This is a genomic window from Pseudomonas sp. RW10S2 (assembly GCF_014268985.1).
Taxonomy (GTDB): domain Bacteria; phylum Pseudomonadota; class Gammaproteobacteria; order Pseudomonadales; family Pseudomonadaceae; genus Aquipseudomonas; species Aquipseudomonas wayambapalatensis.
The window spans coordinates 1-46,345 of the sequence record NZ_JABWRO010000030.1; the positions used below are offsets into that span (position 1 = coordinate 1).

Consider the following 46,345-nt stretch of genomic DNA (forward strand, 5'->3'; position numbering starts at 1 on the left):
CCCGCCAGAAGGCGGGCCGTTCGTTACAGCAGGCGGCGATCAGCGGCGGCGGAACAGCGGCAGCGGCTCGTCGGTGGCACCCTGGTAGGTGACCGAGAAGTCCTTCAGGCTCTGCAGCGCGTCTTGCGGGTCCTTGTCAGCACGGATCGCGAAGGCGTCGAAACCACAGCGGGCCATGTAGAACAACTGGTCGCGCAGGACGTCGCCGATGGCGCGCAGTTCGCCCTTGTACTGGTAGCGGTCACGCAGCAGGCGCGCATTGGAGTAGTTGCGCCCGTCGGTGAACGCCGGGAAGTTCAGGGCGATGACCTGGAAGTGCTGGACGTCCTCGCCGATTTCCTCGGCTTCTTCGTCGCTGTCCAGCCACACGCCCAGGCCGCCGTCGCGGGCCTTGAGGGCATGGGCATGGTCACGCCACAGCTGCAGCGGAACGATGTAGTCGTCGCAGTTGGTCAGTTCGTCGAACGAGGTACCCTTGGGCAGCAGGTGCCAGGTTTCGTCGACGAGCTGGTTGTTCTTAATGATTCGCTGCATAGACGCGTTCCTTGAATGGGTCGATGCCGATACGCTGGTAGGTGTCGATGAAGCGCTCGTCTTCGTTGCGCTGCTCGACGTACACGTTGATCAGCTTCTCGATCACGTCAGCCATGTCGTCCTGGGCGAAGGAGGGGCCGAGGATCTTGCCAAGGGTCGCATCGCGCGCGGCGTTGCCGCCCAACGACACCTGGTAGAACTCCTCGCCTTTCTTGTCCACGCCGAGGATGCCGATGTGGCCCACGTGGTGGTGGCCGCAGGCGTTCATGCAGCCGGAGATGTTCAGGTCGAGCTCGCCGATGTCGAACAGGTAGTCCAGGTCGTCGAAGCGGCGCTGGATGGATTCGGCGATCGGGATCGACTTGGCGTTGGCCAGGGAGCAGAAGTCGCCACCCGGGCAGCAGATGATGTCGGTCAGCAGGCCGATGTTCGGCGTGGCAAAACCACTTTCACGCAGTTCCAGCCACAGCGCGTGCAGCTGACGCTGCTCGACGTCGGCGAGGATGATGTTCTGCTCGTGGGAGGTGCGCAGGTGGCCGAAGCTGTAGCGGTCGGCCAGGTCGGCGACGGCATCGAGCTGCTTGTCGGTCAAGTCGCCTGGGGCTACGCCGGTGGGCTTGAGCGACAGGGTGACTGCGACATAACCCGGCTTCTTGTGGGCGCGGGTGTTGCGCGAACGCCAGCGGGCGAAGCCAGGGTTTTCCTGGTCCAGGGCGCTGTAGTCGACGTTTTCCAGCGCGAGGTACTCGGGGTCGACGAAGTGACGTGCGACGCGTTGCAGCTCGGCTTCGGTCAGGGTGGTGCTGCCGCCGCGCAGGTGAGCCATCTCGGCTTCGACCTTTTCGGCGAACACTTCCGGGGTAAGGGCCTTGACCAGGATCTTGATCCGCGCCTTGTACTTGTTGTCACGGCGGCCGTAACGGTTGTACACGCGCAGGATGGCGTCCAGGTAGCTGAGCAGGTCCTGCCAGGGCAGGAACTCGTTGATGAACGCACCGATCACCGGGGTACGGCCCAGGCCGCCGCCGACCAGGACGCGGAAGCCCAGCTCGCCGGCTTCGTTGTGCACCGGCTCCAGGCCGATGTCGTGCACTTCGATGGCGGCGCGGTCGTCCTTCGAGCCGTTGACGGCGATCTTGAACTTGCGCGGCAGGTAGGCGAATTCCGGGTGGAAGGTGGTCCACTGGCGGACGATCTCGCACCAGGGGCGCGGGTCGATCAGCTCATCGGCGGCGACACCGGCGAACTGGTCGGTGGTGACGTTGCGCAGGCAGTTGCCGCTGGTCTGGATCGCGTGCATCTGCACGGTGGCGAGTTCGGCCAGGATGTCCGGGACGTCTTCCAGCGCCGGCCAGTTGTACTGCACGTTCTGGCGGGTGGAGATGTGGGCGTAGCCCTTGTCGTAGTCACGGGCGATCTTCGCCAGCATGCGGACCTGGCCGGCGTTCAGCTGGCCGTAAGGCACGGCGACACGCAGCATCGGCGCGAAACGTTGGATGTAGAGGCCGTTCTGCAGGCGCAGAGGGCGGAATTCTTCTTCGCTCAGCTCACCGGCCAGGTAGCGGCGGGTCTGATCACGGAACTGCTTGACGCGGTCCTCGATGATCCGCTGATCGTACTCGTCGTATACGTACATAAAAGTCCTGTCTCAGGCTGCATGCAGCTAATCGCGCGCACGGCCGCGCACTCCGGGTCGGAGCGGGGGAACGATAACAGGTTGTATTTATGCGCTAAAGTGATGTTTTTGCATATGAAAAGAACCAATTGGACTAAGTGAGACTGGCTGCTATTTGTCGGGTGGCTGGCCCGGCGCCGTTATACTGAGCCCCTTTGCATTGCAGGGATGTTGCGCATGTTCATCAGGGCGCTGTGCCGCAGTCTGTGCCTGGGTCTGCCATTGGTGGCGAGCGCCCAGGCGGCTTCGGTGGTGTTTCTCAACCCGGGCTTGTCCGATGAGACGTTCTGGGTCAGTTATTCGCACTTCATGCAGGCCGCCGCCGACGATCTGGGGATGGACCTGCGGGTGGAATACGGCGAGCGCCAGGCCGAGCGGCAACTCGAGCAGGCGCGGGCCGTCCTACGGGGGGCGCACAAGCCAGACTATTTGGTGTTGGTCAACGAGCAGTACGTCGCGCCGGAGATCATGCGGCTGTCCCAGGGCAGCGGGGTCAAGCTGCTGTTGGTCAACAACGCCCTGACCGAGGGGCAGGCCGAGGAGATTCAGGCGCAGCCGGGTAAGTATGCCGCGCTGCTCGCGTCGCTGGTCGGCAATGACGAACAGGCGGGTTACCAGATGCTGCACGATCTGGTCGCCAGTTTGCCCAGGACTGGCGAACCGATCGAGCTGCTGGCGTTCTCCGGCATCAGCACCACGCCGGCTTCGCAACTGCGCGAGCAGGGCATGCGGCGGGCGTTGGCCGAGCTTGCGCAGGTACGCTTGCGCCAGGTGGTGTATGGCGGCTGGAGTCGCCAACGGGCCTTCGAACAGGCCCAACTGCTGCTGCAGCGCTATCCACGCGTGCGCCTGGTGTGGTCGGCGAACGACGAGATGGCGTTCGGTGCGATGCAGGCATTCGAGGCGGTTGGCCGGGTGCCGGGGCGCGATGTGCTGTTCAGTGCGGTCAACAGTTCGCCCGAGGCCTTGCAGGCTCGCGTGGATGGGCGACTGAGCGTGCTCATGGGCGGGCACTTCAGCCTGGGGGGTTGGGCCATGGTGATGCTGCATGACGATGCCCGGGGCCTGGCGCTGAACCGTGACGGGCAACACCTGTACCGCCTGCCGGTGCTGCAGGCCATCGATGCGGTGAAGGCCAGGCGCTGGCTCGAACTGAGCGCCCGTAAAGGCTATGGCGTCGACTTTCAGCGCTACAGCGCCGAGGGACGAGACACCGATTATCGCTACCCGTTCCTGACGTCACCCGTCGATTATTGAAAAACCCTGCTTGAGCAAAGGGCATTGCTGGGCTTAACTGCTTATGTGACGTGCATTCCCATAACCACTACAAGAGGTAATGCAATGGGAAACCCGACCAAGCTCCGCAAGCCTGACAGCAGTGTCGACGCCTGGGCGATCCTGTGCCTGATCGTGCTGGTTGTCGTGACCGCTGTGTATTGGGTCAGCCATCAGTAACGCAAATTTCAGACCGTGAACCGCAACTGAGCCGCCCGCGGGAGGGAATTCCGCGGGCGGATGCGTTTGGGCGGTGGTATCGCGTTTCAAGGGCAATCAGCGCCCCGTCAGGTGCATCGCCAATTGCACCAGCCCCACCAGCACCAGGATGAACACCAGGGTGAACATCACCCCCATCACGATGAAGTGGCTGGCCTTGCCGTGGGTGAAGTCGCGTGCGCGGTTCTTGCCGCTCTGCACACCGAAGGCGGCGGCGAGGATGCTGTGCAGCATCTGCCAGAAGGTTGGCGGCTTGCCTTGGCTGGAATCGTCCATGGTCGCTCCTGGAAAATCTGAGGCAATCAGCGAAAGTGTAGGCAAGAACGGCGCTCAGCGCCCGACCCGCTTGCCTCGCTGCAAGCCCACCTCCAGTGCCTGGCCGTCACGTTGTTTGCCCTGGCGCGCCAGGCTTTCGAGCTGGGGAATGAGCATGCCTTCGGGCAAGTGGCGCCAGAACCGCCCCGGCATGTGCAGGCGCAGGGCATCAGGATTCAACCGCGCCGGATTGAAGGTGGAGCGGTAGTAGGTACGCCACAGTTCGGCGCCGGGATCTTCGGCATGGCGTGCCCAGTCGATCCACTCACCTGGACATTGCCGACGGTAGTCGAGCTTGCTGCCGTCGAAACGAATGCCATCGGTGGGCGTTGCGATCAGCCAGCGTTGGCGCCCGAGGCGATCGGCAAAATGGCTACTGGCGCTTTCAAGGATGTCATGGGCGGGTTCGTGGTAGGCCACCAGGTCCAGTTGCAGGCGTTCGGCGACCGCTTCCGGCAGCGGCACGAAGCGCACGAAGGCGTGCAGGTGATGCGCCTCGCGGGAGACCTGCTGGATACGCCGCTGCAACTCGCTGCCCAGGCGATCACCGGCAAGCATTGCCGTGCGATCCCCATGGGCGACGCGCCAGAGCACTTCGTACAGCAGGTTCCAGCGTTGCGCGCCGCGATAGCGCGCCGCCTGCTCGAGTTGTGCGAGCAAGGCCGCCGGTACTCGCGGGCGGAATGGGCCGGGCCCTTCTGGCAACGGCGTGGCAATGGCGAGCAGGTCGTCCATCGGGCCCTGGCTCCAGGTCACGTCGGCCGGGTCGATGCCATGGCCGAGCAGTACCCGCGCTTGCTTGCGCCAGGTGTCGAACAGGTCGTCGCAATCCAGCGCGATCATGCCCAAAGCCCCATCTGCACCGGCGCCTGCGGCTCGCGCAGGCGTTGGCGCAACAGGCCGCTGCGCAGTTCGGCCTGGGCCGGGCGGTAATCACTGGTGACGATGAACGGACGGGCTTTTTCCAGCACGCAACGCAACTGGATCAGGTCGTCGTAGCGAATGCGCCGCTCGCGGCGCAGTGTCACCAGGCGCTGCACGCTGCGCAGGCCGATACCGGGGATGCGGGCGAGCAGGGCGGGTTCGGCGCGATTCAGGTCCAGCGGAAAGACCTCGCGGTTTGCCAGGGCCCAGGCCAGCTTGGGGTCGATGTCCAGCGCCAGGTTGCCGGCCTGGCCGAGCAGCTCGCCAGCCTTGTAGCCGTAGCCGCGCATCAGGAAGTCGGCCTGGTACAGGCGATGTTCGCGCAACAGCGGCGGGGCGGCCAGCGGCACGCTGTTGGGGCTGTCCGGAATGGGGCTGAAGGCGGAGTAGTACACACGCTTGAGGCCATAGCCCTGGTACAGCGATTCGGCGTTGCGCAGCAAGGTGCGGTCGTCGGTGGCGTCGGCGCCGACGATCACCTGGGTGCTCTGCCCGGCCGGGGTGAAGCGTGGCGCCCTGGGTTCGTTGGCCACGGCCTGCTGACCCTGGTGAATCACGCCCATGGCCTGGCGGATGGTGTGCGCCTGTTTCTCCGGGGCCAGGCGCTTGAGGCTGGCCTCGGTGGGCAGTTCGACGTTGACGCTCAGGCGGTCGGCCAGGCGCCCGGCTTCCTCGATCAGCAGTGGATCGGCATCGGGGATGGTCTTGAGGTGGATGTAGCCACGAAAGCCATGCTCTTCACGCAACAGCCGCGCCACTCGATTCAACTGCTCCATGGTGTAGTCGGCCGAGCGGATGATGCCCGAACTCAGGAACAGCCCGCTGATGCAGTTGCGCCGGTAGAAGTCGAGGGTCAGGCGCACCACTTCCTCGGGGCTGAAGCGTGCGCGAGGCACGTTGCTGGAGCGGCGATTGACGCAGTACTGGCAGTCGTACAGGCAAAAGTTGGTGAGCAACACCTTGAGCAGCGATACGCAGCGCCCGTCAGGGGTATAGCTGTGGCAGATGCCCATGCCATCGGTGGCGCCAAGCCCGTCACGCCCCCGCGAGCTGCGCTTGGGCGCGCCGCTGCTGGCGCAGGAAGCATCGTATTTGGCGGCGTCGGCGAGGATGCCGAGCTTGGCGATGAGTTGCATGGGGATGTCTCGTGATACTGGTTTTTCATACAGTATTTGCAGAGCGGTCGACTTGCAAGAGGCTTCTTGAAGTCGCCTGACGGCCTGCCAGCGGATCCGCCTTCAGAACCTGAATGCGCGTGCGGCTAACCTGAGTGAATCACTCAGCTAAGCTTGCCTGAGCTTTTGGACACCAAAGGCACGGGTGCGCGGACCAGGGGCAAGGCACATTCACGGACAGGATCGGGGCCAGCGGCGCCTCGACGGAGGGAGCATGAACAGAGGAATCGCATTCAAACCGGCCCTGGCGGGCCTGGCCCTGGCCTTTGCCCTGACGGGTGTACAGGCTGCCGAGGGCAAGCGGGTTGACGTATTGCTGGTGGGCGGTGGGATCATGAGCTCCACGCTTGCTGTCTGGCTCAACGAGCTCGAGCCCGGATGGTCGATGGAGATGATCGAGCGGCTGGACAAGGTCGCCGAGGAAAGCTCCAACGGTTGGAACAACGCCGGTACCGGGCATTCGGCGCTGGCCGAGCTGAACTACACCCCTGAAAAGGACGGCAAGATCGACATCAGCAAGGCGGTGGAGATCAACGAGTCGTTCCAGGTCACCCGGCAGTTTCTCGCCTGGCAGGTCAAGCAGGGCGTGCTGAAGAATCCACGCTCGTTCATCAACGCCACCCCGCACATGAGCTTTGTCTGGGGCGATGACAATATTCGCTTCCTGCGTAAACGCTATGAGGCACTGCAGGCCAGCCCGCTGTTCAAGCCCATGCAGTATTCGCAAGACAACGCGCAGATCGCCAAGTGGGTGCCGTTGATGATGGAGGGGCGCGACCCGAACCAGAAGCTTGCAGTGACCTGGACGCCGATCGGCACCGACGTCAATTTCGGCGAGATCACCCGCCAGTACGTGGCGTACCTGCAGACCCGCCCCAACTTCGACCTCAAGCTCTCCAGTGAGGTGCAGGACATCACCCGCAACGACGACGGTTCGTGGCATGTGGAGTACAAGAACCTCAAGGATGGCAGCACGTCGGCTACCGATGCCAAGTTTCTGTTCATCGGCGCCGGTGGCGCGGCGCTGCCGCTGTTGCAGAAGTCGGGCATCCCCGAGGCGAAGGAGTACGCAGGCTTCCCGGTTGGGGGATCGTTCCTGGTGACCGAGAACGCCGCCATTGCCGATCGCCACATGGCCAAGGCCTACGGTATCGCCTCGACGGGGGCGCCGCCGATGTCGGTGCCGCATCTGGATACCCGGGTGCTCGATGGCAAGCGGGTGATCCTGTTCGGGCCGTTTGCAACCTTCTCGACCAAGTTTCTCAAGGAGGGCTCGCTGCTCGACCTGTTCGGCAGCATGACCCTGCACAACAGTTGGCCGATGGTGCGTGTCGGGGTCCGCGAGTTCGACCTGGTGCAGTACCTGATCGGCCAGGTCATGCAGTCGGACGACGACCGCTTCGCTGCGCTGCAGACCTACTTCCCCCATGCGAAGAAAGAGGACTGGCGCCTGTGGCAGGCTGGGCAGCGCGTACAGATCATCAAGAAAGACCCTGAGCAGGGCGGGGTGCTCAAGCTTGGCACCGAGGTCGTGACCTCTGCCGACGGCAGCATTGCCGGGCTGCTGGGGGCTTCGCCGGGCGCCTCGACCGCGCCGCCGATCATGCTCGACCTGCTGCGCAAGGTGTTCAAGGACAAGGTCGCATCGGCACCGTGGCAGGAGAAGCTGCACCAGATCATCCCCAGCTACGGGCTCAAGTTGAACGAGCATCCTGACAAGGTGCAGCAGGAGTGGGACTACACCAATGAAGTGCTGCAACTGCAGCCTTTGACTTCGCCAGCGGGCTGAGCCCGGCGGGCTGGCGGCCCTGGTGCAGGGCCGCCAGATGCGTGCCGCCATGCCGCAGGCCGCTTTGCTGTTCGCTTGCTAAGATGCGTCCAATCTCAAGCACTGGACATCCTCGATGAGCGACCGCACTCCGATCATTCCCGCCTCCCAGCAAAAACTTGCCGAGCGCGCCGGTTATCTGCCGGCCTTGAAGGTCGGTAATACGTTGCGGCTGCCGGTTGCGATTTCGCGGATGTGGTGGAACTGACCACCTATCATGTCGGCTTGCGCGAGCACATGGCGGTGTTTCGTGCGGTGAAGGGCGAGCTGTTCCCGCGAGGTACCTGCCCCTGGACCTGTGTCGGTGTCAGCGAGCTGGCCCATGACGGGCTGCTGGTGGAGATCAAGTGCGTGGCGGTTGCGCGCCAGGGGTGAAATGCAGAAGGGGCGCCAACGGGCGCCCCTTCCTTTTGCTGCTTAGGCTTCAGCGTCCCATGGACGATCGCCTTTTTCATCCTTGACGCGGGTTGGCAGGCCCATCACGTCCAGCGCCTTGAGGAACGGCTCGGCGGGCAGTTCCTCGACGTTGACCATGCGCCCGGCATCCCACTCGCCACGGGCGACCAGCAGGGCTGCGGCCACCGGTGGTACACCCGCGGTGTAGGAGATGCCCTGGCTGTCGGTCTCGGCGTAGGCTTCTTCGTGGTCGGCGACGTTGTAGATGAACACTTCGCGCGGCTGGCCGTCCTTGGTGCCCTTGACCAGATCGCCAATGCAGGTCTTGCCGGTGTAGCCCGGTGCCAGGGAGGCTGGATCGGGCAGTACGGCCTTGACCACTTTCAGCGGCACCACTTCAAGGCCTTCGGCGGTCTTGACCGGTTGCTCGGAGAGCAGGCCGAGGTTCTTCAGCACAGTGAACACGTTGATGTAGTGTTCGCCGAAGCTCATCCAGAAGCGCACATTGGGTACGTTCAGGTTCTTCGAGATCGAGTGCACTTCGTCGTGACCGGTCAGGTAGAGGTTCTGCGAACCCACCACCGGCAGGTCGTCGGTGCGCTTGACCTCGAACATGGTGTTGCTGGTCCACTGGCTGTTCTGCCAGCTCCAGACTTGCCCGGTGAACTCGCGGAAGTTGATTTCCGGGTCGAAGTTGGTGGCGAAGTACTTGCCGTGGGAACCGGCATTGACGTCGAGAATGTCGATCGAATCAATGCGGTCGAAATACTGCTGCTGCGCGAGCTTCGCGTAGCTGTTGACCACACCCGGGTCGAAGCCGACACCGAGAATGGCGGTAATGTTCTTCTGCTGGCACTCCTCGAGATGCTTCCACTCGTAGTTGCCATACCAGGGCGGGGTTTCGCAGATCTTGCCCGGTTCTTCGTGAATCGCGGTATCCAGATAGGCGACACCGGTATCGATGCAGGCACGCAGCACCGACATGTTGAGGAAGGCGGAACCGACATTGATCACGATCTGCGATTCGGTTTCGCGGATCAGTGCCTTGGTCGCCTCGACATCGAGGGCGTTGAGCGAGAAGGCCTGGATGTCGGCGGGCACCTTGAGGCTACCCTTGGCCTTGACGCTGTCGATGATGGCCTGGCATTTGGAGATGTTCCGTGACGCAATCGCAATACGACCGAGTTCGTCGTTATGCTGTGCGCACTTGTGGGCCACCACCTTGGCGACACCTCCTGCACCAATGATAAGAACGTTCTTCTTCAATTTATCCCTTGCTCCTTACTGAAAGCCGGTCTTACGACAGGCTGGAAACGTAGTCTTCGAAACCGAACTCGCGCTTGACCTCGACGCTGCCGTCGAGCTGCTTGACGACGATGGCCGGCATCTTCAGACCGTTGAACCAGTTCTTCTTGACCATGGTGTAACCCGCTGCGTCGATGAACGACAGGCGATCGCCGATGGCCAGCGGACGATCGAATTGGTACTCGCCGAAGATGTCGCCGGCCAGGCACGACTTGCCGCAGACCATGTAGGTGTGCTCGCCGTCGTTGGGGGCCATCTTGGCGTTGAGGCGGTAGATCAGCAGGTCGAGCATGTGCGCTTCGATGGAGCTGTCGACCACGGCCAGGTGCTTGCCGTTGTAGAGGGTGTCGAGCACGGTGACTTCCAGCGAGGCGCTGTTGGTGATCGCCGCTTCACCGGGCTCCAGGTAGACCTGCACGCCGTACTTCTGCGAGAACTCTTTCAGGCGTGCGCAGAAAGCGTCGAGTGCATAGCCTTCGCCGGTGAAGTGGATGCCGCCGCCGAGGCTGACCCACTGGACCTTGTGCAGCAGGTGGCCGAAGCGCTCCTCGATGTGCGAGAGCATCTTGTCGAACAGGCTGAAGTCGCCGTTCTCGCAGTTGTTGTGGAACATGAAGCCGGAGATCTGCTCGATCACCGCTTCGATCTTCTCAGGGTCCCATTCGCCCAGACGGCTGAACGGACGCGCCGGATCGGCCAACAGGTAGTCGGAGCTGCTCACCTGCGGGTTGACGCGCAGGCCGCGGGTCTTGTCTTTGGACTGCTCGGCGAAACGCTCAAGCTGGCCGATGGAGTTGAAGATGATCTTGTCGCAGTTCTCCAGCATTTCCTCGACCTCGTCGTCGGCCCAGGCCACGCTGTAGGCGTGGGTTTCGCCGGCGAACTTCTGGCGGCCGAGCTTGAGCTCGTACAGCGAGGAGGAGGTGGTGCCGTCCATGTACTGCTCCATCAGGTCGAATACCGACCAGGTGGCGAAGCACTTGAGGGCGAGCAGGGCCTTGGCGCCGGATTGTTCGCGCACGTAGGCGATCTTCTCCAGGTTGCCCAGCAGCTTGGTTTTGTCGATGAGGTAGTACGGCGTCTTGATCATTTCAAAGGCCCCCGGCCAGGCCGGCCAAAAAAAGGACACGCATTGTGCCTTCACTTGCCGCATATCGAAAGAGCGCGAGGCGCATTTCGTCCGAGCTCGCAGGCTGCGTGGCGTGTGAGGGGAGTAGAGCAGGGGAATGTGACTGTCTTAATCGTTGTGGTGGGGCGGATGGCCCATACAGGTACGGCGCTGTACCAGGACTGCCCGGCGATAGGGCCATCTGCCTCGCTACATCAGTGCGGCAACCGCGCAACCACCTTGATCTCGAAATCGAACCCATACAGCCAGGTCACTCCGATCGCCGTCACGGTCGGGTACGGCGCCGGGCCCCAGAATTCCGCCCGCACCAAATCCCAGATGGCCTGGAACTTGTCTTGTGGGTCGACGATGAACAGGGTGACGTCCTGCACGTCATCGAAGCTGCAACCGGCGGCGGCGAGGATCGCATTCAGGTTGGCGAAGGCCCGGCGCACCTGGTTCTCAAGGCCCGGCTCGGGTGAGCCGTCGTCACGGCTGCCAACCTGCCCGGAGACGAACAGCAAGCCGTTGCTGCGCACGGCCGGGGAGTAGTGGTTGATGTCGTACAGGGCCTGGCGGCCAGCGGGGAATACAACGTCGCGTTGCTTCATGGTGTTTGTCCATCAGTGAGGTGATGGGGCGACTGTACGGGCCCAGACCTGTTCGATAAACGCGCCAGTCTGGTTATCATTGTTTGTTGATTCCAAGCAATCGAGGCGCAGATGGACCGGTTCGATGCAATGCGTGCCTTTGCCCGGGTGGTGGAGGCGGGCAGCTTCACCAAAGCTGCCGAGACGCTGCACATGAGTCGCACCAGTGTGACCCAGCTGGTGCAGCAGTTGGAAACGCGCTTGCGCGTGCGCCTGCTCAACCGCACCACACGCAAAGTGAGCGTGACCCGCGATGGCGAGCAGTTCTATCAGCGGGTGTTGCGCCTGTTGGCCGAGCTCGAGGATGCCGAGAGCAGCCTCAGCGGCGCTGCCGGTTTGCCGCGTGGCAAGCTGCGGGTCGATGTACCGAGCCCGCTGGCAAGCCTGGTGCTGGTGCCGGCGCTGCCGGACTTCCATGCCCGCTACCCGGACATCCAGATCGACATGGGCGTCAGCGATCGCATCGTCGACATCATTGGCGAGCACGTCGATTGCGTGGTACGTGGTGGCGAGTTGCTTGACCAATCGTTGATGGCGCGCAAGGTTGCCGACCTGCAGTTGGGGGTGTATGCGGCGCCGGCTTACCTCGAACGCCTGGGCACACCCGCCCACCCTTCCGAACTGGAGGATTCTGACCACCGCACGGTGGGTTTTCTCTGGGCGCGCACCGGCAGACCGCTGCCCTATGCCCTCGTTCGCGGAACCGAGCGGCTGCAGGTCAGGGGCACCCAGGTCTTGGCGGTGGACGACGGCAACGCCTACCTGGCAGCCGGGGTAGCGGGGCTTGGGGTGTTGTGGCTGCCGGACTACATGGCCCGTGCGCCACTGGCCAGTGGCGCGCTGGTGCGGGTGCTCGAAGATTGGCAGTTGGAGTCGATGCCGTTGTATGTCGCTTATCCGCCGAATCGGCATGTGGGCGCGCGGTTGCGGGTGTTCATCGACTGGGTGGTGGAGGTGATGGGCGCTGATCAGGGCCGTTTCCCCAACTCTGGGCTATAACCTTCAAAGGTACCCCATCGCGGAGTCGCCATGGACCTTGCCCCCCGTTCCGACAGCCATGACCTTGCCAGCACCGAACGGGCGCACAAGCCGTTCGACCTGCTGCGCTGGTATGCCTGGGTCAGCCTGGCCATCATTCTCTCGGTGGCAATGGGGCTGGGGCTGATTTCCAGCCGTTTCGTCATCGACGAGAGTGTCGAGCGCGATGCGCTGCTGACCGCGCAATTCATCACCGCGATTGCCGATGCCGAAGTGCGCCATGTGGCCATCCCCAACGTACGTACCATGGGCGAGCTGCTCGATCCGCGCCTGGACGAGGCCATGCCCGAGGTCGATCCCGAGGCCCGGCGCAAGGCGCGCGGGGAGTTTCTCGACCATATCGCCCATCTGCCGGACATGCTCCTGGCCAACATCTATGCACCCGACCGCACAGTGATCTGGTCGAGCAATCCTGCATTGATCGGCAACCTGATCCACGTCGATGAAGACCTCGACCGGGCCTTCGAATACAAGATGCGTGTCTCTGCCAGCTATCACAATTTCGAGCAGGCGCGCAGCGAGCAGAAGTTCGTGACGCCGCCGGAGCAATTGTTCATCGAGAACTACATCCCGCTGTTCGATGCCGATGGTGAACGTGTCACGGCGATGGTGGAGATCTACAAGGAGCCCCACGACCTGATCGTGCGCATCGAGCATGGCCTGATGCTGATCTGGCTGGCGATCGTGGTCGGTGCCGGGCTGGTGTACATCGGCTTGTACGGGATCATGCGGCGCGCAGCCAGGGCCCTGGCGGTGCAGCAGAAGCGTCTGGTCAACAGTGAAACCTTCGTGGCGTTGGGCGAGATGTCCTCGGCGGTGGCGCACAGCCTGCGCAATCCGCTGGCCAGCATCCGTTCCAGCGCCGAACTGGCCCAGGCGTTCGACGAGGGGCCCGCGCAGAAGAACATCAACGACATCATCGGACAGGTCGATCGCATGTCCCAATGGGTCCGGCAACTGCTGCAGTCGTTGCGTCCGCTCAATGACAGCGCGGTCCCCGTCGACCTGGCCAAGGTCCTGCATGAAAGCCTGCAGGCCTTTGCCGTCCCCCTGGCCCGCAGCGGTGTGCAACTGGACGTCCAGCCCTTGCCGGTGGTGCAGGTACTGGGCCATCCGGAACTGCTCGGGCAGATCTTCGCCAGTCTTATCGGCAACGCACTGGAGTCCATGGAGCAGGGCGGCCGGCTAAAGGTGGAAGTGGTGCGCCAGGATCGGCGGATGCTGGTACTGCGCATGTCGGACACCGGGCGGGGCATGAACGAACAGCAGCAGCGCATGGCGTTCCGTCCGTTCTTCAGTACCAAGCAGGGCGGGCTGGGTGTCGGGTTGGTGCTGGTGAAGCGGATCATGGAGCGCTTCGGTGGGGCGGTCCGCCTGAGCAGTCGAGAGGGGGGCGGCACGCGTGTGTCGTTGAGTTTCCGGATTGCCAGAGCTGATATTTTTTAGAGCTTTTATCTTTAAATATATGATTTAAATAGATTTCTGTTTATTGGGTGAAATCCCCCATATGCGGGGCAGTACTCTCTAATTTACTTGACGTTATGCTTTCAAGTGCCTGATTTAATTCGATATTTTTCTCAATAAAAAGCTGGCTGATTTTTTGCTTCACTGTTTCAAACGCTTCCAGGCCGTTACCCAATCGAGCGACCGACAGCATGCAGACCCTGCAAGACGATGCTTCCGACACCCAACATGTCTCGCCGAGTGCGTTGGCGGTTCCCCTGCGTGAATTCAACCTGTTGCGCTGGTTCTCGATCATCAGCCTGCTGATCATCGCTTCGGTCGCCGGTGGCCTGGGCTATGTCTCTACCCGCTTCGTGGTGCGCGACAGCGTCGAGCGTGACGCCATGCTCACGGCCCAGTTCATCCAGGCCATGGCCCAGGCTGAAGTGCGCCATTCGCAACTGCCCCCGGGAACGACCATGGGTGAGCTGCTCGACCCGCGCATGGATGGCCAGCACTTGCAGATCAGCGAAGCGTTGGTCAGGGCGACCCGGGTGGAGTTCCTCGATCACGTCGAGCACCTGCCCGATACCTTGCTGGCGAATGTCTATGCCCGCGATCACACCATCGTCTGGTCGACCAACAGCGAACTGATTGGCAAGCGCATCGGCGAGGACGACGACCTGCAACAGGCCTTCCATTCGCGCCAGGCGGTTTCGGCCAGCTATCACAAGGTTGATGAGGATCGTGAGGAGCAGAAATTCCTGCGTGAGCCTCAGTACCTGTTCATCGAGAACTACATTCCGCTGTTCGACACCCAGGGCGAGCAGGTGCTGTCGATGATGGAGATCTACAAGGAGCCGCAGGACCTGGTGCGGCGTATCCAGCGCGGTTATGTGCTGATCTGGGTATCGACCCTGGTGGGCGGGGCGCTGATCTACTTCGGGCTGTTCTGGATCGTGCGCCGCGCCGCGCAGTTGCTGCATCACCAGCAGGATCGCCTGGTGGCCAGCGAGACCTATGTGGCGCTGGGCGAAATGTCTTCGGCGGTGGCCCACAGCCTGCGCAATCCGTTGGCCAACATTCGCTCCAGTGCCGAACTTGCCCAGGATATCGCGAGCCCGGCGGCGCAGAAGAACATCACCGATATCATCAGCCAGGTCGATCGCATGTCACGCTGGGTGCGTGAACTGCTGGTGTCGCTGCGCCCGACCAGTGACGACCCCGAAGCCGTGGACCTGGTGGCGGCCCTGGAAGACACCCGCCTGGCGTTTGCCCAGCAGATCGAACGCAACGGTGTGCGGTTCAGCCTGGTTGGCCCACAGGCGCAATGGGTCGCCAGCCAGCCGCTGCAGCTCACGCAGATTCTCAACAGCCTGTTCGCCAACGCGCTGGAGGCGATGCCCAATGGCGGCGAACTGCGCGCCGAGGTCGGCGTTGTGGAGGGGCAGCAGGCGCAACTGGTGCTTAGCGACACGGGCAAGGGCATGACCCGGCAGCAGGAGCGGATGGTGTTCAAGCCGTTCTTCACCACCAAGCAGGGCGGGCTGGGCGTCGGCCTGGCCCTGGTCAAGCGGATCATGGAACGGTTTGGCGGCTCGGTGAGCCTGAGCAGCCGTGAAGAGGAAGGAACCCGCGTCAGCCTGATATTCAAACGTGCAGCGGGAGGGGACCATGGAGCACAGCATCCTGGTGGTCGAGGATGATGAAATCCTTGCCGACAACATTCGCACCTACCTGAATCTGAAAGGTTTCGAGGTCATGGTGTGTCACAGTGCCGAGCTGGCGCTGGAGCAGATCAAGCGCGTCCAGCCCGATGCGGTGCTGACCGACAACTCATTGCCGGGCATGAGCGGCCATGACCTGCTGCGTACCCTGGTGGCGCAGGCGCCGGCATTGAAGGTGATCATGATGACCGGTTATGGCAACGTCGAGGACGCCGTCCTGGCGATGAAGGAGGGGGCCTTCCACTACCTGACCAAACCGGTGGTGCTGGCCGAGCTCAAATTGATCCTCGACAAGGCCCTGGCCGCCGAGCGCATGGAGCGCACCTTGTCGTTCTACCAGACGCGCGAGGCGCAGAAGTCGGGGTTGCAGGCCTTGATCGGCGAGTCGCCGGTCATGCAGGGGCTCAAGCACACCCTGCGTCAGTTGCTCGATGCCGAACGGCGTATGGCCAGTGACGACCTGCCGCCGGTATTGGTGGAGGGCGAGACCGGCACCGGCAAGGAACTGGTCGCCCGTGCCCTGCATTTCGACGGCGCACGGGCCAAGGGGCCGTTCATCGAGTTCAACTGTGCCTCGATTCCGGCCAACCTGCTGGAGGCCGAGTTGTTCGGGCACGAGAAGGGTGCCTTCACCGACGCCAAGGAGCGCCGGGTAGGACTGGTCGAAGCCGCCGATGGCGGTACGTTGTTTCTCGACGAAATCGGCGAGATGGACCTGGTGCTGCAGGCCAAGCTGCTCAAGCTGCTGGAGGATCGCAGCATTCGCCGCATCGGTGCGGTCAAGGAGCGCAAGGTCGACCTGCGGGTGATCAGCGCGACCAACTGCAACCTGGAGCAGATGGTCCAGCAGGGCAAGTTTCGCCGCGACCTGTTCTTTCGCCTGCGGATCATTGCGTTGAAGGTGCCGCGCCTTTATGCCCGGGGGCAGGACATCCTGATTCTGGCCCGGCACTTCCTGGCGCACCACGGTCGGCGTTATGGCAAGCCGAACCTGCGCTTCTCAGCCGAAGCCGAAGCCCTGATGTTGGGTTATAGCTGGCCAGGGAACGTGCGCGAACTACGCAACATGCTGGAACAGACCGTGCTGCTGGCACCGACAGAGCTGATTGGCGCGCATCAGTTGAACCTGTGCCTGACCCTGGTCGACGAGCCAGTCGTACCGGCCGCACAACCTGTCTACGAACCCCAGCGTCCCGAGCCCGAGATCGGCGGTAGCTTGCCGGACATGGAGCGAGACATGGTTTGCCGCACCCTGGACCGCACCGACTGGAACGTCACCAAGTCGGCGCGTTTGCTCGGGCTGTCGCGCGACATGCTGCGCTACAAGATCGAGAAGCTGGGGTTGAGCAGGCCTGACAAGCGGCAGTGGTAGGCGTCAGGGCTTGCCGCTGCCGCCCTGGCTACCATTACCTTCCGAGCCGCTGCCATCCATGCCGGGCAGATCGCGGTTGTCGTTCTGCCGTGCTGGCGGGCTTTCCGGGTCGTTGCCCTGAATGCGCGGATCGGTATCGCGCGGCATGGGTTTCTCGACAGGATTGAGGGTGCTGTCTACACCAGGTTGCGGTGCAGGGTTGTGCGGATCGTCCGGGTAGGTGGTGCCGGTGCCAACCGCCATGGCCAGTGGTGAACAGAGCAGGGCGGCGAGCAGGCAGGTACGGGTCAGGGATCGTTTCATGGGGCAAACTCCTTTGCGCAGGACAGGGGCATCTTACTCTTGGGCCCCGTCCTGCTTAGCAAGGTGCCATTACCCCGACCGACGGTCACACCACCATCGACAACAGCATGATGAAGATGATGCCGACCACGGACAGGATGGTCTCCATCATGCTCCAGGTCTTGAAGGTCTCGGCCACGGTCATGTTGAAGTACTGCTTGACCAGCCAGAACCCGGCATCGTTGACGTGGGACAGAATCAGCGAACCAGCGCCGGTGGCCAGTACCAGCAACTCACGGTTGACTCCCGGCACCAGCTCGATCACCGGCGCGACGATACCGGCGCCGGTGATGGTCGCCACGGTGGCCGAACCTGTGGCAATACGGATCACCGCCGCCACCAGCCAGGCGAGCATGATCGGTGAAATCTCGGCTTGCACGGCCATCTGCCCGATCACGTTGCCGACGCCGGTGTCCACCAGCATCTGCTTGAAGCCGCCGCCTGCACCGACGATCAGCACGATTGCCGCGGTGGGCGCCAGGCTCTGGTCGAGCATCTTCATGATCTGCTGGCGGCTGAAGCCGCGGGCCGAGCCGAAGGTGTAGAACGCCAGCAGCAAGGCGGCGAGCAACGCGCTGATGGGGTGGCCGATCAGGTCCATCCACTGGCGCACGATATGGTCGGTGGGCAGCACCACATCGGCGAAGGTCTTGAGCAGCATGAGCGCCACCGGCAACAGCACGGTGACCAAGGTGATGGTGAAGCTTGGCAGGTTTCTCTGGTCGGACTCGCGGGCGATCTGGTCCATCAGCTCCTGGGACGGGTTGCCGGGGATATAGCGGGAGATGAAATTACCGAACAGCGGCCCGGCGATGACTGCCGTGGGCAGCGCCACCAGCAGGCCGTAGAAGATGGTCTTGCCGATGTCGGCATGGAAGATGCCGATCGCCAGCAATGGCCCTGGGTGCGGCGGCACCAGGCCATGCACCACCGAGAGCCCTGCCAGCAGCGGGATGCCGATCTTCACCAGCGACACCCCGGAGCGGCGGGCGACGATGAACACCAGCGGGATCAACAGCACGAAGCCGATCTCGAAGAACAGTGGGATGCCCACCAGAAACGCGGCGAACATCATCGCCCAATGCACTTTTTGCTTGCCGAAGGCTCGGATCAGCGTTTGTGCGATCTGGTCGGCGCCGCCGGAGTCGGCCATCAGCTTGCCGAGCATGGTCCCCAGCGCGAGGACGATGCCGACAAAGCCAAGCACGCCGCCGAAGCCGTCCTGGAACGACTTCATGACCTTGGCCACCGGCATGCCGGAGGTCAGGCCAAGGAAGCCTGCGGCGAGGGTCAGGGCGACGAAGGGATGAACCTTGAAATGGGTGATCAGCAGGATGAGCCCGACGATGGTAACCAGCGCGTCGAGCAACAGGTAGGTATCAGTAGCCAGTCCGAACATGGGGTCTATGCCTCGGTCTTGTCGTTGTTGTAATGGCGGAGCTTGAGTGAACTTTTGACGCTCGCAGGCGTCGAGACAGCGCTGTCTTTGGTGAGCCGGGAAACCGCCGGGTCAGGCAGTTCGCGCCAGAGGCCGGTCACCGCAGGGCTTTAGCCAGTCATGCACGGATTCGGCGAGTGCCTCGATCGGGCGCGTGGCGTCCAGCGCCAGCGTGAGCGGTTCGCCAAACGGTGCTTCAAGGGTCGCAAACTGGCTGGCGATCAGGCTGGCGGGCATGAAATGGCCGGGGCGGGCGAGCACCCGTTTCTCGGCCTCCTCAGGGCTCAATTCGAGAAAGACGAAGCCCAGGCCTGGCACGGCCTGGCGCAGGGTGTCGCGGTAGCGGCGCTTGAGCGCCGAGCAGGTGAGAATCGGGCGTTCGCCAGCCAGGAGAATGGCCTGCAGCTCTTCGCCCAGGCGTACCAGCCAACCGGCACGGTCGTTGTCGTCGAGGGGGATGCCGGCGCTCATCTTCTCGATGTTTTCGGCAGGGTGGAAGGCGTCGCCCTCGATCAGGCGTCCGCCGCTACGCGTAGCAATGGCCTGGCCGACGCAGCTTTTGCCGCAGCCTGCCACGCCCATGACCACGATGGCGCGAGGGGAAAGGTTCATCGATACCTCCTGCGGGGTAAGACAGCGCTGTCTCACGCTCGACGAGCAGTGGGTGCAGGCGCCACCCTCCCGGGTGTTATTGATCTTGTGATACGCAGTATGGACGCTGCGGCAATTATTACGTTGCCTGCGTTCTGAGACAGCGCTACCTTAGTGACCGTTCCCACTTCTTGCAAGTAGTAAAATTACAACATTCATGACCCGCACCGGCTCCCGCACCACAGGTCGTCCCACTCTGGCCGAAGTCGCCAGACTTTCAGGGGTTTCTCCCATTACCGCTTCGCGCGCGCTGCGCGGCGTCAGCACGGTTGCACCGGAGCTGGTGGAAAAGGTCATTGCCGCCGCCGCGAGCCTGGGCTACGTGGCCAATCCGGCCGCCCGGGCCCTGGCGTCGGCGCGCAGCCAGTCGGTGGTGGTACTGATTCCGTCCCTGTCCAACCAACTGTTCATCGACACCCTGGAGGCGATTCACGAGGTGATGCGTCCACGCGGGCTGGAAGTGCTGATCGGCAACTATCATTACGACAGCGCCGAGGAAGAGAACCTGATCCGCAACTACCTCGCCTATCAGCCCTGCGGCATCCTGCTGACCGGGTTCGAGCGCAGCGACGCTTCGCGACAGATGCTCGCCGCCAGCGGTGTGCCCTGTGTACACATGATGGAGCTTGGCGGGGAGCCGGGCGCGTTGTCGGTGGGGTTCTCCCAGCAGCAGGCTGGGCACGCCGCGGCTCGCCACCTCATCGAACGCGGGCGCAGGCGCCTGGGCTTCATCGCTGCGCAGCTCGACCCGAGGGTGATGCAGCGCGCCGAGGGTTTTCGCCAGGCGCTGCTGGAAGCGGGCTTGCAGGCACCGGAGCTGGAGATGCTGGACCCACAACCCTCATCGATCGGCCTTGGGGGCGAGCTGTTCAGTCGTTTGCTGGCCAAGGCACCGGACGTCGATGGCCTGTTCTTCTGCAACGACGACCTGGCTCAGGGCGCAGTGCTCCAGGCGCTGCGCCAAGGTGTAGAGGTGCCGCGGCAGGTGGCGATGGTCGGCTTCAACGACCTGCCGGCCTCGGCGCACATGGTGCCGCGCCTGACGTCGATCCGTACGCCAAGGGCCGCCGTGGGGCGCAGTGCCGCGCAGGCGCTGTTGAGCCTGCTCGATGGCAAGCGGGTCGCGCAGCAGCAGCAGGACATGGGCTTCGAACTGGTAGTGCGGGAAAGTACCTGACCGGGTGTGGGGGCGGTCGAAGCCCTCTGCGAAACCGTCTAATCACAAGGTGATATCAGATCGCTTGCACGGCAGCGGGGCCCATCTATGCTCAGGAAACCCCTGCGCATACAAGGAGGCCCGGCGCATGTTCGAGTACCATCGCAAGTCCGATCTGGTCGAGATTCAGCGGTGCCGCCAGGCACTGGCGGGCATGGAAGCCAAATTAGCCGCGATCAGTCGCTCCATGGCGATGATCGAGTTCGCCCCGGATGGCAGCATCCTCGACGCCAACGACAACTTCTGCGCAACGATGGGCTACAGCGCCGAAGAGATCCGCGGCAAGCACCACCGTCTGTTCTGCGACCAGACCTATGCCAAGAGCGCCGAGTACCAGCAGTTATGGCATGAGTTGCGGCAGGGCAAGGCGATCAGCGGTACGTTCGAGCGTATCGACAAGGCGGGGCGCGAGGTGTGGCTGGAGGCGAGCTACATGCCGGTGCTCGATGATAAACAGCAGGTTACCAGCGTGATCAAGGTCGCGGCCGACATCACCCGCAGGGTCAACGAAGAGCACGAGAGCGAAAGCCTGCTCAAGGCCATCGGTCGCTCGATGGCGGTGATCGAATTCACTCCCGAAGGGCGGGTGATCACGGCCAACCAGAATTTCCTCGACACCATGGGCTATCGCCTGGAGGAAGTCACGGGGCGTCATCATGGATTGTTCTGCCTGCCCCATGAGCGCGAATCAGCCCAGTACCGGGAGTTCTGGGCATCGCTCAACCGGGGCGAATATCACTCCCACCGCTTCGAGCGGGTCAACAAGCAAGGCCAGACGGTGTACCTGGAGGCCTCCTACAACCCGATCTTCGATGGCAAGGGCCGCCTGTACCAGGTGGTCAAGTTCGCCAGCGACATCACCAGTCAGGTCAGCACCCAGCAGAGCGCTGCCGATGCTGCTCACGCAAGCTCCGTGCAGACCGACGCCTGCGCGCGCAAGGGGACCCAGGTGGTGCAGCAGACGGTGCAGGTGATCGAGCAGATTTCCGAGGAGCTCAATGATGCGGCACGCAGCATCGATGCCGTGAGCAAACAGTCGGAGCTGATTGGGAAGATCGTCCTGACCATTCGCGGGATTGCCGACCAGACCAACCTGCTGGCACTCAATGCCGCCATCGAGGCCGCCCGGGCAGGTGAGCACGGGCGTGGTTTCGCGGTTGTGGCTGACGAGGTGCGCAGCCTGGCGGCGCGCACCAGCAAAGCGACGCTGGAGATCGTCGAGGTGGTGCGACAGAACCACGATCTGTCACTGACGGCGGTGGCCAGCATGCAGTCGAGCCTGTCGCGCACGGGGTTGGGCGTGGAGCTGGCCAACGAGGCCGGCACCGTGATCATGGAGATCCAGCAAGGCTCACGTCATGTGGTCGATGCAATCAGTCAGATCAGTTCGACGCTGCAATTGCATTGAGTCCCTCGCGTAGCTGATGCTCCAGGCCCTGGAGGTTTGCCTCCAGGCGCTCGAGCAATGCATCGCTGGGCGCTTCATCGGCCAGTGCTTGTTCCAGTGTTTCGCAATCGCGAACCACCCCCCTGACCTTGAGCATGCGCGCACCCCCTTTGATCCGGTGCACCAGCGTTTTCACCTGTTCCGATGTGCGGTCTGGCCCCAGTTCTCGCAGGGCCTGCAGATCTTGCGCGGTACTCTGGGCGAGTTGTTCGAGCAGACGCCGGGTCAGGTCCACGTCGCCCTGGGTGAGATGGCGCAGCTGAGCGATGTCGAAACCAGTGGCAGGTGGTGTGTCTTCGGTGAGCGGTGCCTCGGTGGTCGACGCCTGGGGCAAATGGGCTTTGAGGGTGCGCAGATCGATCGGTTTGAACAGGCATTCGTCCATGCCATCGGCCAGGCACTGTGCCTTGGCTTCGGCCTGGCCGTTGGCCGTGACGCCGAGGATTTGGCAGGGTTGCGCGCCGCGCTCGCGTTCCAGTGCGCGGATGCGCCGGGTCAGTTCGTGGCCATCCATGACGGGCATGCTGCAGTCGGTGATCACCAGATCGAACGTTTCTGCCTGCCAGAGCGCCAGTGCCACCTCGCCATTTTCAGCCAGGCGCACTTTGTGCCCGAGGGTGCAGAGTTGCTTTTCGAGGAGCATGAGGTTGGCGGGGTAGTCATCTACGACCAGAACCCGCAAAGGACCGGCCAGGTTGGTGTCGCCAGGTTCAGGCGTGGTCTGCGCGACCAGAGGCTCGGCGCTCGGCAGCGACAGGCTTATATCGACTCGGGTGCCGATACCCTGCAGGCTCTGCAGTTGCAGGACGCCGCCCATGAGCTGGCACAGCGTACGGCTGATGATCAGCCCCAGCCCGGCACCATGGCGCGCGCGCTGGCCGTCGAGTTGGGCGAAGGCCTGAAACAGCCTGTCCTGATCGGCTTCGCTGATGCCGATGCCGCTGTCCTGCACCTGCAGTTCCACCTGCAGGACACCTTTGGTTTGCGGCTGCGCGCTCAGACTGACTTCGACCTGGCCTTGCTCGGTGAACTTGATCGCATTGCTGAGCAGGTTGGACACCACCTGGCGCAGTCTTACCGGATCGACCGCGGCCCAGACCGGCGTCTCCGGGAGCCTGGTTTGCAATGTCAGCCCCTTGAGCCTGGCATTGGCTTCGAACGCGCGCAGGGTCGAACGGACCAACTCGACCAGGTCGGTGGCTACCGGCTGCAAGACCATGTGTCCGGACTCGATGCGCGAGATGTCGAGAATGTCGCCGATCAGGTCGAGCAGTCCGAGCGCGGCATCGTGTGCAGTCTGCAAACCCTGTGGGTCGCTGCGGCCTTTACGGTTGTCTTCGAGTGCCAGCTCCAGCAGCCCGATCACCGCGTTCATGGGGGTGCGAATCTCATGGCTCATGATTGCCAGGAAGCTGCTCTTGGCCTGGCTGGCACGCTCAGCATCCTCTTTGGCCACGCGCAGTTGTTCGAGCAGGCTGCGGCTGAGTGTGAGCTGCGCTTGCAGCGCTCGTTGTGCTTCGCTGCGTTGGTGGATCAGCTTGCGTAGGTAGCCGTTCCAGAACACCACACCGGCCAGCAGCAGCGTCGAAAGCACCAGTACCTGCAATACCAGCGAGCGGTAGTTGCCCCATAGGCTATCGCTGACGACGGTGCTGGTGCGCCAACGGTTGACCAATTGGTCCAGTTCTTCCGGCGGGATACTCAGCAGCGCCTTGTCCATGATCGACTGCAGTTGTGGCAGGTCAGGCGCTACCGCAAAGGCCATGGCTGTATGACTGTCGTCCTGCAAGCCGGCGATGCGCAACTTGTCCTTGAACACATGGGTCAGGTAGTAGGATGCGCTGATGTTGCTGCTGAGTGCGATATCGGCATTGCCTTTGGCAACCGACTCCATCATTGCCAACACGTTGCTGGCCTCGACCACCCGAGCCTCTGGATAACGCTGGCGCAGCGCGACATGCTGGGAACCATCACGTACGAGCGCGATGCGCTGCCCTTGAAGAGGGGTAGACGGAGTGCTGCCGCGGCGCACGACCTGCACGTTCGGGCTGACCAGGTAGGGGCGGGTGAAACGGAGGCGCGATGCACGTGGCGTGCTGTAGTCCAGAGCTCCGATCATCTGTGCATCGCCCCGTGCCACCTCATCGACCATGGCGGCTACGGAGTCGCGTTCGACGATGTCGAAACGCAGGCCGGTGCGCAACGTGATCTGTTTGAGAACGTCCAGCGTGATGCCGCTGGGTTGCTGCTGGGAGTCGTTGAAAGTCAGCGGTGCAAGGCTGGGATTGATCAGCACCCGTATCCTCGGAGCGCTGGCCAACCAGCGCTGTTCTTCACCGGTGAGCGTGGAAGGGCGCCGTTCAAGGAGCAGGCTGGTGTTGCCGCTGGACCAGCGCCGCAGGATGTTCAGGCGCTCGCTGTCAGTGATCCTTTGCAACGCCTGGTCGACCAGATTCAGCAGTCTGACGTTGTGTTGGTCCAGTGCGAAAGCGAAGGCACCTGCAGGCGTCTGGACGAAATGGTCGATGCGCACCAGGCCTTGATAGGCCCGTCCAATGGCGAAGTCCGAGCTGATGGCATCGCCGATGTAAGCATCGGCATCGCCTAGCGCCACGGCGCTAAGGCCTGCCTGGGTCGAGCTGTAGAGGGTCAGATGCGCCTCGGGGTACAGGGCTTGGACAGTCGTCGTCGGCAGGTAGTGGTCGACCATCGCCAGGCGCAGGCCGGTCAGATCCTCACTGTGTAGTTGGGGACGGTCCTGACGTGTGACGATTACCGGAAGGTCGTCGGCATAAGCTTGGCTCAGGGACAACTGGGCATCGGCCGCTTCGAAACCGTTGGAGCTGCCAAGCAGGTCGATCTCCCCCTTGTGCAGGGCTTCGATGGCCGCCGTGCGGCTGGCGAAACGGCGTACTTCGACCGGAATGCCCAATTGCTCGCCGATCAGGCCTGCATAATCCGCGCTCAATCCCTCGTAGTCGTGCGGGCTGACATTGATTTCGAAGGGCGGATAGTCAGGGCGCGAGCTGCCCAGGATCAGCACCTTGCGCTCGCGCAGCCATTGGCGGTCGCTGTCGCTCAGCGGCAGCGCGGCACTGGCGCTGATCGAGCGGGCCAACAACTGTCGTGGTTCGTTTTCGCCAGCTGCGGCGCCCGATACCAGCAGGACGGCCGCTGCCAGTAGCAGGCCGCCAAGGGTGTGCTTCATGAGCGCGAGGCTCAATTCACGTGGTTGCGTTTGGCCAGGTCGACCATTTCGACCAGCGACTCGGTCTTGAGTTTTTCGCCGATTCGGCCGCGGTAAGTACTGATGGTCTTGGCGCTGAGGTTCATGGCTGTCCCTATGTACTTGTTGTTTTCTCCCCGCGCGAGCCTGCGCAAGACTTCCATTTCCCGGTTCGACAGGCTGTTGAGCCGTACCGTTTCCGATGCCAGGGTGTTGCTGTTCACCGACATCTGCGGAAACGTCGAATAACCTTTGACCAGTGCCTTAAGCGCAAACAACAGGGCATCGAGGTCTTCGTCCTTGTTGACGAAAGCCGCGATCCCGGCATCCAGGCAGCGACGAACATAGAGGTCGGAGGACTGCCCAGTGAGTACCATGATTTTTGGCGCAGGATCGAGCAATTGCAAACGCTTGATCACCTCCATGCCATCCAGGCCTGGTAGCCCAATATCGAGAATCACCACTTTTGGGGCAAGCTGGCGTGCCATCTGTACGGCTTCGATGCCATTACCCGACTCGCCAACGACATCAAAGCGTTCGCGTTCGAGCAGGATGCGCACGGCAAGGCGAACTGTGGGGTGATCATCGACCATCAGTACGGTGGTCATGGGAAAACTCCTGTACGAAGTAATGTTCGTTCCTGACGTTATCCAGGAATGGGTCTGTAGGGCCAATCTGGCTGCAGGCACGATACGTCCATCAGAAAGCTTTGATAATGGCGAGTATAGGCGCGTTGAAAAAGCCGCCACTGGTTGGTGAAAAGTCTTACAAAAAAGCGGCGCGTGGGGCGGCGACGCCGCTCACGGGCCGGTATGGGGTGAGGATGCTCAGGTAGAGCGCAGACAAGCTGGGTGAGGTTTGTTCACGCGTTGCGTGGAGGCGGGATTGTTGATCAGCGCAGTGCCGACCCGCGTCGGGCGTTGCCGCAATTGTCCTGCGCAATTCGGGCACTGTCCCTGCAGATGGTGCTCGGCGCAGCGGCGACAGAAGGTGCATTCGAACGAGCAGATCAACGCGTCAAGGGTATCGGGGGGCAGATCTGTATCGCAACATTCGCAATTGGGGCGTAGCTCGAGCATGGCGCAACTCCGGTACGGACAGTGATGCGCCAGTGTCGGTCGCTGGACGCTGGCTGGCAATCCTCAGTCGCCGGGGCGATACAAGTGGGCGTGGCCGGCGCGGTACAAGGCCGAGTCGGCAAATGGCGCGTCGCCTAGCACGTGGCCGACGAGAATCAGCGCAGTGCGTCGGAAGCCTTTGTCGGCAACAGCGTCGACGATATCGGCGAGGCGGCCCCTGACCCAGTCCTGGTCGGGCCAGGTTGCGCGGTGGATCACTGCCACCGGGCAATCTGCCCCGTAGTGCGGCAGCAGCTCGTCGACGATGCGGGGTAGATGGCGTACCCCCAGGTGGATGGCCAAGGTACTGCGGTGGCGCGCCAGGTCCGCCAGTTGCTCGCCTGCCGGCATCGGTGAGCGGTCGCCGTAGCGGGTCAGGATGACCGTCTGGGAGATGTCTGGCAGCGTCAGTTCACAGCCGAGCAGGGCGGCGCTGGCGGCTGTGGCGGTGACGCCAGGAATGATCTGGTAGTCGATGCCCAGTTCGCGCAGGTGGCGGATCTGCTCGCCGATGGCGCCATACAGGCTGGGGTCGCCGCTGTGTACCCGGGCGACATCCAGCCCCTTTTCATGGGCGTCGCGAATGGCGGCGATGATCTGCTCGAGATGCAGTTCGGCGCTGTTGATCACGGTACTGGCCGTGTGGCCTTCAAGTACCGCGGGCGGTACCAGTGAGCCGGCGTAGATGATCACCGGGCATTGACGGATCAGGCGTTGGCCCTTGACCGTGATCAGCTCCGGGTCGCCGGGGCCGGCACCGATGAAATAGACCGTCATGGCAAGTCCTTGAAACGTGAAATGAAAAGCGATTATCCGTTGCTGGCCAGGGCAAGGGTAGCGTCACCGAGCACCTGTCGAGTGACTGTCAGGATCGGCGAGCGCTGACCCTCGTCAGCCAGTGCCAGCGCTGCGCTCTCTGCCACTCCCCAACAGCCTGTGGCGTTGAAGGCCATTTCGGAGCGGTGGCTGAGGAGGGGCAGGAATGGGTGCAGTTGCTGGGCGCTGTATAGCGTCAGGGGCAGGCCGAGTTGCTCGGCCAGTTGCCGCAGGCCGGGCTCCTGAGCCTTGAGATCGATGCTGGCGATACCACGCAAGGCGGCCAGCTTCAGGCCGTTGTCGGCCAGCGCACGGTGCAGCAGGGTTTCCAGAACCGCCGCCGGGCAACCCCTGCGGCAGCCGAAACCGACATATAGCGCGGCCATCAGGCCTGCGCGGAGCGACGGTAGAGCCAGGCGCTCAGCAGCCCCAATGCAACCCAGAAGGCTGCGTTGGTCAGCCAGGAGGCAACCTTGAACTGTGCTTCCAGCGCTTCGGGTGCCAGGCTTTCATGCACCAGTGGCTGAGGGGCGCCGATCAGGTGTGGCACGACCAGCAGCGCTGCGCCGAGCACCTTCAGCAGCCAGTGGCGCGCGAAGACCAGCAACGCCAGGCCCACCGCAGTGGCGGCGGCGGTGCCGATCCACCAGGTCTGGCGTTGGCCCAGATCGGCAGCGGCGGTGCCAGGCAGTTCAGGCGGAAGGCCCAGGGTCGGTGCCAGGCAGAACACGGCGAAGCCGCCCAGGCCCCACAACGCGCCAGTACTGACCCGACCAGGTTCGCGCAGGCTGTAGAGTGCGGCGAGGATCAGCGCGAAACCGACTGCCACTACCAGATTGCCGCCGGCAGTCGACAGCACCCGCTGCCAGCCATCTTCCGGCGACCAGGCTTCTGCGTCGTGTTCATGGCCCCCGGCACCTTCACCTGTGTGTTCGTGCTGCTCGGTGGGCGCCGCGTTTTCATAGGTTTCGGCCTGGAGGATCAGGGGCGCGACCCAGAAACTCTGCAACAGTGTCAGCAAAAGTGCGGCGAGCAGGCCACTGAAGCCTGCAGTTCGAGCGATACGCTTGATCATTGTCGGGCACTCAGTGGCAAGGGAAGGCAGCACTGTGGCGGGTATCGTGGGCAGCGTTGTGCACCGCCTCGAGATGAGAGAACCCGGCGAAGTACACCAGGCACAGGCCCAGCAGGCTGGCGCCGACCGCAACGACGAGGCGCTGGCTGAGGCTGACGGGGGTTGCGATGCTGTGTTTGGCGCTGGTGACGGACATGACGCATTCCTCTGCTTTTTTTCATGGGCGACAGGAAGCGCGGCAACCCCAGGCGAGAACCGCCCAGGGACATGCAACAGCGCCCGCCCACCGCGGGGTGTGATCACAAGACGTCGGGCCGGTCTCCGGGCTGACGAGCAGGAGCATGGCCCCTGGGGAGAGCGTCACCTTCCCATGCCGAACTGCGGACACAGTGGATCAGACGCTCGCTCGCTTACCGTTGCGGGGGCAGCACCGGACTTGTCAGGCCCATGAAGAGCCATTGACGCACCGGTTTCCCGTTTCACCCCTGCAAGGGGCACCCTACGTAATGTATTAGGAGATCACGGCCATGCTTTGGTCGTCAATTCTTGTTACGAATCGCGCAGGCGTAGCGACTGGAAATCATCAACCTGCCTTGCACGTCGCACTTTTTGGCGTTCAGGGGCTCTATGCATGGCCAGGCTGTGCCGATTTCCGGCCCGGCCGCTGACCCTGGACCCCGGTGCAGATGCCTGTTCCTGCCTATCGCCGCCGTGCCCGCCTGTCGCTGGTGGGTGTCTTGATCGCCCTGTGCGCGTGCACCGGGCAGCAGGGGCGCGACGTACTCACCCAGTTAGGCAATGGTCATCCCAGCGAGTTGTTCCAGACCAGTGTCGACCGCATGGCGACCTTGTCCATGCGCGACAACCTGCAGAGCCTGTATCTGCTGATGAACAAGCTCTACCTGCGCAACCCCAATCAGTGGAAGCAGTCCGGCTATCTGGATGCGGCCACCGCCGAGCGCCAGATCCGCCAGGCCATCGAGCAGCGCCAGCCATTGCCGCAACTGGGCGAGCGCCGTGACCTGGCGGCGCTGAGCTACGCCTTGAGCCCGGAGTTTCGTGGAGATCGAGTCGGGGCGTTCATCTATGCCATCGGCAGCATGTTGATTACCGCCCACGGTGGGCGCACCGAGTTCTACATGACCGATGCGATTGATCCACTGTTCGTCAATAACGCCGCGCGCAACATCGAAAAGGCTACCTGGATGCTCAGTCAGCGCCAGGACGCCAATGGTGTGTTGCTACTGTTTTCCAACGAAATCTCGGAGGAGGGCAGCAACCTCAGCTTTGCCGTCGAATTCGGCAAGATCGTGGCGCGCCTCGATCTGCTGGCGCAGATGCTGGATGAGCGTTATCGACGGATCGGCCTCAATTACGCGCAGAGCCTGTTATTGATGAATTTCCTGCCGGTGCAGTGATCGTTACCCGTGGTTTCACAACAATGCTTCGATCGCGCGTCGATAGCGCTGGCCGGCCAGGCTCATGCTGTTGTTGTGGCTCGCTCCCGGCACCAGGAGCAAGGTCTTGGGCTGTTGGGCCGCCTCGAACAGCGCCTCGCTGAAGCGGGGGGGCACATACCGATCATCCAGGCCATGCACCAGCAGCAGCGGCAAACCGATATCGGCGATCTTGCCCAGCGAGTCGAATTTCTGCGACAGCAGCCAGCGCACCGGCAGTGTGGTATCGGCCACTGATGCCGCCGCGTCGCCAAGGGAGGTGAAGGTGGATTCGAGAATCAGGCCGCGCGCAGGTACAGGCTTACCTTGCTGGCGTGCCTGGCGTGCGAGCTCCGAGGCAAGCTCCACAGCGACCGCACCGCCCAGCGAATGGCCGAAGATCAGGCGCTTGCCCGGCACCGGCTGCAACTGGGCGAAGCGCTCCCAGGCAATTCGGGCGTCCTCGTAAACCGTGGCTTCGGACGGCAGGTCGCCTCGGCTCTGGCCAAAACCGCGGTAGTCCACGGCCAACACCGAATAGCCCATGGCGTGCAACTGCTCGATGCGGAACATCTGGCCGGTGAGGTTCCAGCGTACGCCGTGCAGGTAGAGTATCGCCGGCGCATCGGCGCGTTTGGCCGGCCACCACCAGGCATGCAGGCTCTGGTCGTCGGTGAAGTTGCGCGGGCGCAGGTCCAGTTCCTGTACGTCGGCCGGCAGGCCCCTGAACCAACTGGCCTGGCCCGGCTCGATACGAAACACCAGTTCGCGCTCCTTGTGCTGCAAGACCGCGCAGCCCGCGGGCAGGCCCACCACCAGCAGGGCCATGGCCACCCACATGAGCCAGCGGCGTTTGAAGTGAGTGAGCAGGGTGTCGGTCATGGGTGTCATCAGGCTGCTGGGAATCGTCGTTTTTAGCAGAAGCCATGGCCTCGCTGCAGGCAATTTTTCCCGAGCGGTGTTGACACATGTTTGCAAGCTGTTTCCCCGGTGCCATCGAGGGGCTCTGCACGCTTGCCGCCGCGGGCGCCGAGGGGTAGGTTTCCCTGACCCTGCCGATGGAAGACTCACCTTGGACTCGATTACCCAAGCCGTACTCGGTGCCGCCCTGCAAGGTACGGTGCTCGGTCGCATCCAGGGCCGCCGTTCGCTGCTGTATGGCGCCGCGCTGGCCACCTTGCCCGATCTCGATGTGGTGATCCGGTATGCGGACCCCGTTTCGCAGATGACCTATCACCGTGGTTTTTCCCACTCGATCTTCGTCCTTACCGGTCTGGCGCTGCTGCTGGCGTGGCTGGTGGCCTGGGTTGGGCAAAGGCGCTGGCCCGACAAGGGATACCGTTGGCCCCGGTTGTTCGTGGCGTTCTGGCTGGTGCTGGTCACCCACCCTCTGCTGGACGCGTTCACGGTCTATGGCACGCAATTGTTCTGGCCGCTGCCGCTCATTCCCGAAAGCTGGGCGGCGGTGTTCATCATCGATCCGGTCTACACCTTGCCACTGCTGGTCGCTGTGATCTATACCGCGTGGCGAGGGCTGAGCGGGAAGGCGATACCCCTGATGACAGCAGCCCTGGTGTTCAGCACGGCGTATCTGGGCTTTGGGCTGGCCGGGCGCATGGCGGTCGAGCAGCGTTTCCAGGAGGCCTTGGGCCGCCAGGGCGTTGCGGTCGATCACCTGCGTGCAGTGCCCATGGCCTTCAACAGCCTGGTCTGGCGGGTGCTGGCCAAGACACCGGATGGTCATTACTACGAGGGCGTGAGCAGTGTGTTCGACCGCGAACCGCCCGAGATGCAGCGCCTGTCGCTGAACCTGGAGGCCGCCAAGGTGCTCGAGGGCGTCGCGCTGCACGAGCGGCTGCGCTGGTTCACCGATGACTGGCTGCGTTATGACGTGGTGGGCGATGTACTGGTGGTCACCGACCTGCGCATGGGCATTCCCGGTAACTACACCTTCCGTTTCAGCATGGCTCACCGCGACAGCCAGGGACAGTGGGTGGTCGATACCCCGGCGAACTGGCGTGGCGGTGCCGCGATGTTCAACGGCCATGACCTGGGGCTGATCTGGCGTCGTATCCTCCAGCAGCAGCCTCCGCTGCCCCTGGCGGCCTGGACCACACGCTACCTGAACCCCTCGGCGCAATCCGAGGTGGGGCACTGAACGGCCGCTCGAGCGGGCTCGACCTGGTCAAGTGGACGGCGATCCTGAGCATGGTCGCCGATCATTTGCGCTACCTGTGGCCCAGTGCCGACGGGTTGTTCGTGATCGGGCGACTGGCCTTTCCACTGTTCTGCCTGGTCATCGCCTGTCATGTCGCGCGCGGCCAGCCAGGCGTGCTGTACACCGCCGCCAACGCTCGCTACCTGAGCTGGATGCTGGCCTTCTCGATACTTGCCGAAGGCCCGTACCGGTGGCTGGACAATGGCTCGCATACGCTCAACGTCATGCCCACCCTGACCCTTGGCCTGCTGGTCGCCTGGGGGGTGAGGCACCCGCAGCCTGCTGCGCGCATTGTCGGGCTCGGTAGTGCCGGGCTGGCGCTGGTTTTCAGTGATCGACTGATGTACGGCTTGCCGGGGGTGTTGCTGCCGGCGGCCTGCCTGGTGCTGTGGTCGCGAGGTTGGCCGGGATGGCTGGTGCCCTGCCTGTTGGCAATGGGCGCCAACCTGACCAACAGTTGGTTGCGGGCACATCCCTGGCAGCCTTTTTCCCTGCTGGTGCTGGCCACAGCTGCAATGGCGGTGCCATTGGGTTTGCGGATGCTGGCCTACCAGGGGGCGTCCATCGTGCCTGTAGGGCGCTGGGCCTACGGGTTCTATCCCTTGCACTTGATGGCGATCAAGGCCTTGCAATACCTGGATCTGCCCCCATCCTAGGGAGCCTCGGATATCCAGGAACAGTCCCATGGAACCCAACCGCTTCGGCGACATCGCAGCCTTCGTCAGTGCCGTGAAGGCCGGCAGCTTCACTGCAGCCGCCGCGAGCCTGGGCCTGACCCGCTCGGCGGTGGGCAAGAGCATCGCACGCCTCGAATCGCGCATGGCGGTACGCCTGCTCAACCGCACCACGCGCAAACTGAGCCTGACCGATGAAGGCCAAGTGGCGTTCGAACGCTGGCGGCAGATCCTCGAAGACCTGGACGAAGTCGAGACCACCATGGCCCAGCGCCGCGGACGACCGACAGGCACCCTGCGCCTGACGGCGCCGCTGTCGTTCGGCCAGCGTCACGTGCTGCCGATCCTGGATGTCTACCTCAAGCAATGGCCGGAACTGCGCGCCGATATTCGCTTCACTGACCGTTTCGTCGATCTGGTGGAGGAGGGGGTGGACGTTGCCGTGCGCATCGGTGCGCCCAAGGAGGACTCGCAACTGCTGACGCGTACCGTGGCGTGGCAGCAGTTCGTCACCTGCGCTGCGCCCGAGTACCTGCAGCGCCATGGTGTGCCCCAGGTGCCGGCAGACCTCTATGGGCACGACAAGATTGCTTTTCTGGCGGGCGAGAAGGCCAGCCCCTGGCGTTTCCACACCGATGAAGGGCTGCACCTGTGCGAAGAGCCCGGGCGCTTGAACATCGACAGCTCCGAGGCCATGCTCGATGGCGCCCGCGCCGGTTTCGGGCTTATCCATCTACCCACCTACATCACCGGCAACGACTTGCGCGCCGGAACGCTGGTCGAAGTGCTCGCAGGTTTCCGGCCGCCGGCCGACCCGATTCGTATCGTCTACCCCAGCAAGCGCCACTTGTCGCCGCGGGTGCGAGGCTTCATCGACCTGCTGGTCGCCCGGTGGGAGCACGGAGTGCCGTGGGAACACTGATTGGGGAATGGAGGGACCGGGTGTAGGGCCCGCCTTGCGGTTTATCGCTCAGGCGTGGCCCGGGACACTGTGCAGTCATACCCGTCACGACTTATGGAGACGCCATGACTGCGTTGTCTGTCCTGGACCTGGTCATGATCGGCGAGGGCAAGACCCTGGCCGATGCGATCGAGGAATCCCGCCAACTGGCACGTCACGTCGAGCAGCACGGTTACGCTCGATACTGGATCGCCGAACACCATGACATGCCCGGCATCGGCTCTGCCGCCACCGCGCTGGTAATCAACGAGATCGCCAATGCCACGCGGCATATTCGCGTGGGTGCCGGTGGCATCATGCTGCCCAATCATGCCCCGCTGGTGGTTGCCGAGCAGTTCGGTACGCTTGATACCTTGCATCCGGGGCGCATCGACCTGGGGCTGGGACGTGCCCCAGGCAGTTCCGGGCCGACCGTACGTGCGTTGCGCGGCGTCGCGCCCGAGCGTGACTTTGGCCAGGATATTGCCGAGCTGCGCGACTACCTGGCCGACAACGGCCAGCGATCGGTGCGCGGGGTGCCGGGCAAGCACGAGGTGCCGGTGTGGATATTGGGCTCCAGCCTGTTCGGTGCCGACCTTGCGGCCCGGCTCGGCTTGCCTTATGCCTTCGCCTCTCATTTCGCCCCGCGCTACCTGTTGCAGGCCATCGCCCATTACCGCGCGAACTTCCAACCCTCGGCGCAACTGGCCAAGCCCTACGTCATGGTGGGCATGAATCTGTTCGCTGCAGCCAGCGATGCCGAAGCCGATTACCTCGCCAGCTCGCACCGCAAATGGATGCTCGATCTGCATGTCGGACGTCATGGCCTGCTGCCCTTGCCGCAGGAAGGTTATGTCCAGGGTTTGCCGGGCCATGAACGAGCGGTGCTGGAGCAGGTGATGGCCTGTACCATAGTCGGCGGACCGCAGCGGGTGAGGGATGGGTTGCGCGCACTGATCGAACAGACTGGCGCCGATGAGTTGATGATCGATTGCCGGATCCATGACCCGTTGGCGCGCCTGCGCTCTCACGCGTATGCGGCGCAGGCCCTTGCCGACCTGAACTGAACGCGGTGGCAGGCGCCAAAGCACGGCCTGCCATTGCCGGCCTTCACTGTGCGTCTTTCCAGCCCCCGCCCAGCGCGGCATAGAGGTTCACCTCTGCCAGCAGTTGCGCCAGCCGGTCGTTGATCAACCCCTGCTGGGCGCTGAACAGCGAGCGCTGGGCGTCGAGAAAGGTCAGGCTGCTGTCCACGCCAATGCGGTAGCGGTTGCGGGCCAGGTCGTAGTAACGCTGTGTAGAGGCCACCAGGTCGCGTTGGGCCACCAGTTGCCGCTCATACGTGGCGCGCGCGGCCAGACCGTCAGACACCTCCTGGAACGCGCCCTGAATCGATTTCTCGTAGCGGGCGACCTCGATTTCCTTTTGCAGGCGTGCATAGTCCAGGCTGGCCCGCAGGCTGCCGGCGGTGAACAGTGGCAGGTTGATCTGCGGCTGGAACAACCAGGTTCCGGTGCCGCCGTCGAACAGCCCGGACAACTCGCGACTGCTGCTGCCAGCGTTGGCGGTCAGGCTGATACTGGGGAAGAATGCCGCCCGTGCAGCACCGATGTCGGCATTGGCGGCGCGCAACTGGTGTTCGGCTTCGAGGATGTCCGGGCGACGCTGCAGCAGTGCCGAGGGCAGGCCGGCTGGCAAACCGACGATCTGTGGCGAGGCCAGCGGCAAGCTGGGCGTGCGCTCATCGAGGGGCGCGCCGACCAGCAGGGTCAGCTGGTTGATATCCTGGGCAACCTGGCGCTGGTAGCGCGCTACTGCAGCACGGGCGGTGTCGACGCTGGTCTGCGCCTGGATCTGCTGCAATGCCGACGCAGTGCCGGCGCGGCGCTGACCTTGGGTCAGGCGCAGGCTTTCCTGGTCGGCGATCAGGGTCTGGCGTGACAGTTCGAGCAGTTCCAGGTCGGCACGCCAGGTCATGTAGCTGCTGGCCACGCTGGCCACCAACCCCAGTTGCACACTGCGTCGGGCCTGTTCGCTGGCGAGGTAGGTCAGCAAGGCCTTGTCGCTCAGGCTGCGCAGGCGGCCGAACAGGTCAAGCTCATAAGCGCTCACCCCGAGCGTGGCGGCGTAGGTCTGGGTAATGGCGCCTTCACCGGTTCCGGTCATGCGCCTCGGCAGGTACTGACGCTGGCCCTTGGCGTCGGCGGACACCTTGGGCAGCAACTCCGAGCGCTGGATACGAAACTGCGCGCGATAGGCTTCGACGTTGAGCGCTGCGACGCGCAGATCGCGGTTGTTGAGCAATGCGTTATCGATCAATTGGCGTAGCAACGGATCCTGGAACACTTCGTGCCAGTCGTCGTGCTGATGGCCGTGCGTCATGTCGGCCTGGGTGGTCTCCCCCAAGGGAAATTCAGGGGCGACAGGCAGGGCGGGGCGTTGATAGTCGGGGGCCAGGGTGCAGCCGGTCAGCAACACCGCCAACAAGGCAGCAGAGTATTTGGGCATCGCGGGTTCTCTGGGGTCAGGCACCGGCCATCCATCTGGCCAGGCCGTGGCGGCCACTGACGCCAAGCTTGGCGGTGGCGCGTTTGAGGTAGGTTTCCACTGAGCTGTTCTTCACGTTCAGGCGTTGGGCCATTTCCGGCACGGTGCCGCCGGTGAGCAGCCCCAGGCAGACTTCCTGCTCGCGACTCGACAGTTGCACCGCTTCCTGGGCCAGGCGCTCGCCGAAGCCGTGGCGCAACGCATCGGGCATCGCCGCGCCTTCGCCCTGGCCGTGCACCGGGTGTTGTGCATGGTGTTCGAGCAAGGGCAACAGGGTGTCGGAGAGGCGCTTGAGCAGCGACAGTTCGCCGAGGGAAAAGGCTGTCTGGCTGGGCGGGCGATGGAAGCAGATGACCCAACGGCGGTCGCCATTGCATGACACCAGGTTGCACTGGTGCGCGCTGGGTTGCGGGTTGCCGGTGACATGCGGCGCCCTGACCTGAATGAGCAGGGGATCCTTCATCTGCAGAATGTTCTGCAACAGCGGGTGATTGGGCTGATCAGGCGGAGGAAACTCCTGGGCCAGCCCTGCGCCGCCCAGCACCTTGACCCGGGTGACGCCGGTCTGTCGGGCATCCAGGGTCCACTCGCTCAGGTCGAGCCGGTGAATCGGCACGAGGCTGTCGACCAATTGGAGCATGCGCTCGGCAAAATGAATCTCGCCGGTGCTGGCGATCAGTTCTCCCAGTTGCAGGTAGAGGCGCGCGTCGTGGTGATGTTCGAGGCTGCGGGTCAGCTTCATGTCCTGTTCATCCTTGAGTCGGGTGCTGCGCGGGCGGGTGGCGAATGGGCTCACGCCTTGGCCGGTCGAGGGTGCGCTATTCAAGCCCGGGCCCGGCGCCTGCGTCTGTAGTGGAAACCGGGGACAGAAAATGGCATCGATTCGGACAAAATGGGGGGATGAATCGGACAGGTTGAAGGCAGATCTGTCTGTATTAGTCGGCAAATTGACGTCAGAAAGCCGCTGTTGCCACCACGTTTGCCACGGCTGGCGCGGCGGGTAGGCTATAGAAGGGGCTGATATGTAGCTGATTTCCTACATAAAAATCAGCGACCGTGGACGCGCGGACGACTGTCCGGGTTTCCGGGGCCATACAGGTTACGGAAGCGGTGCTTGAATCCGCGGACGATCAACGGAGAAGGACCCTCCCAGCCCATGCCTGCCGCCGATACCTACCCCCTGACCAGTGCTCAACGGGACATCTGGCTCGACCAGTTGAGCAAAGGCGATTCTCCGCTCTATACCATCGGCGGCTATGTCGAACTCACGGGCGAGCTGCGGCCGGACACCCTGCATCACGCGTTGCAGCAACTGGTGGCGGCCAACCCGGTGTTGCGCACCGAGCTGCTGCCAGGTGCAGGTGCCGACGGCCTGCCGATGCAGCGCTTCGCCGAGCATGCCACGTTGGCGTTGCCTGTGCTGGACCTGTCGACTGAAGCCGACCCGGCAGCCGCGGCCACGGCATTGATTCAGGCGCAAATGGGCCAGGGGTATCGCTTCGACGGCACGGCACTGCTGCGTTTCGCCCTGATTCGCCTGGGCCCCGAACGTCATTGGCTGGCAACCCAGGCCCACCACCTGATCCTCGACGGCTGGGGTTTCGGGCAGATGCTCAAGGCACTGGGCGAGCATTACACGGCGCTGCTCGAGGGTGGCGAGGCGCCACGGGCCCAGGTCGGTTATGCCGACTTCATCGACGAAGACCGCCAGTACCAGGGCTCGATGCGCCAGGCCCGCGATCGCGCATATTGGCTCAAGCGCTTCGCCAGTGTGCCGGAGCCGCTGCTGGCAGCGCGTCACCATTACCGTCGAGCCACCGATGAAGCACCTTCGCGCACCTGGGTTCAGGCGTTTCCCGATGCGTTGCATGGGCGCATGAAGCGCCTGGCCGAGGCTCACCAGGCCTCGGCGTTCCATGTCCTGCTGGCTGCACTGCATGTGCTGTTCTCCCGCAGCGCACAACGCGAGGACTGGGTGGTGGGGCTGCCGCTGCTCAATCGTGGCGGTGCACGTTTCAAGGCCACGCTGGGGACCTTCGTGCAGGTCAGTGCGGTGCCCCTGGCGTTTGCCCCGACACTGAGCTTCGCCGAACTGGTGGTTGCGATACGCGATACCCTGCGCCGGGATTTTCGCCATCAGCGACTGGCCGTGAGCGAGCTGAACCGAGCGCTTGGCCTGTTGCGCGAGGAACGCGGGCAATTGTTCGAGGTGTCGGTCTCCTACGAGCAGGACGATCACGACTACCGCTACGGCGAGGCCAGCGCCCACACGGTGAAGGTCTCCAACAGCCACGAATCCACGCCCTTGGCCATCCACCTGCGCAGCAATCGCCATAATGACAAGGCGTGGTTGCATCTGGTGCATCACCGCGCCTGGCTGGCAAGCGAGGAGGCCGAGGCGTTGGCGCAGCGGCTGCTGCATATGCTCGACCAAGGCTTGGCGACACCGGCGTTGGCGGTTGCCGATTTCGACCTGCCGACACCTGCCGAGCATCGCCAGATGCAGGCGTGGAATGCGACGGGGCGCGCCGTTGGCGAGCCGGTCGTGCACCGCCGGATCGAGGCCCACGCGGCGCTGATGCCCGACGCCATTGCCGCTGTGCACGAAGGGCGCAGCCTGAGCTATGGCGAGCTGAATCAGCGGGCAAATGCTCTGGCCCTGCGTCTGATCGAACGAGGTGTGAGGCCCGAGCAGCGCGTGGCAGTGGTTGCCCGCCGTGGCCTGGATACCCTTGTGGGCCTGCTGGCGATACTCAAGGCGGGGGCAGCCTACGTACCGATCGACCCGGCGCATCCGCGCGAGCGCATCGCATATCTGCTTGAAGACAGCGCGCCCGTGGTACTGCTGACACAACAGGACCTGCTGGCGCGTCTGCCGCGCCATGAGCTGCCGCTGATCGAACTCGACGCCTGCCCGGCAGCCACGACCATTGTGGACAACCCTCGCGTGGCGGGGCTTGGGCCCGAGAGCCTGGTCTATGTGATCTACACCTCAGGCTCCACTGGCCAACCCAAGGGGGTGATGGTCGAACACCGCATGCTGGCCAACCTGGTCGATTGGCATTGCGAGGCCTTTGACCTGGGCGTCGGCGGGCACACGTCGAGCCTGGCCGGCTTTGGTTTCGATGCCATGGCCTGGGAGGTCTGGCCAGCCTTGTGTGCGGGGGCGACGCTGCACCTGGCGCCCAGCAGCGACGGTGGCGAAGATATCGACAACCTGCTGCGCTGGTGGCGTGCCCAGCCACTGCAGGTCAGTTTCCTGCCAACCCCGGTGGCCGAACACGCGTTCACCCAGCACGATCACCCGACCCTGCGTACCCTGCTGGTGGGGGGGGATCGGCTGCGCAGCCTGTCGCGTGAGCGGGCGTATGCGGTCATCAACAACTACGGCCCTACCGAAGCCACGGTGGTCGCCAGCTCCGGGCGGGTGACGGCGGGTGGTGCGCTGCATATCGGCACGCCTGTGGCCAATACCCGGCTGTATGTGCTCGATGCGCAGCTCAAGCCATTGCCGGTCGGTATCCCGGGCGAACTCTATGTAGCAGGCCTGGGGGTCGCCCGCGGCTACCTTAATCGCCCGCAGATGACCGCCGAGCGTTTCCTCGACGACCCGTTCAGTGAAGAGGTCGGTGCCCGGATGTACCGCACCGGCGACCGCGTGCGCTGGCTTGCCGACGGCACCCTGGAGTACCTGGGGCGCAATGACGATCAGGTGAAGATTCGCGGTGTACGCGTCGAACTCGGTGAGATCGAGGCTGCGCTGACCCGTCACCCGCAGGTGCGCGAAGCGGTGGTGCTGCTGCGCGATGGGCAACTGCAAGCCTGGTTCATTGGCGATGCGGTTACCCCCGGCGACCTGCATGAGCACCTGCGCGGGCTTCTGCCGGTGGCCTTGCTGCCAGCCGGCTACCAACGCATCGAGCACTGGCCGTTGACCGCCAACGGCAAGCTCGACCGTCGCGCCTTGCCGGCGCTGGATGAAACCGCATCGGTACGTCGCGCCCATGAAGCGCCTCGCGGCGACGTGGAGGTTCGCCTGGCTGCGCTCTGGAGCGAACTGCTGGGTGTGCAGCGCATTGGCCGTCACGACCACTTCTTCGAGTTGGGTGGCCATTCGTTGCTGGCGGTGCAACTGGTCGAACGCATGCGCCAGCAGGGCCTGCAGGCTGACGTGCAGGTGCTGTTCGGCCAGCCGACCCTGGCAAGCCTGGCCGCCGCCAGCCAGCGTCTGCTCGCGCAGGTGGAGGATAACCGCGTACCCGCTGACTGCACCCATATCACACCGGCGCTGCTCAGCCTGGCTTCGCTGACCCAGGGCGAGATCGACGCCATTGTCGCGGGCATACCGGGTGGCGCAGGCAATGTGCAGGAAATCTACCCCTTGGCGCCATTGCAGCAGGGGCTGCTTTATCACCACCTGCGCGACAGCCATGACCCTTATCAGCAACAGGCGCTGTTCGCCTTTACCGACCGCACGGCGTTCGAGGCATTTGCTCACGCGTTGCAGCAGGTGGTCGAGCGTCACGACATCCTGCGCACCAGCCTGGCTTGGGAAGGGCTCGAGCAACCGCAGCAAGTGGTCTGGCGTCAGGCGCAACTGCCCGTCGAGGTGTTGCGGATCGGGCCGGGCGACACGGCGCAGGAGTTGTCTGCACATTACTCAGCGGCCCAGCGCCCGCTGGACCTGCGTCATGCGCCGATGATGGCGCTGGCGGGGGCTGAAGACCGTGAGCACGGTCGTTGGCTGGGGTTGTTGCGCTTCCACCATCTGGTCAACGATGCGGTGTCGGTGCAGGTGTTGCTCGGCGAGCTTCGGGCCTTGATGAGCGATCAGGGGCATGCGCTGCCGGCGCCTGTGCCTTATCGCAACTACGTCGCGCTCAGCGGCGCCGAGGTGCGGCAGCAAGGGCACGAGGTGTTCCTGCGGGCATTGCTGGCAGGTGTCGAGGCACCGCCGACGTTGCCGGGGATAGTAGAGGACCAGGTGCAGGCGGACGCGCTGGAGAGCCTCGCGCATGAGGCTCCGCTGGTGCTGACCGAGGCCTTGCGCCGCCTGGCCAGGCAGCAGGATGTCGGGCTGGCCAGCCTGTTCCACCTGGCTTGGGCGCAGGTGCTGGGGGCACTGGGCGGTCGTGACGACGTGGTGTTCGGCAGCGTGTTGCTGGGGCGGATGATGGCGGGTGAGGGGGCCGACCGAGCGTTGGGCATGTTCATCAACAGCTTGCCCCTGCGGGTGAGCCTGGCGGGGCGCAGCGTGGCGCAGGCGCTGGCCGACACCCATGCCGGCCTTGCCGGGCTGTTGGGCCATGAAGACGCACCCTTGCTGCTGGCCCAGCGTTGCAGTGGGCTGCCAGCGGGTGTGCCGCTGTTCAATAGCCTGATCAATTTCCGCCATGGGCTGGCGGCCGAACAATCGACGTTGCCAGGGGCTCGCTTGTTGGAGGCCAGCGAAGTACACAGCCATGCGCTAGTGCTGTCGGTGGATGATCAGGGTGAGGCCTTGCACCTGAGCGTTCGTGCGCCGCGAGCATTGGGTGCAGCGCGTGTGCTGGCCTATCTCGAACGTACCCTCGAGGGGCTGGCCGAGGCGCTGGAGCAGGGTGGTTCGGCACCGATCGAGCAGTTGTGCAGTGTGCCGGAGAACGAGCTGCACCGGCTGCTGCACGACTTCAATGCCACCGAGGAGCCCCATGAATTGATGCACAAGACCCTGCCGGCGCTGTTCCAGGCCCAGGTGCTGCGCACGCCCGATGCCGTGGCGCTGCAGACCGACGAGGCGACGCTGAGCTACCGTGAACTCGACGAGCAGGCCAACCGCCTGGCCCATCACCTGGTGGCCCTGGGCGTACAGCCTGACACGCGAGTCGGCGTCTGCATCGAGCGCGGCCTGTCGCTGCTGGTCGGGCTGCTGGGCGTGCTCAAGGCCGGCGGTGCCTACGTGCCGCTGGATCCTGGTTACCCGGATGAACGCCTGCGCTACATGGTCGAGGACAGTACACCGCTGGCAGTGCTGGTCCACGGGGCCACACGTGGCCTGTTCGATCCGTTGGCGGTGCCGCTGGTGGATCTCGATCAGGGTGTCTGGCAAGCGCAGCCTGCCCAGGCCCCTCAGGTGCCGACACTGACGCCTTCGAACCTTGCCTACGTGATGTACACCTCCGGCTCGACCGGCATGCCCAAGGGCGTGATGATCGAGCACCGCGGGCTGGGCAACCTCATGCACTGGGGCTCGACCATCTGCCCGCCGCGTCCGGGCGATGCGCTGTTGCAGCGTGCGCCGTTCAGCTTCGACGGTTCGGTCTGGGAGTTGTTCTGGCCGTTGTGCGCAGGCTTGCGCCTGGTGCTGGCCCGCCCTGACGGTCATCGCGATCCGGCTTACCTGGTCCAGCTGGTCCAGGCTCGCCAGGTCACCACGATCAAGTTCGTCCCGGCATTGTTGCACCAGTTTCTCGAGCAGCCGGGCGTCGAACGCTGTACGAGCCTGACCGACATCTTCTGTGGCGGGGGGGAGTTGACCTTGACGCTGACTGCCAGCTTGCGCCAGCGCCTGCCGCAGGTGCGCTTGCACAACGTTTATGGGCCCACCGAGGCTACGGTCGACAGCACGGCCTGGACGCTCGAACCGGATCAACCGCTGCCGAGCACGCCACCGCCGATCGGCCGGGCGATCGCCAACACCCGGCTCTACGTGCTGGATGCCCATGATCGGCCGGTGCCACTCGGCGTGGCAGGTGAGTTGCACATCGGCGGCGTCGGTGTGGCACGCGGCTACCTGGGGTTGCCGGTGCTGCAGGCCGAGCGCTTCATCGACAGCCCGTTCGTCGAGGGCGATCGGCTGTACCGCACCGGGGACCTGGTGCGCTACCGCGAGGATGGCGAGCTGGAGTTCCTCGGGCGCAACGACTTCCAGGTCAAACTGCGTGGTCTGCGCGTAGAGCTGGGTGAGATCGAGGCCCTGCTGGCCGGGCATCCCGCTGTGGGCCAGAGCGTGGTATTGGTGCGCGACGAGCGTCTGGTCGCCTACTTCACCTGCCGGGAGGGGCAACCCGCCCCGGCACTGGATACGTTGCGCAGCCACCTGCTGGCGCGGCTGCCGGAGTACATGGTGCCCTCGGCCTTCGTCGCCCTGGCCGACATGCCGCTCAGCCCCAACGGCAAGATCGACCGCAAGGTGCTGCCTGAGCCTGGAGCGGAATCGGTGATCAGCCGCGTCTACACGGCGCCACGCAACGCACTGGAGCAGACCCTGGCGCAGATCTGGAGCGAGGTGCTGAAGGTCGAGCAGGTTGGGCGGGACGACAACTTCTTTGAACTGGGCGGGCATTCACTGCTGGCGGTGAATCTGGTGGCGCGCATGCGCCAGGCGGGGTTGCAGGCCGACGCACGTACCTTGTTCCGCCAGCCCACGTTGGCGGGCCTGGCGGCCAGTACCGGGTGGGACAAGCCGCAGGTCGAGATCGCGGCCACCACCATCCCGGGGCTGAAGGCACGAGGCAGGATCTGAGGCGGGCAGGGGCTGCGTGGCAGCCCCGCACTCACTGTGCCGGCGAATGACTGCTCCACTGTGCTTGACCCCATGGCGCCAGGGGGTAAGGCTACCCGGGTCCGCATGGAGAAAAAAATGGACCTGTCGAGCCTGCTGCTGTTCATCCCCGCCTGTTTCGCCCTGAACATGGCGCCGGGGCCTAACAACCTACTGTCGCTGCACAACGCCAGCCGCCACGGCTTGCGCACTGCCTGCCTGGCAGGGGGCGGGCGTATCCTCGCCTTCAGCGGCATGATCACCTTGGCGGCGATGGGGCTGGCGGTGGTGCTACATACCAGCGAATACCTGTTCCTGAGCATCAAGCTCATGGGCGCGGGCTACCTGTTCTATATCGCCTGGCAATTGTGGCGGGCGCCCGTGGCAGAGGTGGCCCATGCCGGCGGGCAGTCGCGCGGCACCTGGAGCCTGGCACGCCAGGAGTTCTGGGTGGCGGCGGGCAACCCGAAAGCGATCCTCATATTCACCGCCTTCCTGCCGCAGTTCGTGTCGGTCGGCAGTACCACCCCGGTGAGCGAGCAGTTCCTGTGGCTGGGGTTGTGGTTCCTGTTGCTGGAATGGGCGGCGATCGCGATCTATGCGGCGCTGGGTGCCTACCTGCAGCGCTGGTTCAACCAGCCGCGGCCACGGCGGCTGTTCAACCGGATCAGCGCATCGTTGCTGGGATGCGCAGGGCTTGGCTTGCTGGCGGCGCGGCGATAGCCCCTCAAGATAGCCCCTCAACCGGTCTTTTCGCAGGTATCGACAGGCAAAGCGGCTTGCTCGCGCAGCGCCGACGCCACGACGAACGCCAGGGCCACCAGTGTCAGGACCGGCAGCATCGCCAGGCGCAAGCCATGATGTTCGCCGATAAAGCCCAGCAGGGGCGGGCCGACCAGAAACGCCAGGTAACCTGCCGTTGCTGCCAGCCTGACGCGTTGATCGCTGTGAGCACCACTTTCCCCGGCTGCCGAGATCGCCAGGGGAAAACCCAGCGATGCGCCAATGCCCCAGAGCATCACGGCGGCTGCGGCGATCCACTGCACGTCGCAGAACACCACCAATGCCAGGCTGGCTGCGCCAAGCAGTGCGCTGGCGCGCAAGGTGAGCGTCCGGCCAAAGCGGCGCACCACCGGCGCACCGGCGAATCGACCCAGGGTCATGCCCAGGGTGAATACCAGGTAGATCAGCGTGCCGGTGGTTTCTGCGAATCCGTGGCCGTCGATCATCAGCAGCGGCAGCCAGTCATTGGCTGCACCCTCGGCCAGCGCCATGGCCAGCACCACGAAGCCGATCAGCAACAGGCGTCGGTCGCTGAGCAGGGCGCCCCAGGCAAACTCGGCTGTCTGCGTTGTCGGTTGATTCGCTGCTCCTTCACTGGCCCGAGGGGCGTGAGGGGCAAGGGCCAGGGTCACCACGGCCGAAAGCAGTGCGGCGACGATCAGATGCAGGTCCAGGGGCACCTGCAGCGCGGTCATGCCCATGCCGGCCAGCGCGCCCACCAGGGTGCCGAGGCTGAAGAAACCGTGCAGGGTAGTCATGATCGGTGCATCGATTTCCCGCTCCACGGCTGCACCTTCGATGTTCACTGCGATATCCGCCCAACCCATGCCGATGCCGTAGATGAACAGCCCGGCAAAGGCGCACCAGGCACTGTTCAACTCGCTGCTGCCGGCCAGCACCAGCATGCCTGCGGACAGCCCGAGCAGGCCGGTGCGCATCATCCGGTGTGCACCAAAGCGGGCGATCAGGCGTCCGGCACTGAGAATCCCGCACATCGCTCCGGCTGAAAATCCGAACAGGATCATCCCCATCTGTTCGGTGGAGGCCGACAGGCCGTCGCGCAGGGCAGGGGTGCGGGTGACCCAGCTGGCGAGGGTCAGGCCAGGGAGCAGAAACAGCAGATACAAGGCGTAGCGGGCCAGGCGGTAGTTGTCGGGCATGGTACAGACTCGTTGGAAAGGTTTCGTACGGGCGTACGAATAAATCGTACGGATGTCCGAAAAGGGCGTCAATCCTGTATTGAGTCGTGTGCTTGCTGAATGTTCAAAGACTCCAGAGGCAACCGGCGCCTGGCCGGTCGCGGTCAGGAGAACAGGTCGGCGCCGGTGGATGCCGCGTCCAGCATCGCCTGCAACTCGGCTACCCGGCGCTGGTGACGGGCGATGGCCGCAAGGTGTTCATCGATCTGCTGGCGAATGACTGCCGGGTCTTCGGCCTTCCTTGAGAGCCGCTCGATCCGCCTGGACAAGCCAACCTTCTTGTCGGCCTCCAGGCGTGCCGACTCGTCCATCTGGGCGATGAGTGCCTGCAGGTCGTCCAGGCCATGGACGTTGCAGAACAATCCCGTCGCCTGGCGGTAAACCACCGACTTTCGGGCTCTGTCCAGCAGTTCGAAGACATTGCTCAGGGTGCCGGGGCTTTTGCCGTCCCAAATCATCAGGCCGAAATCGGCGGCTTCTGCCATTTCCAGGTCCTTGGCAGTGTAGAACGCGCGGCCCTTGGCATTGGCGGGTGGGCAGACAGCCACGAGTGGCCATGCACCAAGATTGTGGCGAGGCGTGTCACCGGTGCAGTACACCGTGACAGCGGCGTACTGGCGTTTGGCGAAATACTGCTGCACGCATTTGTCCACGCCTGCGGCATCACCGACCAGCACTTCGTGGCCACTGGCAACGATATTGTCGAGTCGCCG

Annotated in this window: 39 protein-coding genes, 1 pseudogene and 1 riboswitch; of the genes and pseudogenes, 16 read left to right on the plus strand and 24 right to left on the minus strand. The window is 63.8% G+C overall.

Annotation, left to right across the window (positions count from 1 at the left end):
* Window positions 1–39 precede the first annotated feature (39 nt).
* Window positions 40–534 (minus strand): DUF934 domain-containing protein, encoded by a 495-nt coding sequence (locus tag HU729_RS09150; RefSeq protein ID WP_186665073.1) that lies wholly within the window; start codon window positions 532–534, stop codon window positions 40–42.
* Entirely contained in the window at window positions 518–2,170 is a 1,653-nt protein-coding gene (locus HU729_RS09155) for a nitrite/sulfite reductase (protein WP_186709650.1), read from the minus strand. Before HU729_RS09155 ends, HU729_RS09150 begins: the two co-directional genes overlap by 17 nt.
* A gap of 216 nt (window positions 2,171–2,386) precedes the next feature.
* Between HU729_RS09155 and HU729_RS09160 the strand changes: the two genes are divergently transcribed.
* Window positions 2,387–3,466, plus strand: coding sequence for an ABC transporter substrate-binding protein (locus HU729_RS09160; protein ID WP_186709651.1), 1,080 nt, complete (start codon window positions 2,387–2,389; stop codon window positions 3,464–3,466).
* Between the two features lie 294 nt (window positions 3,467–3,760).
* Here HU729_RS09160 and HU729_RS09165 read toward each other — a convergent pair whose 3' ends face one another.
* From HU729_RS09165 to HU729_RS09175, 3 genes are read right to left on the minus strand one after another with little or no spacing between them, the layout of a single operon-like run.
* Complete coding sequence (locus tag HU729_RS09165) at window positions 3,761–3,979, minus strand: DUF2970 domain-containing protein (RefSeq protein ID WP_054890753.1); 219 nt, start codon at window positions 3,977–3,979, stop codon at window positions 3,761–3,763.
* Window positions 3,980–4,033: 54 nt separating this feature from the next.
* A complete protein-coding gene (locus HU729_RS09170) occupies window positions 4,034–4,867 on the minus strand; it encodes a TIGR03915 family putative DNA repair protein (protein ID WP_186709652.1) in 834 nt (277 codons plus the stop codon).
* The gene (locus HU729_RS09175) at window positions 4,858–6,078 is read right to left on the minus strand and encodes a putative DNA modification/repair radical SAM protein (RefSeq protein WP_186665064.1); all 1,221 of its coding nucleotides are present in this window, start codon (window positions 6,076–6,078) and stop codon (window positions 4,858–4,860) included. Before HU729_RS09175 ends, HU729_RS09170 begins: the two co-directional genes overlap by 10 nt.
* 253 nt (window positions 6,079–6,331) lie before the next feature.
* Here HU729_RS09175 and mqo point away from each other — a divergent pair, with 253 nt between their 5' ends.
* Window positions 6,332–7,906 (plus strand): malate dehydrogenase (quinone), encoded by a 1,575-nt coding sequence (gene mqo / locus HU729_RS09180; RefSeq protein ID WP_186709653.1) that lies wholly within the window; start codon window positions 6,332–6,334, stop codon window positions 7,904–7,906.
* Window positions 7,907–8,021: 115 nt separating this feature from the next.
* Window positions 8,022–8,320 (plus strand): annotated as a pseudogene (locus tag HU729_RS09185) (Rid family hydrolase).
* 42 nt (window positions 8,321–8,362) lie between these two features.
* Here the strand turns inward: HU729_RS09185 and HU729_RS09190 are convergent.
* The 3 genes from HU729_RS09190 to HU729_RS09200 all read right to left on the minus strand — a co-directional run bounded on the left by HU729_RS09190 (window position 8,363) and on the right by HU729_RS09200 (window position 11,365).
* On the minus strand, window positions 8,363–9,607 hold the full coding sequence (locus HU729_RS09190) for a saccharopine dehydrogenase family protein (RefSeq protein ID WP_028691662.1): 1,245 nt from the start codon (window positions 9,605–9,607) through the stop codon (window positions 8,363–8,365).
* Window positions 9,608–9,638: 31 nt separating this feature from the next.
* Window positions 9,639–10,736: a carboxynorspermidine decarboxylase gene (nspC, locus tag HU729_RS09195; RefSeq protein WP_186665060.1), complete on the minus strand. Its 1,098-nt coding sequence runs from the start codon at window positions 10,734–10,736 to the stop codon at window positions 9,639–9,641.
* Window positions 10,737–10,969: 233 nt separating this feature from the next.
* Window positions 10,970–11,365 carry a RidA family protein gene (locus HU729_RS09200; RefSeq protein ID WP_186665058.1) on the minus strand — a complete coding sequence of 132 codons (396 nt, stop codon included), beginning with the start codon at window positions 11,363–11,365 and terminating at the stop codon, window positions 10,970–10,972.
* A 111-nt stretch (window positions 11,366–11,476) separates the two neighbouring features.
* Between HU729_RS09200 and HU729_RS09205 the strand changes: the two genes are divergently transcribed.
* A complete protein-coding gene (locus HU729_RS09205) occupies window positions 11,477–12,403 on the plus strand; it encodes a LysR family transcriptional regulator (protein WP_186709656.1) in 927 nt (308 codons plus the stop codon).
* Window positions 12,404–12,433: 30 nt separating this feature from the next.
* Complete coding sequence (locus HU729_RS09210) at window positions 12,434–13,888, plus strand: ATP-binding protein (protein WP_186709657.1); 1,455 nt, start codon at window positions 12,434–12,436, stop codon at window positions 13,886–13,888.
* A gap of 40 nt (window positions 13,889–13,928) precedes the next feature.
* Here the strand turns inward: HU729_RS09210 and HU729_RS09215 are convergent, their stop codons facing one another.
* The gene (locus HU729_RS09215; RefSeq protein WP_186709658.1) at window positions 13,929–14,099 is read right to left on the minus strand and encodes a hypothetical protein; all 171 of its coding nucleotides are present in this window, start codon (window positions 14,097–14,099) and stop codon (window positions 13,929–13,931) included.
* Here HU729_RS09215 and HU729_RS09220 point away from each other — a divergent pair.
* Together HU729_RS09220 and HU729_RS09225 are read left to right on the plus strand one after the other, a co-directional pair.
* Window positions 14,098–15,591: a HAMP domain-containing sensor histidine kinase gene (locus HU729_RS09220; protein WP_186709659.1), complete on the plus strand. Its 1,494-nt coding sequence runs from the start codon at window positions 14,098–14,100 to the stop codon at window positions 15,589–15,591. The genes HU729_RS09215 and HU729_RS09220 overlap by 2 nt on opposite strands.
* On the plus strand, window positions 15,560–16,984 hold the full coding sequence (locus HU729_RS09225; RefSeq protein WP_186709661.1) for a sigma-54 dependent transcriptional regulator: 1,425 nt from the start codon (window positions 15,560–15,562) through the stop codon (window positions 16,982–16,984). The genes HU729_RS09220 and HU729_RS09225 overlap by 32 nt, the downstream gene beginning before the upstream one ends.
* Window positions 16,985–16,987: 3 nt before the next feature.
* On the opposite strand, the gene HU729_RS09230 is transcribed toward HU729_RS09225, so the two are convergent.
* The 3 genes from HU729_RS09230 to HU729_RS09240 form a co-directional block, all read right to left on the minus strand.
* Window positions 16,988–17,287: a hypothetical protein gene (locus tag HU729_RS09230; RefSeq protein ID WP_112898371.1), complete on the minus strand. Its 300-nt coding sequence runs from the start codon at window positions 17,285–17,287 to the stop codon at window positions 16,988–16,990.
* 85 nt (window positions 17,288–17,372) lie between these two features.
* Window positions 17,373–18,725 carry a GntP family permease gene (locus HU729_RS09235; RefSeq protein WP_186665050.1) on the minus strand — a complete coding sequence of 451 codons (1,353 nt, stop codon included), beginning with the start codon at window positions 18,723–18,725 and terminating at the stop codon, window positions 17,373–17,375.
* A gap of 111 nt (window positions 18,726–18,836) precedes the next feature.
* The gene (locus HU729_RS09240) at window positions 18,837–19,376 is read right to left on the minus strand and encodes a gluconokinase (RefSeq protein WP_186709663.1); all 540 of its coding nucleotides are present in this window, start codon (window positions 19,374–19,376) and stop codon (window positions 18,837–18,839) included.
* Window positions 19,377–19,572: 196 nt separating this feature from the next.
* Here HU729_RS09240 and HU729_RS09245 point away from each other — a divergent pair, with 196 nt between their 5' ends.
* Together HU729_RS09245 and HU729_RS09250 are read left to right on the plus strand one after the other, a co-directional pair.
* A complete protein-coding gene (locus tag HU729_RS09245; protein WP_186665046.1) occupies window positions 19,573–20,592 on the plus strand; it encodes a LacI family DNA-binding transcriptional regulator in 1,020 nt (339 codons plus the stop codon).
* Between the two features lie 127 nt (window positions 20,593–20,719).
* Window positions 20,720–22,039 carry a PAS domain-containing methyl-accepting chemotaxis protein gene (locus tag HU729_RS09250; RefSeq protein WP_186709665.1) on the plus strand — a complete coding sequence of 440 codons (1,320 nt, stop codon included), beginning with the start codon at window positions 20,720–20,722 and terminating at the stop codon, window positions 22,037–22,039.
* On the opposite strand, the gene HU729_RS09255 is transcribed toward HU729_RS09250, so the two are convergent.
* The 7 genes from HU729_RS09255 to HU729_RS09285 form a co-directional block, all read right to left on the minus strand.
* A complete protein-coding gene (locus HU729_RS09255) occupies window positions 22,014–25,286 on the minus strand; it encodes a transporter substrate-binding domain-containing protein (RefSeq protein ID WP_186709667.1) in 3,273 nt (1,090 codons plus the stop codon). The genes HU729_RS09250 and HU729_RS09255 overlap by 26 nt on opposite strands.
* Window positions 25,287–25,297: 11 nt before the next feature.
* Window positions 25,298–25,912, minus strand: coding sequence for a response regulator transcription factor (locus tag HU729_RS09260; RefSeq protein ID WP_186665040.1), 615 nt, complete (start codon window positions 25,910–25,912; stop codon window positions 25,298–25,300).
* Window positions 25,913–26,131: 219 nt separating this feature from the next.
* A complete protein-coding gene (locus HU729_RS09265) occupies window positions 26,132–26,383 on the minus strand; it encodes a DUF1272 domain-containing protein (RefSeq protein WP_186665038.1) in 252 nt (83 codons plus the stop codon).
* A gap of 63 nt (window positions 26,384–26,446) precedes the next feature.
* Window positions 26,447–27,199: a precorrin-4 C(11)-methyltransferase gene (gene cobM, locus HU729_RS09270; protein ID WP_186709669.1), complete on the minus strand. Its 753-nt coding sequence runs from the start codon at window positions 27,197–27,199 to the stop codon at window positions 26,447–26,449.
* Window positions 27,200–27,231: 32 nt separating this feature from the next.
* Entirely contained in the window at window positions 27,232–27,624 is a 393-nt protein-coding gene (locus HU729_RS09275) for a cobalamin biosynthesis protein (RefSeq protein WP_186709671.1), read from the minus strand.
* Window positions 27,624–28,313 carry a CbtA family protein gene (locus HU729_RS09280; protein WP_186665033.1) on the minus strand — a complete coding sequence of 230 codons (690 nt, stop codon included), beginning with the start codon at window positions 28,311–28,313 and terminating at the stop codon, window positions 27,624–27,626. The genes HU729_RS09275 and HU729_RS09280 overlap by 1 nt, the downstream gene beginning before the upstream one ends.
* Window positions 28,314–28,323: 10 nt before the next feature.
* Window positions 28,324–28,509 carry a CbtB-domain containing protein gene (locus tag HU729_RS09285; RefSeq protein ID WP_063545029.1) on the minus strand — a complete coding sequence of 62 codons (186 nt, stop codon included), beginning with the start codon at window positions 28,507–28,509 and terminating at the stop codon, window positions 28,324–28,326.
* 98 nt (window positions 28,510–28,607) lie between these two features.
* Window positions 28,608–28,830, minus strand: a riboswitch (cobalamin riboswitch).
* 169 nt (window positions 28,831–28,999) lie between these two features.
* On the opposite strand from HU729_RS09285, the gene HU729_RS09290 reads away from it, so the two are divergent.
* Window positions 29,000–29,731 carry a hypothetical protein gene (locus tag HU729_RS09290; protein ID WP_186665031.1) on the plus strand — a complete coding sequence of 244 codons (732 nt, stop codon included), beginning with the start codon at window positions 29,000–29,002 and terminating at the stop codon, window positions 29,729–29,731.
* 15 nt (window positions 29,732–29,746) lie between these two features.
* Here the strand turns inward: HU729_RS09290 and HU729_RS09295 are convergent, their stop codons facing one another.
* The gene (locus tag HU729_RS09295; RefSeq protein WP_186709672.1) at window positions 29,747–30,631 is read right to left on the minus strand and encodes an alpha/beta hydrolase; all 885 of its coding nucleotides are present in this window, start codon (window positions 30,629–30,631) and stop codon (window positions 29,747–29,749) included.
* A 190-nt stretch (window positions 30,632–30,821) separates the two neighbouring features.
* Between HU729_RS09295 and HU729_RS09300 the strand changes: the two genes are divergently transcribed.
* The 4 genes from HU729_RS09300 to HU729_RS09315 all read left to right on the plus strand — a co-directional run bounded on the left by HU729_RS09300 (window position 30,822) and on the right by HU729_RS09315 (window position 34,648).
* On the plus strand, window positions 30,822–31,907 hold the full coding sequence (locus HU729_RS09300; protein ID WP_186709673.1) for a metal-dependent hydrolase: 1,086 nt from the start codon (window positions 30,822–30,824) through the stop codon (window positions 31,905–31,907).
* Between the two features lie 23 nt (window positions 31,908–31,930).
* Entirely contained in the window at window positions 31,931–32,623 is a 693-nt protein-coding gene (locus tag HU729_RS09305; RefSeq protein WP_346655294.1) for a TraX family protein, read from the plus strand.
* 28 nt (window positions 32,624–32,651) lie between these two features.
* Window positions 32,652–33,563 carry a LysR family transcriptional regulator gene (locus HU729_RS09310; RefSeq protein WP_186665023.1) on the plus strand — a complete coding sequence of 304 codons (912 nt, stop codon included), beginning with the start codon at window positions 32,652–32,654 and terminating at the stop codon, window positions 33,561–33,563.
* Window positions 33,564–33,667: 104 nt separating this feature from the next.
* Window positions 33,668–34,648, plus strand: a complete 981-nt coding sequence (locus HU729_RS09315) for an LLM class flavin-dependent oxidoreductase (RefSeq protein WP_186709674.1) — start codon at window positions 33,668–33,670, stop codon at window positions 34,646–34,648.
* A 43-nt stretch (window positions 34,649–34,691) separates the two neighbouring features.
* Here HU729_RS09315 and HU729_RS09320 read toward each other — a convergent pair whose 3' ends face one another.
* Together HU729_RS09320 and HU729_RS09325 are read right to left on the minus strand one after the other, a co-directional pair.
* Entirely contained in the window at window positions 34,692–36,089 is a 1,398-nt protein-coding gene (locus HU729_RS09320; RefSeq protein WP_186709675.1) for an efflux transporter outer membrane subunit, read from the minus strand.
* A gap of 16 nt (window positions 36,090–36,105) precedes the next feature.
* Complete coding sequence (locus HU729_RS09325) at window positions 36,106–36,870, minus strand: helix-turn-helix transcriptional regulator (protein WP_186709689.1); 765 nt, start codon at window positions 36,868–36,870, stop codon at window positions 36,106–36,108.
* 414 nt (window positions 36,871–37,284) lie between these two features.
* Between HU729_RS09325 and HU729_RS09330 the strand changes: the two genes are divergently transcribed.
* Window positions 37,285–43,632, plus strand: coding sequence for a non-ribosomal peptide synthetase (locus HU729_RS09330; RefSeq protein WP_186709681.1), 6,348 nt, complete (start codon window positions 37,285–37,287; stop codon window positions 43,630–43,632).
* Window positions 43,633–43,749: 117 nt separating this feature from the next.
* A complete protein-coding gene (locus HU729_RS09335; RefSeq protein WP_186709683.1) occupies window positions 43,750–44,373 on the plus strand; it encodes a LysE family translocator in 624 nt (207 codons plus the stop codon).
* Window positions 44,374–44,390: 17 nt separating this feature from the next.
* Here the strand turns inward: HU729_RS09335 and HU729_RS09340 are convergent, their stop codons facing one another.
* Together HU729_RS09340 and HU729_RS09345 are read right to left on the minus strand one after the other, a co-directional pair.
* Window positions 44,391–45,593, minus strand: coding sequence for an MFS transporter (locus HU729_RS09340; protein WP_186709685.1), 1,203 nt, complete (start codon window positions 45,591–45,593; stop codon window positions 44,391–44,393).
* A 143-nt stretch (window positions 45,594–45,736) separates the two neighbouring features.
* A partial coding sequence (locus HU729_RS09345) for a hypothetical protein (protein ID WP_186709687.1) occupies window positions 45,737–46,345 on the minus strand: 609 nt, incomplete at its 5' end.

Excerpts from the sequence above, each read along its gene's own strand:
- HU729_RS09150 (WP_186665073.1), bottom strand. The coding sequence starts at position 534 with ATGCAGCGAATCATTAAGAACAACCAGCTCGTCGACGAAACCTGGCAC.
- HU729_RS09155 (WP_186709650.1), bottom strand. The coding sequence starts at position 2,170 with ATGTACGTATACGACGAGTACGATCAGCGGATCATCGAGGACCGCGTC.
- HU729_RS09160 (WP_186709651.1), top strand. The coding sequence starts at position 2,387 with ATGTTCATCAGGGCGCTGTGCCGCAGTCTGTGCCTGGGTCTGCCATTG.
- HU729_RS09165 (WP_054890753.1), bottom strand. The coding sequence starts at position 3,979 with ATGGACGATTCCAGCCAAGGCAAGCCGCCAACCTTCTGGCAGATGCTG.
- HU729_RS09175 (WP_186665064.1), bottom strand. The coding sequence starts at position 6,078 with ATGCAACTCATCGCCAAGCTCGGCATCCTCGCCGACGCCGCCAAATAC.
- mqo (WP_186709653.1), top strand. The coding sequence starts at position 6,332 with ATGAACAGAGGAATCGCATTCAAACCGGCCCTGGCGGGCCTGGCCCTG.
- nspC (WP_186665060.1), bottom strand. The coding sequence starts at position 10,736 with ATGATCAAGACGCCGTACTACCTCATCGACAAAACCAAGCTGCTGGGC.
- HU729_RS09200 (WP_186665058.1), bottom strand. The coding sequence starts at position 11,365 with ATGAAGCAACGCGACGTTGTATTCCCCGCTGGCCGCCAGGCCCTGTAC.
- HU729_RS09205 (WP_186709656.1), top strand. The coding sequence starts at position 11,477 with ATGGACCGGTTCGATGCAATGCGTGCCTTTGCCCGGGTGGTGGAGGCG.
- HU729_RS09210 (WP_186709657.1), top strand. The coding sequence starts at position 12,434 with ATGGACCTTGCCCCCCGTTCCGACAGCCATGACCTTGCCAGCACCGAA.
- HU729_RS09220 (WP_186709659.1), top strand. The coding sequence starts at position 14,098 with ATGCAGACCCTGCAAGACGATGCTTCCGACACCCAACATGTCTCGCCG.
- HU729_RS09215 (WP_186709658.1), bottom strand. The coding sequence starts at position 14,099 with ATGCTGTCGGTCGCTCGATTGGGTAACGGCCTGGAAGCGTTTGAAACA.
- HU729_RS09225 (WP_186709661.1), top strand. The coding sequence starts at position 15,560 with ATGGAGCACAGCATCCTGGTGGTCGAGGATGATGAAATCCTTGCCGAC.
- HU729_RS09230 (WP_112898371.1), bottom strand. The coding sequence starts at position 17,287 with ATGAAACGATCCCTGACCCGTACCTGCCTGCTCGCCGCCCTGCTCTGT.
- HU729_RS09235 (WP_186665050.1), bottom strand. The coding sequence starts at position 18,725 with ATGTTCGGACTGGCTACTGATACCTACCTGTTGCTCGACGCGCTGGTT.
- HU729_RS09240 (WP_186709663.1), bottom strand. The coding sequence starts at position 19,376 with ATGAACCTTTCCCCTCGCGCCATCGTGGTCATGGGCGTGGCAGGCTGC.
- HU729_RS09245 (WP_186665046.1), top strand. The coding sequence starts at position 19,573 with ATGACCCGCACCGGCTCCCGCACCACAGGTCGTCCCACTCTGGCCGAA.
- HU729_RS09250 (WP_186709665.1), top strand. The coding sequence starts at position 20,720 with ATGTTCGAGTACCATCGCAAGTCCGATCTGGTCGAGATTCAGCGGTGC.
- HU729_RS09255 (WP_186709667.1), bottom strand. The coding sequence starts at position 25,286 with ATGAAGCACACCCTTGGCGGCCTGCTACTGGCAGCGGCCGTCCTGCTG.
- HU729_RS09260 (WP_186665040.1), bottom strand. The coding sequence starts at position 25,912 with ATGACCACCGTACTGATGGTCGATGATCACCCCACAGTTCGCCTTGCC.
- HU729_RS09265 (WP_186665038.1), bottom strand. The coding sequence starts at position 26,383 with ATGCTCGAGCTACGCCCCAATTGCGAATGTTGCGATACAGATCTGCCC.
- cobM (WP_186709669.1), bottom strand. The coding sequence starts at position 27,199 with ATGACGGTCTATTTCATCGGTGCCGGCCCCGGCGACCCGGAGCTGATC.
- HU729_RS09275 (WP_186709671.1), bottom strand. The coding sequence starts at position 27,624 with ATGGCCGCGCTATATGTCGGTTTCGGCTGCCGCAGGGGTTGCCCGGCG.
- HU729_RS09280 (WP_186665033.1), bottom strand. The coding sequence starts at position 28,313 with ATGATCAAGCGTATCGCTCGAACTGCAGGCTTCAGTGGCCTGCTCGCC.
- HU729_RS09285 (WP_063545029.1), bottom strand. The coding sequence starts at position 28,509 with ATGTCCGTCACCAGCGCCAAACACAGCATCGCAACCCCCGTCAGCCTC.
- HU729_RS09290 (WP_186665031.1), top strand. The coding sequence starts at position 29,000 with ATGCCTGTTCCTGCCTATCGCCGCCGTGCCCGCCTGTCGCTGGTGGGT.
- HU729_RS09295 (WP_186709672.1), bottom strand. The coding sequence starts at position 30,631 with ATGACCGACACCCTGCTCACTCACTTCAAACGCCGCTGGCTCATGTGG.
- HU729_RS09310 (WP_186665023.1), top strand. The coding sequence starts at position 32,652 with ATGGAACCCAACCGCTTCGGCGACATCGCAGCCTTCGTCAGTGCCGTG.
- HU729_RS09315 (WP_186709674.1), top strand. The coding sequence starts at position 33,668 with ATGACTGCGTTGTCTGTCCTGGACCTGGTCATGATCGGCGAGGGCAAG.
- HU729_RS09320 (WP_186709675.1), bottom strand. The coding sequence starts at position 36,089 with ATGCCCAAATACTCTGCTGCCTTGTTGGCGGTGTTGCTGACCGGCTGC.
- HU729_RS09325 (WP_186709689.1), bottom strand. The coding sequence starts at position 36,870 with ATGAAGCTGACCCGCAGCCTCGAACATCACCACGACGCGCGCCTCTAC.
- HU729_RS09330 (WP_186709681.1), top strand. The coding sequence starts at position 37,285 with ATGCCTGCCGCCGATACCTACCCCCTGACCAGTGCTCAACGGGACATC.
- HU729_RS09335 (WP_186709683.1), top strand. The coding sequence starts at position 43,750 with ATGGACCTGTCGAGCCTGCTGCTGTTCATCCCCGCCTGTTTCGCCCTG.
- HU729_RS09340 (WP_186709685.1), bottom strand. The coding sequence starts at position 45,593 with ATGCCCGACAACTACCGCCTGGCCCGCTACGCCTTGTATCTGCTGTTT.